This window comes from Planctomycetia bacterium (assembly GCA_021413845.1).
Taxonomy (GTDB): domain Bacteria; phylum Planctomycetota; class Planctomycetia; order Pirellulales; family PNKZ01; genus PNKZ01.
The window spans coordinates 1-57671 of sequence record JAIOPP010000024.1 but is presented as its reverse complement, the minus strand read 5'-3'; the positions used below and the strand labels follow the sequence as shown (position 1 = coordinate 57671).

The window sequence follows — 57671 nt, the reverse complement described above, 5'->3', positions numbered from 1 at the left end:
CGCTGACGGCGATTCTCGGCTGGACGCAACTCTTCAAGATCAGCGAACTCTCGCCGAGCGAAGTACAAACCGGCATGGACGTGATCGATCGCAATGCCAAGGCGCAAGCACAGCTGATCGAAGACCTGCTCGACGTCTCGCGCATTATCTCCGGCAAGCTTCGGTTGAACGTCGAAATCGTGGAAATGGCGAGCGTCCTCGATGCGGCCGTGGAAGCGGTTCGTTCCGCTGCCGACGGAAAGCGGATTCAAATCATCCGCATCGTCGATCCCGGCGCCGGGCCGATCATGGGCGATTCCGGTCGTCTACAGCAAATCATTTGGAATCTGCTTTCCAACGCGATCAAATTCACGCCGAAGTCCGGGAAGGTAACGCTCCGTCTGCGCCGCGTCGAAAGCCAAGTCGAAATCAGCGTTCAAGACGACGGGCAGGGAATCGCTCCGGAGTTTTTGCCGTACGTCTTCGATCGCTTTCGCCAAGCGGATGCCTCGACCATGCGCATGCAAGGAGGACTCGGGCTCGGGCTCGCGATCGTTCGCCATCTTACGGAGCTCCACGGCGGATCCGTGCATGCCGACAGTCGCGGGATAGGGTTGGGATCGACGTTCACGGTACGCCTGCCGATCGTGGCAGTGACGCACGACGTCGAGCCGCGCGACGTCGTCGCGAATGAAACGTCCCGTTTCGAGCATGCCGCGCTCGAGCGCATGCCTGACCTTACCGGGTTGAAGATTCTCGTCGTCGACGACGAGCGCGACTCGCGTGAGATTTTGTCGCGCATTCTCCGTCGCTGCGGCGCCGATACGGAAATTGCTCCCAGCGCCCAAGGAGGCGTTGAGGCGTTCAATGCTTCACGTCCCGACATCATCATCAGCGATATCTGCATGCCGGGCGAAGACGGCTACATGTTCATTCGTCGTGTTCGCGCGGCCGAAGGGCCGAACAAAGCGAACGTGCCGGCAGTGGCGCTGACGGCATTCGCGCGTGCCGATGATCGCCGTAAGGCGCTGCTTGCCGGCTACCAAGTTCACCTCGCGAAGCCGGTGATTCCGTCGGAGCTGATCGCCGTCGTCGCATCGCTTTCCGGGCGTACGAATCGGAATTGATTCGCGGGCAGTCTATGTGGAGCGGCACCGCTCTTGACGTTCCGGGGCGACTTCCCTAATCTCTCGCCCCGCCTTGCTCACGTCACGACTTCACATCCCAGTCTGCCCGAATCTCGGCCTTTCGACGTCGCTTCGTGCGTCGTCGCATTTCCAAATTGCCGCACGATTCAAGCACTCCGAGTATCGATTATGCGAAAATTTCTTAGCGGCTGCGCGCTCGCCTTCCTCGCACTCAACGCGACCGGCTGTTGCCGACTTTGCTGTTGGCAGCGCGGTGGGTCGTTCTACAACGGCTACTGCTACCCGGCGATGCCCGCTCCGGCGATCCAACCGCAGCAACCGGTCCCGACGCAAACGTATGCGCAGCCCTACGGTGCGCAGCCGTGTGCTTGTCAGTAACGGCTCGGCTTACCCTTCCGCCACGTCGACGAACACCTTCAGGTGTTTTCCTTCGACCAACAGCCGCATCATCTCTTGATAGTTGTCGAGGCCGCGCACCGGCGTCGTAAGGATTTGTTGGATCACTCCCGGGTACATCAGTTCTCCTTGCGAGAGATCTTTGATTCCCATCTCGAAGTGGTCGCGATTGCCGTTCACACTTCCTAGCAGCAACTTGTTGCCGAGCACCCACTCGATGTTGATCTTATCGCTCGGCACTTCCGTCTTGGCCTGACCGCCGGTGATGCTCGTCCAGACGAGAACGCCGTTGTGTCCGAGCGCTTCCATCGCCCCGAAGGCCGAAGAACTATTGCCGGTCGCCTCGACGATTAGGTCGGCCTTTCCGACCTTCTTCACCAATTCCGCCGGCGACGTTTCTCGCGTGCTCACATATTTCGCGCCGAGTTGTTCGACGATCTTCGAATTCAACGTACCGGCAGCGCTTCGTGCCAGAGCGAAAACTTCGATTCCCTTCAATCGCAGCACGAGCGTCGTTAACAAACCGATCTGGCCGACGCCGAGCACGAAGGCCCGTTGCGGTCGCCACACTTTCAAACGCCGCTGCGCTTCATACGCTTGGCTCACGGCCTTCGCAGCGCAACTCATCGGCTCGGCCAGCACGTGCAAGTGTTTGAGCCCTTGCGGCATGCGGACGACGAACTCGGCATCGTCGACGAACCGCTCGGTCATGAATCCGTGCCGAAGATTGATCCCGCGCTCGTAGTACGTTTCTTCGCTCGTCATGTCGTTCGTGCCGATCAAGTCGTAGATCGACGAGCCGGGGCGCCGCACCGTGCAGGTGACGTAGTCGCCCGGCTTGACGTGCGTGACCTTCGGCCCGACTTCTTCGACGACGCCGAACACCTCGTGCCCGATGATGAGATAATCGAAACCGGTCGGCGCGTTGCCGTACTTCGCTTCGTTGATTTCTTTGTCGGTGGCATCGACTCCGACTTTAAGCACCTTCACCAGCACCCCGCGGCCGTTGGGAACGTCGCCGAGTTTCGGGGCCGGGGTGTCGACGAGATGCACGCTATTGGGCGAACCGGGACGAACGGCGACGGCTTTCATGACGCAAAACTTTCGAGCGGAGGCGAAGGGGGCGGCGACGGCGCGACACCTGACACACGGGAGCGGCACGATGTCGTAGCTTCGAAAAATCGAGCCTTTGACTGTACCAGTCTAGAGCGCCCCGTGCAACTTCTCGCACAGGGTTCCGAGCACGCGCCCAATCCGTTCGCGATCGGCCGATTCCTTGATGTGAACCAGGTTGACGAAAAACGCAAACACCACGGTTCGGCCGCTTTTCGTCTCGGCATAACCGGCTAAAGCCTTGCTTTGCAAGAGCGGCCGATCGTTCAATAGATTCGACCACGAAAGCGTGCCGGTCTTCGCGCGCACCTTGCCCAGCGCCGGCGAACTCTTTTCGACCGCGTTTGCCAGCGTACCGTCGACTCCTAAGATCGGCAGCGCATCGCGATACGTCTCGAAGTCGGGCCGCTTCGCCATCGCAGTCAATAACTGCACCGTAGCGCGCGGCGTCACGTAGTCTCCTCGGTCGCCGCCGGCTCCTCCGGCGAACGAGATCGTATCGACATCGACGCCGAGCCGGGCCAACGCTTCGCGCTCCAGTCGCAATCCCTCGGCCATCGTTCGCTTGCCGTGCTTCGTCGCTACCAACAGAGGCATCATCGTGGCGTGAAGGTTTAAGCTCACCTTGAGTGTGAGCTTCATCTCTTCCGCAAACCGCGGCGACTCCAATACCGCCAGCTTATCGAGCATCGCCTGCGCCTCACGCCGGGGCAGCTTGTCGATCGTGTTCTCGACCAACGGCGAAGCTTCGACTCGAACCCCGGCCCGTCGCAACGCTTCGATCAACAGCGAGCGAGCGAACGATGCCGGATGCTCGACTTCATGGGTCAACACCAGCGGCACGTGGCCGTGCGGAATCGTGCCGCGAATCGTGATCGTGCCGCGTAAAGGTTCGTCGATCGTGATCGAAGTTTTCGAGGAGCTCGCTCCGGTCGTGACTTGCGAGTCGATCGTATAAGCCGAGGTTTTCGGCCGCCAATCGACTTCGGCCGGCTTCCCCGTTGCGCCGGGAGTGAACGTAAAATCGAGGACGTTGTCGTTGATCGTGATCGGCGATACGCGCGACGGTCCGCTTCCCGAACTCATCGCCGAATGAAATAGTCGATCGTCGACGAGCACCGCGCCATGCACTTCGCGCAAGCCTCGCTCGTAAGCTTGCTTCGCCAAACGGTCGAGCCCCGCCAAAGGGTCGGGCTTCGTAAGCCGCGCCTTCGCGGAATAGCCGGCATAAGTATGATCGACGTTCTCCAAAGCAATTCCGCCGGCTTCGTCGGTTCGTCCCCCCATCGTCGGGTCGCCCGATGCGGCGAGGATGAGATCTCCTTCCAACACGCCGGCTGGGTCGAGATTGCCGCGGGCATAGAGGGGCGTCTCGAACTTGTGGTCGCCGCCGAGTTCGTCGAACGCCGCGGCAACGGAAAATAATTTCGTGACGCTTGCCGGCGCGAACAATTTATCCCCGTTTCGCTCATAGAGGGTGTTGCCGGTCGTGGCATCGACGACGAGCACGCCCCAATGCGAATGCTTGAATTCCGGCGCATCGAGCACCGGTTCGATCTCGGAGCGAAGCGTTGCGATGAGCCGACGATCGGTTTCGTCGGTCGAAGTGGTGGCTGCCGGCACCGCGACGGGCGCGGTTGTCGGTTTCGCTATCGGAGTCGCAACATCTTGACCAAAGAGGGGTTGCTGAAGAATCAGCGACGCGCAGCAGAACAAGAAATGAATCGAGAATCGGCGACGATTCATATCTTTGTCCGCGCGAGAACTCTCGAGAATCGAGAATTCACTAAAAGGTGTGTGACCGAAGTTCAATTGTGAGCAACATACAGTATGGGTGCAAACATCCTTCCGCAGTTTCGTGATCAGCGAGTGGTTTCGATGTAACTTATTTTACATAAAAGACTTGCGCACTCGGCGGACTCTGCCGTTGCGGCCTCCACGTGAGGTTCCTATGATCGCCGCCCCCGAAGAAACGGTTTCCCTTTCCGCCCGGCTTGCGCATACGATATCAGCTCGCCGACCTTTTTCAGTCTTCGCTCCACGCTCGTGATCGCACCCATCCAGTCTCCGCCGTCCTCCAGCCCTCAGGCTTCCGCAGGTTCGTCGCGCGTAGCGAAACCACAACCGAGCCCGCGCCCGGTTCCTGCCGCCGCTGCCGCTCCGGCCCCCTCCGCGCCGAGCCTGCCTAGCACGACCGGCGACCAAGCTTCAAGTGCGCCCAACGCCACGGGTCGGCGAACCGAACTCCGTCGCAACCTCGCCTCGAGCCTGATCGACGGCACCGCTTTCAGCCTCATGGTCGGCTGCGGCGAAACCTACTTCTCGGCCTTCGCGCTCGCGCTCGGGCTCAGCCAAGTCTCCTCCGGACTCGTCGCTACGTTACCGCTCTTGGTCGGTTCGCTGTTGCAACTCGCCTCGCCGCATCTGTTGCAGCGCATCGGTTCTTATCGGCGCTGGATCGTTGCTTGCGTTTGCATCCAAGCGGCCGTGTTCATTCCGCTCGTCGTGATGGCTGTCGATCGGCGTGTTCCGGCGGCGCTCGTGTTTCTCTTCACCTCGATCTACTGGGGGGCGGGGCTCGCCACCGGCCCGGCTTGGAATACTTGGATCGGTACGCTCGTACCGGTTCCGATTCGTGCCCGCTTCTTTGCTTGGCGCACGCGCTTAGTGCAAGCCGGCACGTTGCTCGGCTTCGTCGGTGCCGGCATGGCCTTGCAATATGGAAACAGTCGTGGCGCCACGCTCTTAGCGTTCGCGGCTCTGTTCGCGGCGGCGGGCCTGAGTCGGTTCGTCTCGGCGATCGCGCTCGCTAGGAAGACCGAACCGGTCGCACCGAGCGGAGCCGATCGGCATGTGTCGTTGCGCGAGTTCGCGTCGCGCATCGGTCGTCGTGCCGACGGCAAGTTCTTGCTCTATCTCATGGCGGTGCAGGCGGCTGTGCAACTCTCCGGTCCGTTCTTCACTCCCTACATGCTCAAGCAGATGAAGCTCTCGTATGTGAGCTACATGATCCTCGTCGCTTCGGCCTTTGCGGCCAAGATGCTCTCGCTCCCTTGGCTCGGCCACATGGCGCATCGCTATGGGGCGCGCAAGCTGCTGCTATGGGGTGCGATCGGCATCATGCCGTTGTCGGCGATGTGGCTCGTCAGCAATAACTTCGGCTTCCTTGTCGTGCTGCAAGTCATCGGCGGCGTGGCGTGGGCGGGCTACGAATTGGCGTGGTTTCTGCTGTTCTTCGAGATGCTTCCGAAAGAAGAACGAACGAGCGTGCTGACGACCTTCAACTTCGGCCACTCGCTGGCGTCGGTGATCGGCTCGCTTGTAGGAGGAGCGGTGCTCTTATCTCTCGGCGAACGTCGCGAGGTCTATCTCGGCATCTTCGCTGCCTCGGCCGTATTGCGGTTTCTCGCCTTCTGGCTGTTGCGACCACGCTTTGCGGCCCCGCCGAAGGCCGTGCCTCAGCGCACGGCCCGACCTACGCTTTCGATCAACATCGCGGCGGCTTCGCCCCATGTCGTCGGCGGAGCGATGTCGCAAGGGCCGTCGCAGGGCTCCTCGTCGATGGCGACCGGCGGATCCACGACGACTTCCGATCCCAACGCACGCTGATCGCTCAATCGCCTGCCGTACTCCGCGGCCGGCGGGCGATTGCTCCGATCGGTTCGTTTCGCTACAACGGCTTGATGTGCTCGGCCTTCCGATAACGAGGAAAGCCGGCCCACGGATGCCTTCTCAGAAGTCACGGCGGACGACTCGTTCGATGGCGCGATCACGAAAAACCTCGACGACTTCGCCGGCCGACGGAGCATCGTCGCCCGAGATCACGAAGCTCGCACCGCGCCGCGAAACTAAGACTGCGACGAAGAAGCCGATCGTGTTTCGCGGCGGGGTCGCCGTTTCGCCGGGGGTTGCGATCGGTCGGGCCTATTGCATCCACGACATCTTCATCGGCGAAGACTCCCGCCCCTTGAACGATGCCGACGTGCTGCAAGAGCTCGCGCGCTACGATGCGGCGCGCGAGAAAACGGAAGCCGATCTCCGGGCAGTCTACAAAAAGGTGCGCGAGCAACTCGGCGAACAACACGCGTCGATCTTTCAGGCCCATGAAGCGATCTTGCACGATCCTTCCTTCACGGCCAAAGTTCGGGCTTGGGTCGTCGACTCGAAGCTGTCGGCCGCCGCGGCCTTGCAGCGTTTGTCGGCGGAATACACGCAGCTCTTCGCCTCGGCCGTCGATCAGTTCATCAAAGATCGATTGGCCGACGTGCGCGACGTCATCATTCGCCTTACGGCTCATCTCGACGAGGGGCGCGGCGCGAAGAAGCTCGACGCCGGCGATCTTACCGAAGACGACGAGCCTTCGATCCTGATCGCCGGGGAGTTAGTTCCTTCGCATGTCTTTACGCTCGGCGACCGCGAAGTGGCGGGCATCGTCACCGAAGCCGGCGGCCGAACGAGCCATGCCGCGATCCTCGCGCGCAGCCGAGGCATTCCGGCCGTGTCGGGCGTCGAAGAAGTTCTGAAAAACGCGGCGAACGGCGATTGCGTCGTCGTCGACGGCCGCAACGGCCACGTCATTCTCAATCCCGACTACGAAACGCTCGTCGCTTATCGCAAGCTCCAACGCGAGTTCGCGAACCTCAAAGACACGCTGGCTCACAACTGCCACTCGCAGTCGATCTCGGCCGACGGCGAAGTCGTGCAACTGCAGGCCAACATCAGCGGCGTGGCCGATGCTCGTGCGGCGTGCGGCATGGGAGCGTCGGGCGTCGGTCTCTATCGGACCGAATACCTATTCTTGACGCATCCGGATGTGCCCGACGAAGAGGAGCAGTACCAAGCCTACTGCGATGCGATCGCCGCGGCTCCGAACCGCCGTATCACGATCCGCACCCTCGACGTCGGCGGCGACAAGAAGATCGCGTACATCGGCGACAGTCGTGAGGCGAACCCGTTTCTCGGTTGGCGCTCGATCCGAATCTCGTTCGAGCACCCGCAGTTTTTTCTCGCGCAGATCCGTGCCGTGCTCCGGGCTGCCGCCGAAGACGACGCGCCGAAGAGCGTGCGGCTGATGTTTCCGATGGTCACCACGGTCGAAGAGATGCGCAAAATTCGCTCCTTCGTTCATCGGGCCGAGCGGCAATTGATCCAACGCAAAGTGCCCTTCGCGCGCGTGCCGATCGGGATGATGCTCGAAGTGCCGGCCGCGGCCGTTTCGATCGACGTGTTGCTCGAAGAATCCGATTTCGTCTCGATCGGCTCGAACGATCTCGTGCAATATCTCATGGCCGCGGATCGAGACAACCCCAAGGTCAGTGCGCTCTGCGATCCTTTCAGCCCGGCCGTCTTGCAAGTGCTTACGCAAGTCATCGCAGCTTGCCGCGCGGCCAATAAGCCGGTAACCCTCTGCGGCGAGATCGCCGCCGCGCCGAAAGCGTGCGTGCTGCTGTTCGGAATGGGGCTGCGTAGCTTCAGCATGAGCCCTGCCTTCGTGCCGATCATCAAAGACTTGCTCGGTAAGCTGAAGGCGGCGCATGCCGAAGCGATCTTAAAGCAAGTCTTGAAGCTGCGCACGACCGCGCAAATCGCTCGCTTCATGGACGAGCAAATTCAGCAGCTTGCGCCGAACCTCGCCATTCTGGGCTCGTAGCCGGATTGGCGAAGCGGTTACTTCGTCGTGTTCAACCGCATCAGCAGCGCATCATACTTCGGCTTCAACGTCGGGCCTCCGAGTTCGGGATGCAATGCTTGGGTTAGTTCGATGAGTTGCTTGGCCCGAGCGCGGTCGCCGAGCTTGTCGTATGCTTCGGCCATGCCGAGTCGCGCGCGATACCAGCGAGGCGAACTCTCGGAGGAGGCTCGCTCGATCTCACGCCACTTCGCCGCTGCAATCGTGAGCGATTCTCGATCCGTCTGCTTCGACAAGAACTCCGCATAAGCAAGCTGCGCATCGCCGTCTTGCGGATAGTTGCGCGCGAGCGCATCGTACGCACGACGTGTCTCGCCGGCAGGGCCGAGCAAGTCGAGCGCACGCGCCTCCGCCCGATCGACCGGCAACCGCTCCGTGGCGTTCAGCAGTTCTCGTTGCGATGGAAGCAGCCCGATCAGCCGCATCACGGTTTGAGCCCGAACTAAATTGATACCGTCGCTTGCGGTCGGCATCGCATCGAGAAGTTGGACGACCGCCGACGCGTCGCGCGGATTCGCGGTCTTGAGTTGCACCGCTCGCTTTAGCGCATCGTCGAGCCGATGCGTCGCGCTGAGTGCGGCGATCATCCACACCTCTATCGTCGATCTTTCCTCGGCCGGTAATTCCGGTTCGCCGGCCACGGCCGTGATCAAGCTCAATGCGTGTGTTGCCGAAGATCCGGATGCAAAGTCCTGCTTGCCGTAAAGGAGCCCGAGTTTCGCCAGCGAGATCGCGGCGGCTCTCGAAGCAGGCGGCATCGGCGATGCGATTCGATCGGGATAGCCCGGCACGTAACGACTCAGCTCAATTTCGATGACCGAAAACGCCGGCTCGGTGGGCTGTGCCGCGGCGCGCAGTGCAGCCAGCTGTGCGGAACGGCAATAGATCAATCCTTGTACCGCTTCGAGCGCGAGGGACGCGTCGAGCCCCACGGCGCCGAACGCTTGCGCCGCGGCGTCCCATGCTCGTTGCTGCGTGCGCAATCGGCCGAGCCACACGCGGGCTTGCGCCGTTTCTTTCGCGTTCGGCCATTGCCTGATCTGCGTTTCGAGCGATTGCGCGTAACGCGCAAGGCCGGCTTGCAGCAGATCGGGATTCGCTTGCGTCGCGAGCAGCGTTTGACCGAGGTTATAAGAAGCCAAGAGCTGCGCTTCGGCGGAGCGAGGATGATCGGCAAGCGTTTGCGAAAGCTTTGCGAATCGCTCGGCCGCGGCTTCGTGGCGTTTGCGGCCTTGCTCGATCGCTCCGGCCGTGAAAGCCGCATCGAAGGCGAGTTCTTGCTGCCGCTTCGACCAAGCCTGTGTGAAGAGTTGGTCGTAAATCTCGATCGCTTTGTCGAGGTTTCCTTGCCGATAGAAGCTCGCCGCCGCGACCGCGAGCGAAGAGTCGCCATGACCCGCCGGTGAAGTTGCGACGGCGCTCGCCGCCAATGCTTCGGCGCGTCGAGCCCAGTACGGTGCTTGCCGCTCGGCGATGAGCCTCGTCAGCGCTCCGGCGCGGGCGCGAACTTCCGTGGCTTCGCTCGTGCGGCCGGCTTTCTCTTCGGCCACGGTCGATGCGATCAGCCATTCGAGCGCAGCGAGTCGCACGTCGGCATCGGCATTGCTCGCGGCATCCGTATCTTCCGGCCTGAGAAACTTGCGCGCTTCGTCGAGTCGACCGGCAAGAATGCGCACTCGAATGCGCTGGGCCCGCGCTCGATCGGCCACATCGGCCGGAGGAGCCTGCGCATCGACGAGATCGAGTACACGCTCGGCGGCCATGAGGTCGCCGAGCAATCGCTTACACGTAACCTCTTCGAGCCGGGCTTGCCAGGTGATCGAGTCGGTCGACTCGGCGCGCGTGAGCGACTCGAACGTCTCGATGGCGAGTTCGAGCGAAGAGGCTCGGTCGGCGCTGCGCGGCGGATAGCTTTCTCCTTGATTGCGATAAGCTCGACCGAGTTGATAGTCGACGTTGCGTCGCAACGAAGCCCAATCATCGGCGTCGGGAACATCTGAGTTCAGCGGCGAATCGACATTGCTCGGCCGTGTCCGATTCAGCTCGCGAAGTCGTTCTTCGAGCGTGGTGCGAGCCTGCTTCAGTTGCATCACGGCGGTTCGCAATCGTGCGCGGGCCTGTTCGAGTTGCGGCTCGCCGACGTCCAACAGTTGCGCCTCTTCGCGCAAGCGCTCTCCCCACACGAGGTCGACGAGGCCGTGCTGCACGTCGAGGAGCGGTCGCCATGCGCTCGATGGTTTGTTGCGGAGTTCATCGTCGACGATCTTCAGCGCGCGGGCCGCGAGCTCTTCGCGCTCCGGCGACTTCGCGAATAGCGCCGCTTCGAGAGCCGTGCGACTCAGTTCGACCGTGAGCTCGGCCCGACGCCGCTCGATGAGATAAGCCTCGCCGAGCCGGCGTCGGCAATACGCTTCGACCAGCGAAAACAACCGACGCTCGCGCAACCCTGCGAGGTAACGGGCTTCCGAGGTTTCCGAAAGATCACCGCGCACCGGCGCCGAGGTCGCCCATGAAATTGCGAACAAGCTAAAAACGAGGATGAGCGACGTCTTGCGCATGGCGAACTAGCAGCTAATTTATTCCGGCGTGACGAATTGAACCTTCTGGAAGCCAAGCCGAAGGCAAAGATCGTAGGCATCGATCGCATCGGCCAGAGGGACGTCGTCGGCCGCATCGAGCACGACAGGGACGATCGTCTTGTACTGCGCAATGCGGGCCAGCGCGGCGAGCCTGGCTCGAACCTCCGCCAGCGTCCGGCAAACATCCTTGTTCACGTTCCACTCCGTGGCCCCGCCGCGACGCGAAAGCGATAGCTCGACTTGCTGCAAGTCTTCGAGTTCGGGAGGGGGGCGATCGGCCACCTTGCCTCCACCGGCGCTCGCGGACATGCGCGGAGTCGCAGGAAGCGATTGCTCCTGTTTCTGAAAGCTGACGGTGCAGACGAAGAAGATCAGCAACTGAAACACGACATCGATCATCGGCGTCATCTGCGAATCGAATCGCGTCGCGGAGGAGCGTTGGTAGCCGGAAAGACGCATGGGCGTGGATGACGAAGATCTAAATTATGATGACTGCGGAATCGCTAAGAACGGATGACGAAAGGAAAAGCATATCTTCACGGGCCTTGCTTCATGACCGCGAAAGTCACTTTCCAAACATCGTTTTTTAAGCACTCTTTCAAGATCGGCTTCACGCGGCCGTATTCGACTTGGCGGTCGCTTCGAATGCGCACTTCGAGCTTGTCGTTCTTGGCGCGCTGTGCGGCAAGGCGTCGTCCGAGTTGCGATTCGTCGAGCGATTCTCCGGCGACGACTAAACCGCCGTCGAGAGTGACGTTGACCGTGAACCGGCGATGGGCATCTTCTTCGAGCGTTTCGACGCCGCTTTCGGCCGACGGTAAATCGAGCTCGACGAGGGTCTCTTGCTTCGCCAAGTGGCTCGATACGAGAAAAAAAATGATGAGTTGAAACGTGACGTCGATCATCGGCGTCATGTTGAACTCGAGGCTTCCGCGATCTTTGTTTTTGGGGAGTCGCATTAGGCCGGTCCCGCGATCGGCGGCGGAGGAGGAGCCGGGCGCCGCGTCGGTGGCGGAGAGATTGCGCCGGCGGCCGCGGCCCGACGCAACGGCGCAAACACATGCTGCGCGACGTAAGCAGTCTCGGCGACGAGTCCGTCGATCCGATTGCGAAAGATCGCGAACACGGCTAATGCCGGAATCGCGACGACGAGCCCTTCGACGGTCGTGACGAGCGCCAGATAAATGCCCCGTGCCAGTTCGCCGGCGTTCGCGGTCCCTTGCGATTCGGCGACGACGCTGAACGCTTCGATCATCCCGATCACGGTGCCGAGCAACCCGAGCATCGGTGCGATGTTGCCGATGACGGAAATATATTCCGCTTTGCGATGCAGCCTCGCGGCCTGTTCTCCCATCGCGTCCTCCATCGCTTTCTCAACGACCGGCCAGCCGCCGTCGATCTCGCCGATGCCCGCTTGCAACACCGACGCCAACGTGCTCGGCTGCAAACGGCATTGTTGATCGGCTTGCGCGTATTGCCCGGCACGCAGCAGATCGCGCACTTTTTCCGGCAGGCTCGCTGGAATCAGCGTCTTACGTCGAATCGTCAGTAAGTGTTCGATCGCGATCGAAACCGCCACGACGGACAGCAGAATGATCGTATGGCCGACCCAACCGCCGGCTTTAATCATGCCGAAAAAGCTGTTGTCGAACTCCGCGGGAGCAGCCGCCGAAGGTTTCGTGTTTCCGGCCGCAGGCTTTGCCGCAGATTGCGCTTCGAGCGAAGTTGTCACCAAGATCGCGCCTAAAACGACGATCGCAACGGCGCAGGGAGTCGCGTAGCGCGACCATCCACGTTTCGTTAGTCGTGCGTACGAGTTCGCGTCAGGTTGTCCATCCATGCGTTCCATCCCGGTTCGTCCTTCGGTCTATTCCGTTTTGAGTTCAGTTCGGAGTTCCTTCAAGCGATCGCCCGCCTGTGCGGCGACCGATGCCTTCGGAAAGTCGCGTCTTAGTTCACGATAAAGTTCGGCGGCTTGGTTCGGTTGCGTGAGTCGTTCGAGCATCTGGCCTGCGCTCCAAAGCGCTTCGGCGGCGAGTCGATGTTGATCGGCATGCAGAATCGGCACGCGTAACAACACCAGCGCCGCGCGTTCCGGTTCGTTTCGCTGAGCCCAGGCGCGTCCGACGACTACGGCCGGCCCCGCCGCGAGATCGGCGGGGAGCTTATCGAGCATCCGTTCCCAGGTCTGTACGGTGGCGTTGTCCGCCGTCACGGCCGCGCTGCGCCACAGTTGAGCCTCGGCCGAAAGCGCCACGCGCGCGTCGCCGTCGAGCGCGAGTTCCTTCAAGCGATTGATCCCTTCGGCGCGAGCCGGAGTCGAAAGCAACACGGCAGCGCCGAACAGCGCGGCCGCCGAAGTATTCCGATCGGCGGCCCAACCCTGGGCCTTTTTTTCTAATACCGGATCGGGGAATATCGTGGTCCAGGGGAGGGGGATCGAAGTGAAATAGGGGGTCGTCGGATCGTCGCGAATGAGCGCAATAAAGTGATCGGCCGCCGCCCCCCAACGTTCGTCTTCGCGCAAGCAATCGACGATGCGCGCTTGCAGCTTGCGACGAACCCAGCGCCGTTGCTCACCGGCCAGCGCGGCTTGAAACTTCGCCGCAGCGGCGGCGTAGTCGCGACTGCGCCAAAGCTCTTCTCCCGCGAGTTGCTCCGGTAACCAAGTGCTGCGAACTTCGACGACGCGCTTGCCGGGCACGGTTTGCTTTCCGGAGGAAAGCTCGATCACGAGTGCCGCACCGGTGTAGTCGACGATGCGACCCGTCATGATGATCCGGCCCGGCTCTTCCGGACGGGGAGCGACGACGACCGTGTCGAGCGGTGTCGGCGTTTGCGCATGCGCGGTGCCGCAAGCGGCGAAGCCGGCGAGCGTGAACCAGAGTAGCGGGCGATTGAACACGGCGCGACCAAGAAGGCATGAGAGAAGTTAAGGAGTCGTGACGTCTAGGGCGCTGCGCGAGCGCTGATGTCGACATAGACGCTGCCGCCGTTGTTTTGCGCGGCGAGGCGATCGAGAAAATTTTCTTTGCGGATCTTCGGCCCGAGTCCGAATTCGATCGTGTTGATCGTCGCACCGCCTTTGTTACGCTGTTGGATACGTTGCAACTGAGCGGGTGAGAGTTCCGGCTGATCGGCATCGGTGAGGAAGAAGATAACGTCGGGAGAAAGTTGCAGGGCGAGTAAGAGAGCCGGTTCATGAGCGGTAGCGCCGTCGGCCGTGATCCCGCCGACGAAGGAACGGGCCTGCTTCTTGTTGGCATCGTTGCCGAACATCAGTTGAGACGAATCGTTGAACTTCATGATCGTCGGTTGTTCGTTGTAGAAGATGATTTGAAACTGATGCGTCTCACCGAGGTCGGCGATGCTTTTCAGCAGCTCGTTCTTGGCGGAGTTCAACGCTCGATTGCCGGAGCCTCCCATGCTGCCCGAGCGATCGAACACGTAGACGAATTTCCACCCTTCGCCGTTTAGGCCGTAGACCTTGGTGCGAGCCTTGCCGCCGGCCGGAAAAGTCTTGGCCGAGGGGCCATCCAATAAGTTGCCGCCACCCAACATCGGCGGGCCGCTACCGAGCCCGAGGCCTGCGACGTCGGCCGCTTTCGGCAGAGCCGAGCCGATGTCGACCGGCGACTGCATTCCGCCGCCCCCTAAGAGTTGCTGAACATTGACGGGGGACGGGTTCGCTGCCGCGGCAGCCGCTTGCGCTTCGGCCGCTGCACGATCGACGTAGACCGGTCCCTCGGCAGACTCGCGCTTCGCCACAAGTTCGACGGTGCGGAGAATCTCCGGTGCCGCACCGGCGGGCTTTGTCGTCGCTTTCCACGAAAGCCCAAGCACGACGATGAGCGAGACGTGGAATAGGACGGAAAGTCCCCAGGTCTCCAGCATCACCACCCAACGACGAACCGGATCATTGGATGATCGGGCCGAGGCGGCGTCGGCGGTCGGCAGCGGTAGGTTTGGAGTTGAGGTTCGGGACACGCGGAAAAACGCTTGCGAGGTGGTGTGTCGTTGCGCAACCCGTTCTATGGAAAGGAATTGCGAGATTCGTTGCGCAATTCTAGGCCGCTTGCCGCATGAGAGTCAACGCGAGGCGATGAAAACGGACACGCCTTGTCGGCCGCCGAAGCATGCTTCCGCCTACTGCGAACCGCAACGCTTCCTTATAATTCGCGGTTTCCTTTTGATCGCCGCGTCCCGTCCGTCGGAGTTTCGATTCTTGCAAGTTCTTAAATATCCTCACCCCACCTTGCTGCGGCCGGCAAAGCCGCTGACGCGCGTCGATGCCGAATTGCGAACGATCATTCGCGAAATGTTCGACGCGATGTACGAGCAAAAGGGGATCGGCTTGGCCGCGCCGCAAGTCGGGCTGCCGTATCGACTGTTCGTCGTCAACGAGACCGGCGACTCGCGCGAGACCGAACAAGAATTCGTCTTCATCAATCCCGTGCTCAGTAAGCCGAAGGGAAGCGAAGAGGCCGAAGAGGGGTGCCTCAGTTTGCCGAAGCTCTATGCGCCGGTCCGGCGGCCGAGCCATATCCACGTCACCGCGTACAACCTGTCGGGGCAAGCGGCGACATACGCTGCCGAAGGGCTCTTCGCGCGGGTCGTGCAACATGAGAACGACCATCTCGACGGCGTCATGTTCATCGACCGGCTCAGCCAAACCGCGCTCATCGACGTGAAGGACGAACTCGAAGAATTCCGCGGCGAATTCGAGCGCAAGCGGAGCATGGGAGAGATCCCGAGCGATGCCAAAATCTTTGCGCATCTGGCCGAGTTGGAAAAGTTGCGCACTTAGATCTGCCGCCCCGAACCCTCTCGGAATGCGCACGCGATGACGATATCGAACACTACCTCCGCCGCGGCGCTACGGATCGTCTTCATGGGAACGGGGCCGTTCGCGGTCCCGTCGCTGGAAGCGATGCTGAGCGATGAGGTTCGCGCTAAAGGGCACGAGGTCGTCGCACTCGTCACACAGCCCGCTCGCACGGCCCGCGGCAATCGCGCACCTCCGCCGAGCCCGATGCGAGCCGTTGCCGAAAGCCGCGGCACGCCGATCCTCGACCCGGAAAGTATCAATACCGACGAATCGCGTACGCAGCTGCGCGAGCTTCGTCCCGACTTATTCATCGTGGCCGACTACGGGCAGATTCTCTCGAACGCCACACTCGACACGGCCCGACTCGGCGGCATCAACCTGCATGGCTCCTTGTTGCCGAAGTATCGTGGCGCGGCCCCGATCAATTGGGCGATCTTCCACGGAGACGCGGAGACCGGCGTGACCGTGATCCAGATGTCGTCGAAGGTCGACGCCGGCGCTTGTCTCATGCAAGCCAAACTCGCGATCGATCCGGAAGAAAACGCCGTCGAGTTGGAACATCGGCTGGCGGCGCTGGGGGCTCCGCTGGTTGTCGAGATCGTCGAACGCTTGGCAGTCGGGGCGGTGCAGCCGCTCGTGCAAGACTCCGCGCTGGCGACTCCGGCGCGGCGGCTCAGGAAGACCGACGGAGAAGTCGATTGGAGCCGAACGGCCTTGCAGATTAAGAATCAGATTCGAGCGCTCGAGCCGTGGCCGCGAACGGCAACGCACTGGTTGCGTGCCGGTGTGGAGCCGTTGCGCGTAATTCTGTGTCGCGCGGCGATTCGTGAATCCACCAGCGCAGCAGGAGACGCGGCGGCTACGCAGGGGGTGGTTACGGAAGTCTCCAAAGAAGAGTTCGTCATTGCGACGGGCGAGGGCCTGCTCGTCGTGCAAGAGCTTCAGCCAGCCGGCAAGCGCTCTATGCCTGCCGGCGAGTTTCTGCGCGGCTACCAAGTGAAAGTCGGCGAAAAGTTCGGGCCAGCCCCGGCGATTTCCTAGCTAAGTGAGTCGCAATCGCCGCAGCCAGGCCCGTCGCTAGCGGTTTCGCGAACCATCCCCTCCAAGCGAGACGCCTCCCACGATCTCGCGTCGGTAGATTAGAATAAGCGTTCCTCAAGTGACGAGTCACACGGTTGCGAACGGAGTCGCAGATGTCGAACGGGATTATCGCACTGTGGGCCGTCGGGGGGCTCGTGGCCGTCGGGGCGCTTGTGAAGCTGATGGTCGTGCGGCGCAATCAGGTCGTTGCCGAGTGGAAAACGCAAGTCGAAGCGGAAAAGCGAAAACAAAAGAAGAAGTAGCTGCCGAATCGCGCGGCGAACTCCTATGTGCGAAGTTATTGAAGGTTGCTCATGACTCGTAAGCTTTATATCGAAACGGTCGGTTGCCAGATGAACATGCTCGACAGCGAGTTGGTCGTCGCCGATCTGCGCCATCGCGGCTATGAGATGACCGCCGATCCGTTGGCCGCCGATCTCGTGCTCTTCAATACTTGCAGCATCCGTTCGCATGCCGAAGAGAAGATCTACAGCAACCTCGGGCGGTTGAAGATCCATAAGCAACAGCATCCCGAGAAGATCATCGGCGTGATCGGCTGCATGGCCCAGAACCATCAGAAGATCGTTTTCGATCGTGCACCGTACGTCGATCTCGTCGTCGGGCCGGGCCAACTCCATCAGATTCCCGCACTCGTCGACCAGATCAAGGCCGGGGCAGGGCGGCAGATGGAAGTGAGCCTCGACCGCAAGGAAGGGGCTCGTCGCGACGTCGAGCGCAGCTTCGAGAGCTACGACCCGCTGCGCGATGAATCGATGCGGCCGTCGCGCTACCAGGCTTTCGTGCGGATCATGATCGGCTGCGATAAGTTCTGCACCTATTGCATCGTGCCGAAAGTGCGGGGACCGGAGCAAAGCCGGCCGGCAGCGCAAATTCTTTCGGAAGTGCGCAAACTCGCCGACGAAGGTTGCCGCGAGATCACGCTGCTCGGGCAGACCGTGAACAGCTATCGCCACACAGCCGACGGCCGGACGACGCGCTTGAGCGATTTACTGCTTCAATTGAGCGAAGTGTCGGGCATCGATCGGTTGCGTTTCGTGACGAGCTTCCCGAACGATATGACGCAGGATTTGCTGGAGGCGGTGCGCGACATTAAGAAGTGTTCGCACTACCTACATGTTCCTGCGCAAAGCGGATCGAACGAAGTGCTGAAACGGATGAAGCGCAACTACACCGTCGAGCAGTATCGCGAGATGATGTGTCGGATTCGAGAAACGATTCCCGATTCGAGCGTTACGAGCGACTTCATCGTCGGCTTCTGCGGCGAGACCGAAGAAGACTTTCAAAAGACGATGGACTTGGTCGCCGAGCAGCGTTTTAAGAACAGCTACATATTCAAGTACAGCCCACGCGAAGGGACGAAGGCCGACGATCTCTGGCCCGATGACGTGCCGGAAGAAGTGAAGCGTCGCCGTAACGTCGAGCTACTCGAAGTGCAGAATAAGAACAGCTACGAAGACAACCAGCCGTTCATCGGCCGTGATGTCGAAATTCTCGTCGAAGGCCCGAGCCGGAAGCATGTCCGCGGCGAGGCGCAGCAAGATGCGACGTCGCCGAGCGCGCTCCCTTTGACGAAGTCGTCGGCGAAGCCGCAAGCGGAGGATGAGGCTGTGCAAAGCCATGATGACGGCGACCATGATCATCATCATGGCCCGTTGCAGCTTGTCGGCCGGACGAACTGTGATCGGATCGTCGTGTTCGACGGCAATCCTCGCCAAATCGGCCGGTTCCTTCCGGTAACGATCTACGACGCCAACTCGTTCACGTTGTTCGGCGAAGTGAAGACCGAGCATGTCGTGCCCGAGGTCTACTCGCTGTCGATTTAACCATGAATCTCGATGAATTGCGCCGCCGACTCGACGACGTAAAGCCGGCCGAAGCATGGCTCCGGACGTGGGGTGTCGCCGACCCGGCGCAGGCGCACGCCGTGCTCGTGCGCATCGCCGAATTCGGCGTAACGCTCGATCTGATGGGCGTAGTTTGCGAGCAGCTAGGCGAGACGCTGCCGCGCCTCAGCGATCCCGATCTTGCGCTCGGTAGCTTGGAGCGGTTCTTCGGTGTGGCGAGGTCGCCGTTGTCGCTGGCGGCGTTATTCGAGCGCGACCGCGATGCGCTGCCGACGCTGTTGCAGATCTTTTCCTCGAGCCGGCACTTGAGCGACCTGCTCGTCGCCGACAACGAGAGCTACGATCTCCTACGGCTTACGGAAGGAAGCCCGGTGCAGCGAGAGATGCTCATCGGCGAACTTCGGGCCGAAGTCGATTCGTTGGCCGATGAAGCGAGCGTGATGACGGCGCTGCGGCGCTTCAAGCGGCGCGAGACGCTGCGCATTTCGTACGGCGATATCATTCGCAATCAACGCTTGGAAGTCGTGACGGCGCAGATTTCGTACTTGGCCGACGCCGTGATCGATGCCGCGGTGCGATTCGCCCGTCGCCGGCTCGAAGTCAAGCGCGGCATCCCGCGCCGCGCAGACGGCAAGCCGGCGCGGTTCGTCGTGTTGGCAATGGGTAAGCTCGGCGGCAACGAACTCAATTATTCCAGCGACGTCGATCTCGTGTTTCTCTACGATGTCGACGGTAAAACCGAAGCCCGGCGCGGCCCGCTCCCGCTCGGCACGCCGGCCTCGGAAACCGGGCCGCCGCGACTTTCGACGAATACGGAATTCTTCGAGCGCCTGGCGCAAGACGTCACGCGACTGCTCACCGAGTCGACGCCGCTTGGAATCGCCTATCGGGTCGATCTCCGACTTCGGCCCGAAGGGGAGCGAGGGCCGCTCGTGCGCAATCTCGAAAGCGCCATGCAATACTACGACGTCCTCGGCCGCACCTGGGAACGCCAAGCCTATGTGAAGGCTCGGCCTTGCGCCGGCGACGTCGATCTCGGCCGTGAGTTTCTCACGTACCTTGAATCATGGATCTATCGCCGCTACCTCGGGCTCGCCGACATCACGGGCATCAAAGCCCTCAAGCGGCGCATCGAGCAACGAGTGATTCGCGAAGGACACGACGCTCGCAACGTGAAGACGGGACGCGGAGGCATTCGCGACGTCGAATTCGTGATTCAATTTCTGCAGTTGCTCAACGGGGGCGATCTGCCGAAGGTTCGCGTCTCCGGCACGCTCGAAGCGCTTGCACAACTCGAAGCGTGCGGCTGCCTCACGCACCAAGAACGGACGTTCCTAGCCGAGAACTACGCATTTTTTCGCAAAATCGAGCATCGTTTGCAGATCATGTTCGATCTGCAAACGCACTTGGTTCCGAACGATCCCGTCGAGTTGCGCCGGCTTGCGATTCGTCTCGGCTATCTCGACACTCCGGAGCGCACGGCGCTTGAAGCGTTCGAGGCTGAATACCGTGAGCGTTCCGACGTGAATCGCAAAATTCTCGACCATCTTCTACACGATGCGTTCGGAGAAGATGCCGAAACGGAGCCTGAGGTCGATCTCGTGCTCGACCCGGATCCGCCGCCGGAGAAGATCGCCGAGGTGCTGGCGAAGTATCGTTTTCGCGATCCGCAACAAGCGTATCGCAATCTCGATTCGCTGGCCGTCGAACGGATTCGCTTTCTTTCGACGCGCCGTTGCCGACACTTCCTCGCTTCGATTGCGCCCCGGTTGCTGAAAGCGGTCGCGGCGATGCCCGATCCCGATTCGACGCTCGTCAACCTCGCGCACGTCAGCGATTCGCTCGGCGGCAAAGGGGTGCTCTGGGAACTGTTTAGCTTCAATCCGCCGTCGATGAAGCTCTACGTCGAATTGTGCGCGTCGAGCCCTTATCTGTCGGGCATCCTCGTCGGCAATCCGGGTATGATTGACGAGCTTATGGATGGGCTCGTCCTCAACAAACTTCCGACACGTTTCGATCTGCGGGACCATCTCGAAGAGTTGTGCGCCGGCGCGGAAGACTTAGAGCCGATTCTGCACAGCTTCAAAAACGCCGGCCTGCTTCGCATCGGCGTGCGCGACATTCTCGGCAAAGACGACGTGCGGCAAATCGGCTCGGTGCTGACCGATTTGGCGGAGACCTGCCTGACGCGGATCGTCCGTTGGGAATACGAGCGGCTCGTCGAGAAGCTCGGCGAACCGACGATCGGCGAAACGAACGAAGCGGCGGGGCTCACGGCCGGCGCTCCCTGCGGCTTCGCACTCGTCGCGCTCGGCAAGCTCGGCGCGCGCGAGCTGACGTATCGGAGCGATCTCGATCTCGTATTTCTCTATCAGGCCGATGGGCCGACGGTGATCCGACGGCCGCGGCGCGGCGAGCCGACGACGAATCAACATTTCTTCGGCGAACTCGGTCAGCGCATCATCAAGGTCGCCTCCTATCTCGGACAATACGGTCGGCTGTATGAAGTCGATCCGCGGCTTCGTCCGACCGGAAGAAGCGGTCCGCTGGCGACGAGCTTCGCGGAGTTCGCGCGTTACTATGCCGAAGGACAAGCCGGCGTTTGGGAACGGCAATCACTCTGCCGAGCGCGCACCGTCTACGGCGACAAGCGAACGGCCGTGGAAGCGCTCGAGGTAGTGCATCGGGCGGCGTTCGATCACGTTTGGAAGCCGGAAGACGTGGCGGCGATCGGCGAGATGCGCCGCAGATTGGAGATCGACGCTACGCCGGAGAACTTGAAGCGCGCGCCGGGCACGGCGCTCGACGTCGAATTCCTCGTGCAAATGCTGCAGTTGCGCTATGCGGGGAACGACCCGAGCCTGCGCGTGCCGAACACGGCCGCGGCGATGGGGGCGCTCTACGCCGCGGGCCGAATGACGGCCGCCGATTACGAATTCTTCACCGCAGGCTACGGCTTTCTGCGAGCGCTCAAGAGTCGGCTGCGGTTGCTGAGCCTGACCGCGCGCAACGATCTGCCGACCGACGCCATCGAACTTGCGAAACTGGCACGCTCGCTCGACTACGGAGATCCGGAAGAGCTTTTAAGCGATTATCGCCGCCATACGCTGCGCATCCGCCAACGATACGACCAACTAATGGCCGAACAAACGGAACTCGCGCCGGGCTAAGCCTTCGGTGGTCGTACGGCGACGGTTGCGTGAGGACTCGATGTAGAAAGCCGTTACGGCTTTGAAATGCCGGGCTCGTCCCGTTATCCTGGCGAAGGGCGATTTTCGGTGCATGATGGAGTGAGAAGTTGCGAGTCGCCGCTGATTTTCCGTAAGTAACGAATTATGCAGATCACCGTCGCATGCGTCGATTGTCGAAAGCGATTTCTGGTCGACGATAAGTCGCTGGAGAAAGATCTGATTTGCCCCGCGTGCGGCAGCGCGATGAAGAGCACGATGCCCATCAACACGTCGAAGCCGTCGAAATCGCATGTCAAACCGACGGCCGACCCGTTCTGGGACGATCTTCCTGCGGCCGGCACCGTGCAGGTAGCAGGTGATACTTCCGCCAAGAAGATCATGGTCTGGGGGGGAACGGCCGCGGGACTGATTCTGCTTCTCGGCATCGGTTGGATCGTGTTCGGCGGGAAACCGAAAGACGATGCGCCTGTCGTGATGAAGCAGATCGTTCCCATCAAACAGCCGGAGCAGCCCCCTGTTGCCGAAGTCGGATCGGCCCCTGTCTTCGCGCCCAGGTCGACGGCTCCTCCGATCGAGAAGGAGAAGCCACGCGTCAAGATGTCGGTCGCCGATCTTATCCAGACGGCAGGAAACGGCGTCGTTCATCTGACGACCTTCGATGCGCACGGGAAGCCGTACGACGTCGGGAGCGGCTGGATCATCGCGCGGCGGCATGTCGACCAATGGATCGAGCCGGAAGTAACAAAGGAAGACAAGCCTCCTCAAGGCGATCTCTGGCTCGTCGCAACGAATTACCATGTCGTCGCCGGAGCTTCCGGAGTAACGATTCGCCTGCGCGACGGCACGACTTACAAGGCGCGCGGCTTGGCGGCGTTCGATCGCAATCGCGACCTGGCCCTCCTCGCTCTCGACGACGCACCGCAAAAGCTTACCGTGCTCCAGACGGTCGCGAATCCGACGTTGCGACAAGGTGAAGAAGTTTTAGCGATCGGGCATCCTAGCGGCTTCGATTTCACCACCTCGACCGGAATCATCGGCGCGATCCGCGGCACGAAAGAGCTTCCCGAAGACGTCACGGAGTCGATGCACGCCCCGGACGATCAGCAATGGGTGCAAACTACGGCGGCGGTCGTCGGCGGCAATGGAGGGGGGCCGCTTCTGGCGATGACCGGCGAAGTGATCGGCATCGACACTTGGAGCTACAACGCCGGAAGCAACCTCGCGTTCGCCTCGCATGTGAGACACGTCGTCGAATTGAACAGTGCCGTGATCGAGACCGAAGGCAAGCTCACCAAGGTGCGCGTGCAACCCTTTTCGGCCGCCAAGCCGATCGAGGTGCCCGATCGGATCGGCGATAAGAGTAACTGGCTCGAGTCGGATGTGCATGACGGGCTCGCGCGCTCGGCGAAGCGCGCGCTCGCCGTCGATTGGCGGCCGACGACGAAAGGAGACTACTTCTCGTTGCAAGCCGTCGCGACGATGCTGACCCTGGCGGCGATTCACCGCTACGACATGGAAGAAATCAAATCGATCAAGGAATCGCTCGGCAAGCGTAAATGGGACTTCGAGTCGGAAGTGAAACAGATCGATCGCTTCGCTCTGGAGAACCTCGACGAAGGACAATGGGGCGTGTTCTTCTTCGGCAAAGTCAGACGCATCAATCCCGCGACTCGTCGGCATCTGTGGGTCGATCTGACTGGGCGCGGCTACGTCGTCGCCGTGACGATTCCGACGAATCAACCGGTGCCGCCGCTGAAAGTCGGCGACGATATCGCCGTGCTTGGCTACCGCATCGGCTTAGCACCGGACAACAGCCGGTTGCCGCGCGGCGTGCATAACATTCTCGCCGGGCTCATTCTGCCCGTCGCGCTGCCGCCGGTGCCCGAAGATACCGTTCTGCAGGCGGCATACGATCTGGCGAAGTACGATCGCCAGGAGTATGGCTTCGAGTCGTCAGCGCGCAAGTTCGCCGACGTTTACGAGCGTGTGACTCCGCTTGTCGGCAAAGCGCCGGTTCGCTGGCAGCGAATCAACCTCAACTCGCGTGGGCGGCAATTCGATGCCGTTCGCTTTTCGGTGCCGCCGGGCCTCAACGGCGACCTCGTCTGGTCGTTCAATTCGCCCGAGGATGCGATCGACGAATGGGGTGTGATGCCGGTCGGCGATTTTCCGATGCGCGTCCAGGGGCAAAAGTTCACGATGCGCGACATGCCCGCCCCGGCTTTGTCGAGAGAAGAGTCGCAGTATCTCATCGTGCAATGCGTGACCGGCGGGCTGCTCGTACCCGGCGAAGACTACTTGCTGTGGTTCACCTTCAAGAATCCGCAACCGCGGCGCATCGCGATCGCCGTGCGGGTCGTGCCGACGGGATCGTTCGACGCGGCGAACCAAGCGAGCCTGGGCCAAGCCGTGAAAGACGGCGCGGCCTTCAAGCCGGAAGAGATTACGAAAATGCTCAAAGCGATGAAAGACAAAGCCGGCGGCGCTACCGAAACGAAGCCTAACTAAAGAGGCTCGCGTTCTCCGCCGAAAAGAGATACGCGAGCCTCTCCTGGGGCACGCAGCTGCACGAAAGCTTCGCGCTTAACGCTCGGCTCGCATCGCCCACTCGTCTTAGGACGGTTGCAGCGTGTGCTTACAAACGCTTCCGTTTACTTCGTCGGCGGGGCTCCGGCCGGTGGCTCATGCAGCCCGATGCGGTTGCCTTCACTATCTTCGAACTTCGCCATGAATCCGAACTCGCCGATGCTTGTGCGTGGGACCACGATCTTGCCGCCGGCCTTCTCGACCGTTTTGATCACCGGCTCGAGGCTCGGGAAGTGGAAGTAGATCGTCGTGCCGTCGAGTGAAGGCTTGATCTCAGGCGCTTGGAACAAGGTTCCGGAAATGCCCGGCGAAGTGCAGTCGCCCATCGGGAAGAAGGCCATCTTCGCGCCGAACATGTCCTGCACGCGTAGCTCGAACCCAAGGGCCTGCGTATAAAATTTCACGGCCCGATCCATATCGGCAACGGGAATCTCGAACCAACCGACGGGATTATGGCTAACGCTCATCGTAAGAACCTCCGCATAAGCAAGAAAATCAGGGGACGATCTACGGATAGTCGAACGCCGCAGACGGAATTCGACAATGCGGCAAAAAAAGATCGCCGCGGCGCAATAGCTTACGGCACCAGCACGATTTTCCCGCTCAACGTCCCTTTTTTCTCCAGCGTGTTTTCTTGTTGCAGTTGATGGGCGGCGGCGGCTTCGGCGAGTTTCAGCGTGCGGCCGATGTGCGGCTTGAGGGTGCCGGCTTGAAGCAGGCGATTGACCTCTTCGGCCGACCTACGTTGTTCGTCCGGTGGCGAGTTGAAGATCGCGAAGCCGACGAGCGTGAGGTTCTTCGTATAGAACTGTCCGACGGGGAAGACTGGCCGCGCATCGCGACCTGCCATCAGCACCATCCGGCCGTTCATCGCCAGCTTGCCCACCGCGCGATCGAAGTCGGCCTCGCGCAGCGTCTCCCACCAGATGTTCACGCCGCCGGGCGCGAACTCCGCGAGCCGTGCGTCGACGTCGTCGGTCTTGTAGTTCCAGGCAACGTCGGCGCCGAGCGACTTGCAAGCCGCGACTTTCTCATCGCTCCCGGCGACGGCGGCCACACGGGCTCCGAGCGCTTTTGCCATCTGCACCACGGTCGATCCCACGCCGCCGGAACCGCCGTTGACGAAGATCGTATCGCCGGGCTTGAGCGCGGCGCGGTGCAAGCCGATGTTCGCCGTGATGCTGACGAGCGCGGCGGCTGCGGCCGTCGTGTCGTCGACGCCGGCCGGTGTGGAATAGAGCCAGCCTTCCTCGACGGCGGCGAACTCGGCGAACGTCCCTTGTCGGCCGAACATCCCTTGATTGCTCCCCCACACGCGATCGCCCGGCTTGAAGCGTTTTGCGTCGGGACCGACCCGTTCGACCGTGCCGGCGAGATCGGCACCGATGACGAACGGCAACGGTAAATTCATCTTGATGCCGCCGGCTCGAATGTAGGTGTCGATCGGGTTGACGGCGACGGCCCCGACGCGCACGAGAACTTCGCTGCCGCGCGGCTCGGGTGTGGGAAGATCGGCGTATTGGATATTGGTCGGAGCACCGGTTTCACGGATGAAGGCGGCTTTCATGGTTCGGAATCTCGGCGAGGGAAGCTGTGATGGGGAGAGTGCTCAATAGGCAAAGTCGGACGACGATGCGGCTTCGATTTTAGCGTCCAAGGGCGTGGAGCCCAGATGCAAAACGCCTTGCAAGTAGATCAGTTTATATTCATACTGATATGATAAGGCCGCGACTTCTCTTGCCGAAAAACGACCCGCCGAAAACGACGATTGCTTGCGGAGCGAAAATGACCAGTCCGTCGAACGCCGCCGAACTCGCCGCTTGGGAAGAGCAGGGCTATCTGCGCGTGTCGGGCTTGTTCGATCCGGAAGAGATGCGGCTCCTCTTAAACTACGGCCGCAACGACGAGCGGCTGCGCGGCGATGCTTACGGCCGGCGCGACTCGACGGGCCAAGTCACGAAACTCGCACTCTACAATCATGCCGGCGATGATCTCTATAGCGTGTTCGCGAAGTCGCGCCGGATCGTCGACCCGATGGAGCGCGTGCTCGGCGGCGAAGTGTATCTGTATCACTTCAAGATGATGCTCAAAGAGCCGCGCGTCGGCGGGGCCTGGGAGTGGCACCAAGACTACGGCTATTGGTACAACAACGGCTGCTTGTTCCCTTATATGGCGAGTTGTCTGATCGCCGTCGATCGGGCCACGCGGGCCAACGGCTGTCTGCAAGTGCTTCGCGGCTCGCACCGGATGGGGCGTCTTGACCATGGCAAGACCGGCGACCAAGTCGGAGTCGAGCAAGAGCGGATCGACGAAGCGATGAAACTTTTTCCGCTCGAATACATCGAGGCCGAACCGGGCGACGCCCTCTTCTTTCACGGCAACTTGCTGCATCGCAGCGATCAAAACACGTCGCCGGATCCGCGCTGGTCGTTGATCTGCGCTTACAACGCGGCACGCAACAGTCCGTATAAGGAAGGCCGGCATCCGCAATACAACCGGCTCGATCGCGTCGACGACGATGCCATCAAAGCTTGGGCCGCGGAGCGGGGCTTAGCCGGAGTCTGAACCGGCGGGGTTGCGACGGTGCCCCAGGCGAGCAACGGCATCGATGCCGGCGGGGTGTGAAATCGCCGCTTTTCGTTTGGCGCAAGCGGTTTACTACATCGCTGGGCCCATTTCAGGCTCTTGCATCGAGCGGCGGCGGAGTACAAACTTGGACCCCGCTCGTAATCTTTGAGGCGTGATTTTTCTCGTAACGGATCACCCCTCAAAGGTCCGATAACTGGAATAACCGGCACAGTCGGCAAAGTCCGCGCATCGCCGATGCGTGCGTCGCCGGCAGCGGTCGGGTCTTCCGAAAACTATTGGTATTTGCGAATACCGTTTGATTCATGCGAGGAGAAGTTATGCGGCTCTTGCGATTTCGGATCGTGGCGTTGATGTTGGCGTCGGTGGTGCCGGCATGGAGCGCAAGCTCGTTTGCGGCCGGACCATTGGTGCCCGGCACAGGTCATGAGATCAAAACCATCGGCGACGACTTCGAGGACGAAGCCTGGGAGTATGTCCCGAATTGGCCGAAGAGCAGCAACAACATGGATAAGCGAACCCGCAACCCGGGCGGCTATTCCAAGAACGGCCGTTGGTTCGAAGCGGCCTTGCGCGGCCAGCCCGACTTCGTCGAGCGCGTCGATACTCCGCCCGGCGGTATTCCCGGCAGCAAGGGTGCGCTGATGTTGCGCACGATGCAGTCGGGCATCCCCGGCAACCCGAGCTATACTCATCAGCAAGACGACTTCATCGCTAACGTGCGAGCGAAGGTCGGCGGATCGATTTCGGTTGCCAACGAGCCGAGCATCACGACGCGCGTCTACATGCCGCCGGTCGAGCAATGGGAAAACCGCACCGGAAGTCAATTCGCGTTTCGTGCCGGCTGCCGCGGCGGCGACGAAATGGAAGAATACTGGCCGGGGATTTTCATTCAATTCGATAGCGAGACGCAGAATCGGGCTCGCAAAGACGGGATCAGCTTGGCGGTTCGCGCCGATGGCCGAGGTCGCGACATTCGCACTCTCGACGTTACGCAAACCGGCTGGTGGACCCTCGGTATGTCGTTCACTGCCGACGGTCGAGTGCATTACTTCGCCAAGCCGGGAGTCGAAGACCTGACCGCTGCCGACTTCTTGGCATCGTATACGCCGTATTCGATGCCGTGCCGAAAGGTCGAGACGTTCTTCTACGATTGCTTCAATCAAGACGACGGCAAGACCTGGTCGACGGGCTTCATCATCGACGATCCGAAATTGTTCGTCGTCCGTGGCGGTGAGCAACTCGAAGCCTTCGGCAATCGGACGGTCGCCAAACCCGCGCCCCGTGCTCCGGCTCCGCAACAAACGCGGAAGCGATAGACGACCGTAACGACCGTATGACGTAAATTCGCGGCAATTCTTGGGTTTGCGGCGAGCGGCAAAGCGGCGCTTGTATCGAGCCGAGGCTCGGTACAAGATGGACGGATGCGAAATAATCGTCCGTTTCGAACCATCGTCGGGCTCATTCTCCTCTGCGTTGCGGCAGGTGGCGCAGTCGCACAGACCGAAGACGAGCCGATCGTCGTGCTCAGTCGTGGCATCGGCTTGTTGAATCAAGACCACGCGGCCGAAGCGTTGCCGCACCTCGATGCCGCCCTGAAGCTCGATCCGCAACTGATACCCGCGTATCGCTATCGCGGCATGGCGCGCCAAGACGTGCGCGATCTCGAAGGGGCGATCGCCGACTTCACGAAGTTTCTGGAATCGGCCTCCGACGATTCTTACGTGCTTGTGCGGCGAGGCAAGGCCTTCGCAGCAAAGGGGAGTGTCGAGCAAGCGTTCGACGATCTGAATTCCGCCGTTCGATTGAACCCGAATTACGGTTATGCACTCGTCGGACGAGGCGAGTTCCTGCTCGATCAACGCGACGAACAAGGCGCGCTGGCCGATTTCGATCGGGCATTGTCGTTGAATCCCGACGACTCGTTCGCTTATGTCGGTCGCGGCAGCGTGCATCTCGCGCGCGATGCGTTCGATAAGGCCTTGGCCGATTTCACCCGTGCGATCGAACTCGATCCGCAAGACTCCGCGAAGTTTCTCTTGCGCGGTCGGGTGAAGAAACGGGCAGGGGACCAAGCCGGGGCGACCGCCGATTACGAGCGGGCCATCGCACTGCGTCCGAATTCGCCGCACGCATATATCGATCGCGGCAACCTTCTCAACGATAAAGAAGATTACGAACGGGCCATCGCCGATTACGACAAGGCGATCGAACTCGACCCGAAGAATGCGATGGCTCTCAACAATCGAGGTAGCACACGACGCATTCGTAAGGAATACGCGCTCGCGTTGGCCGATCTCGGTCGAGCGATCGAATTAGATCCCGAACTGTTCGAGGCGTTCCGAAATCGGGCTCGCGTATACGAAGACCAAGAGCAGTGGGAACCGGCCGAAGCGGAGTATACGGCGATGATGCGCCGACGTCCCGACGACCCGACCGTCGTCCTGCGTCGTGCCGCCGTACGGCAATCTCGGGGCAATCTCGACGATGCCATTACCGACTTCAGCCGCGCACTCACAATCGCCCCGAAAGACGCGCAAACCCTGATTCATCGAGGCGGGGCATGGCTGCTCAAACGCGATTGGGAACACGCGATCGCGGATTTCACGGCCGCCTTGGAACTCAAGCCCGACGCCGCTGCCGCGTATTTCAATCGTGCGTACGCCTGGGAAGAGAAGCAAGAACTCGATAAGGCGATCGCCGACTACACGCGGGCCCATGAATTGAAGCCGCGCGACCCGGAGGTATTGGTGAATCGCGGGATCGTGCGTGAGACGAAGCAAGAACTCGATGCCGCTATCGCCGATTACGAGCTGGCTCTGGCGATCGACGCCGAATATGAATTGGCGTACTTCAACCGAGGCAATGCTCGACAATTGAAGAAAGACTTGGCCGGGGCGTTGGCCGATTACAATCGCGCGCTCGAGCTCGATCCGAAGCTGGCCTGGGCCTATGCCGGCCGGGGCTTGGTTCACCTGTCGCAGCAACGGACGATGGAAGCCGAGGCCGACTTCCGCCGTGCGTTGGAGCTTGAGCCATCGCTGAAGCAAGAGATCGACGATAAGATCGCCGAGCTCCGTGCCGAGACGAAGTAAAATTCTCGCAAGCCGGTGTGAGCCGCTGGATCAGACCGTCGCCGCTTGCGGCTTCGCGGCCACGGCACCTGCCGACATCGCTGCGTCTACGTCGTCGCGCTCTTCGCGAAAGCGCTCGTGGATCGCGATGAATTCCGACTCTTTCTGAATGAACGCCTCGACGACGTCGGGATCGAAATGCGTTCCGGCATCGCCGATGATGATCGACCGCGCGATGCTGTGGATATACGGCTCTTTGTAGCAGCGCTTGCTGGTGAGAGCGTCGTAGACATCGGCCAAAGCGACGATGCGACCTGCAAGCGGAATTCCTTCGCCGGCAAGACCGAGTGGGTAACCTTTGCCGTCCCAGCGTTCGTGATGCGTCGCGGCGATTTCACGAGCCACACGCAAAAACTTCGCGTCGGGAAAACGCTGCAAAGCGGCATCGAGAGTTTCCGCGCCGGCTTGCGCGTGCGTCTTCATGATCGCGAATTCGATATCGTTGAATCGACCCGGCTTGCGCAGGATGCAGTCCGGAATCGCGACCTTGCCGATGTCGTGCAGCGGACTCGTTTGATAAATCAATCGCACGTATTCGGCATCGACGACGTTGCGGAACTTCGGTTGCTTGGCTAAGTGCTGCGCTAGAATTTTGCTGTAGCACTGCACTCGTTCGAGATGGTGTCCGGTTTCCGGATCGCGCGATTCGGCGAGTTTCGCGAGGGCGAAGATCGCCATGTCGCGGGTTTCCATGCTGATGATCCGCTCGCCGGCCCGAATGCGTACGATGAGTTCGGCCGGGTTATATGGTTTGGCGATGAAGTCGTCGGCACCGGCCGACATCCCTTGCACGATTTCTTCCGGCGCAGCGTTGCCCGTCAACAAGATCACGTAGACGTAGCCTTCCCAATCGGCGGCGCGCACTTCTCGACAGAGTTCCAAGCCGCTGACGAGCGGCATGTCCCAATCGGAAATGACCAACCGGCAACGCCCGGTCTCGAGCACTTCGAGGGCCTCGCGACCGTTGGAAACGGTTTCGACTTCGTAGCCCGCCGAAGTGAGCGTGTGCTCGATCAGGTCGCGGGAGATTTCATCGTCGTCGACTACTAGGATTCGCATTTTCTTCTCGCCTTAGTTCTTAAAATGCTTCTAACCGTTGGCAAACTCGTTCAACAAACCACCGACTTCGTGCAAGCAGCTTCCGACTTCTACCCGCAACCGTCGCATGCTCGAATCTATTGCGCCGGTTTGGGCCGCCTGCATTTCGAGTAGCGCGGCACATTCCTTTAAGCGCACTGCCCCGACGTTCCCTGCGCAACCTTTGAGCTGATGGGCATGCCGTTTGATGGCGTCTCGATCGCCGGCCGTCGCCGCTTGCTCGAGAGCCAGCAGATCTTCGGGAAGCCGTTTCTGAAATTTCGCCAATACACGTCCCGCGAACTTGCGATCTCCCTGACAGCGCGTGAGGAGATCGTCGGTGCGAAACGCTTCGAGCAACGATTCCACGGCCGCTTCCAGCGACGATTCGATATCATCGACAACCGGAGCTTGCGCAATCGCTTTTTGCACCGAAATCCCGTGCGAAGATGCCATGCCGCTGGATGCATCGCTTGCGATTTCGCCAACCGCAATCGGCAAGGCATTCTCAACGATCCGATCTGCCTGCAAGCTCAATAAGCGTTCGATCGTCGAAAGCAGAATCTCACGGTCGATCGGTTTGGAGACGTAGTCGGTCATGCCCGCTGCGAGGCAGAGTTCGCGATCTCCGCGCACGGCGTTGGCCGTGAGGGCGATGACCGGGATCGAACCTTCGGCGAGGTAGCGAACGCCGGACGTTTCGCGACGACGGATCTCGCCGACAGCCGTGAAGCCGTCCATCTCCGGCATTTGGCAATCCATCAGCACGAGAGCGTAGCCGCCTCGCTTCAACGCTTCCAAAGCAGCCAAGCCGCTGGCGACGATATCGCACTCGTAGCCGCCGGAGCGAAGAATCTCTTCCGTCACCATCTGATTGATTTCGTTGTCTTCGGCGACGAGCAGCTTCACTCGTTTCGGCTGCGCCGCGTCAGCGCTCTTCGCCGGCTGCGCAGGACTTGTGCTTTGCGTGAGATTGTTCGTCGTTTGCGTGAGACCGGCGGCGGCGCTTCCACCCCGTTCGGCACGGACTGCCTTGACGACGGCATCGAACAGCTTCGATTGACGAATCGGCTTGCTCATCACGTTTGAGATTCCGATACGCCGTAAGTCGGCGGCGTCCGGGGAATCGCTCATCGAGGTGAGGAGCAGCATGTTCGAGTTCGAGTACGCTTGCTCGTTGTGAAGTTGCTTGGCTAGCTCTAGGCCGTCCATGTCGGGCAAGTGACGATCGAGAATCACGAGTTGATACGGTCGGCCGGCTTCGGCTTCGCACCGGGCCATTTCCAAAGCCGACGTCGCATCGGCCGCCGTGTCGAGTTCCCAGCCCCAGCGGCGGAAGTTTTCATCGAGCAATTCACGGTTGGCTTCGACATCGTCGACCGCCAAGGCGCGCAGTTTCTGAACATCTTCGGCGACATGCCGCGCCACGCGAGGGACCGCTGCGATTTCGAGCGGCACTCGGAAGCGGAACGTCGAGCCCCCTTCCGGCCGTTCGGCGAATTCGATCTCGCCGCTCATCGCTTCGACGAGTTGCTTGCAGATCGAGAGGCCGAGGCCCGTACCGCCGTACTTACGCGTCGTCGAGGCATCGACTTGCGTGAACGGTTGGAAGAGACGATCGCGGCGATCCGCGGGAACACCGATGCCTGAGTCGTGTACGGCAAAGCAGACGATCGACGTGCCGTCGACGTTCGGCTCGGCGCTCAACTCGATGCAAACGTCGCCTTGATGCGTGAACTTCACTGCATTGTTCACCAAGTTGACGAGGACTTGTCGAATCCGTTCCGGATCGCCGAAGGCGCCGTCGGGCACATCGCCACGAATGCGACAGGCCAACTCGATTCCCTTCTTCTGAGCCTTATGCCCAAACACTTCGGCCAAGTCTTCCACCAACGGATGCAAGCGGAAGCCGACCTTCTCCAGTTCGAGTTTGCCTGCTTCGATCTTGGAGAAATCGAGAATCTGATTGATCAGGCCGAGCAGCGTATCGGCCGAGGAGCGAGCGAGATGCACGAAGCGCTGTTGCCGCACGTCGAGATTCGTCGTGCCGAGCAACTCGAGCATGCCCATCGCACCGTTGAGCGGAGTGCGAATTTCGTGGCTCATGTTGGCGAGGAATTCACTCTTCGCACGGTTGGCCGCTTCGGCCGCTTCCTTCTGAGCTTGCCAGTCGAGAGCCTCGCGGCGAGCCGTGATGTCGACGACCGTTCCTTCGTAGTACACGATCTTTCCCGCACGATCGCGGATCGCACGGGCATTCTCCGAGATCCAAATAATGCTGCCGTCCCGTTTGCGTACGGCCGACTCGAAGTTACGAACGACGCCGTCGAAATCGATCAGCTTGCGGAAGTCGTCGCGCCGGCCGGGCTCGACGTAGAGCCGAACATCCAATTTGTCGAGCGAGGCGATGAGTTCTTCCGCCGAGTCGTAGCCGTAGATCCGGGCTAGGGCTGGGTTGGCGCTCAGATAGTTGCCGTCGATCGTCGTTTGGAAGATTCCTTCGACCGCGTTCTCGAAGATGCCGCGATACTTTTCTTCTGCTTTGCGGAGCGCTTCGGCGGCTTCTTCGCGAGCATGGATCTCGCCGTCGGCACGGCGGATCACCCGATTGTATTGCACCGCGATCTGCCCGACTTCGGTGTGCGGCTCGACATGGACCGCCGCGGAGAAATTGCCGGCCTGAAAGTGTCGATCCATATTGGCAAGCAACTCGACCAAGTCCGAACCTGCGCCGTGTTCGGAAATGTTTAAGCCTTGGATCTCGTCTTTCGCGGGAACGCGGAAAGCATAGAAACGATTGACCGCTCCCAAGACCACCCAAGCTCCGCCGAAGGCCCAAGCGAAACAAACAGCCGCCCCAAGGCATTGCACGCCGAGCTGTTCCCAGCGTGAAACGCCGAAGCCGAACTTCGCTTCGTTTCCGAACAGCGCGACGGCGATCGTGCCCCAGAGACCGCAGAAGGCATGAACGGGAATCGCACCGACGACGTCGTCGATGCGAAAGCGCTCGAGCAAATAAGTGCCGAGGATGCTGATCACGCCGGCACACGCACCGATAATGACCGCCGACAAAGGAGAGATGATATTGCACGAAGCCGTGACGCCGACCAAGCCGGCGATCACGCCGTTGATCGTTTGCCCGACGTTCGCGCGCTTCTCGTAGTATGCGGAAAAGCCGAGAGCCGCTAAGCCGCCGGCGGCAGCGGCGAGATTCGTGTTCAAGAGAATCAGAGGAACGGCATCCGTGAGACCCAGCGCGCTGCCGCCGTTAAAGCCGAACCAGCAGAACCAAAGGATCAACGCACCGATCGTCGCCATGGGGAGGTTGTGCGGAGCCATCGGAGGTGCATTCGGCGAGAAGCGACCGATGCGTGCGCCGAGTTTGATGCAAAGCGCGAGCGAGACCCAGCCGCCGAGGCAATGCACGACGGTCGAACCTGCGAAGTCGATGAAGCCGAGCTTCGCGAGCCAGCCTTCTTGCATCTGATCGATGGAGCCGCCCCAAGCCCAATGTCCGAAGATCGGGTAGAGCACGGCCGAGACGAACAAGGCGGTGATGAGATAGGCACCGAATTTAATTCTCTCGGCGACCGCACCGGAGATAATCGTGGTCGAGGTCGAACAGAACATCAGTTGGAATAGAAACGCACCGAGCAGCGGTGCGGTCGTTCCTTCGCCGAGCGCGAAGCGGGTCGTGCCGAAGAGGCCGTCGTAGGAAATACCGAACATCAACGCGAAGCCGAAGGCCCAATACGCAAGCGACGAGATCAAGAAGTCGACGAGATTCTTGATCGCCACGTTGATGCTGTTCTTGGCGCGGGAGAATCCCGTCTCCAAAAGACAGAAGCCGGCTTGCATGAACATCACCAGCAATGCGCAGGTGAGTACCCAAGAGAGATGCGTCGAAACGGATGCGCCTTGAATCATGGCAAAGGATGATCGGGGACCTGAGCGATCCATCCGCGATGGATACCGAATCGCTCGTGGTGGATTTCGCCTCTGTGTCTTAATCGCTTGCGAAGATCGGTGAAGGCCGCCTGGCACCACCCGATCGTGTCGCGAAAAAGTCTAGGTCGGAAATACCGAATCGTGGGCTCGTACGGCAAGGCGCACGGAAGCGTACGAACGAGCGGCAGAAGGCGAATCGATTGTGACGATTGGCCCGGTAGGAGGGCCCGAAGCGGTATGAAGATGCCCGAGGTGGACAACCCGCATGGGCAGGCCGCTTAAAGAAACGGCTTGAGGGCGCCGCTTATCGCGTGAGCGAAGGGCTTGGGGAAAGTCCTCTTGCCGAACGTCGCCGAATGTTCGTAAGCTACGGACACGTCGCGAGTTAAGGGAGTGACCGAGTACGAAAGCAGGGTGGCTGACGGGACTTGAACCCGCGACCCCTAGATCCACAATCTAGTGCTCTAACCAACTGAGCTACAGCCGCCGCGAAACAAGCCTCTACTTTACCAGGGATTCGACGTTCGGCAAGAGTCGCAGGTAAGGCGGTAGGCCCCTCTGCAGCATGTAATTGATGCCGACATGATTGGGCTTAATCACTATAATCCGCCCGCGCAATACACAGTTGGGAATGTCTCCAGGTCTATTTTAAGCGACCGATCCCTATCGCGGCTCGCAAGTAAACGAATCTCGAAATAGCGTGTAAATCATGAGTGAAACGATTCTGGTTACGGGCGGAGCGGGGTTCATCGGGGGGGCGTTCGTGCGGCAGTGGATCGCCGAGGAGTCGGCGCCGCTGGTGAATCTCGACGCCTTGACCTACGCAGGCAATCTCGACTCGCTCGAATCGGTCCAAGCAGATGCCGCGTATACATTCGTGCACGGCGATATTTGCGACGGAGCCCTCATGGCCGAGTTGCTGCGCGAGCATCGGCCTCGCGCGATCGTCCATTTCGCCGACGAGTCGCATGTCGACCGTTCGATCGACGGCCCGGCCGCGTTCATTCAGACGAACGTCGTGGGCACCTGCACGTTGCTGGACGTCGCCTTGAAGCATTGGCGCGACCTAGCGGCCGAAGAGCGCGAACGGTTCCGTTTCCTTCACGTTTCGACGGACGAAGTCTACGGCTCGCTCGGTCCGATCGGCGCGTTCTCCGAAACCACTCGCTATTCGCCGAACTCGCCGTATGCGGCCAGCAAAGCTTCGTCGGACCACTTCGTTCGCGCCTACCACCACACATTCGGTCTGCCGACCGTCATTACGAATTGCTCGAACAACTACGGGCCGTTTCAATTCCCCGAGAAGCTGATTCCGTTGATGATCCTCAACGCGCTCGAAGGGAAGCCGCTGCCGGTCTACGGCGACGGGATGCAAGTGCGCGATTGGCTCTATGTCGACGATCATTGTCGTGCCCTGCGCACGGTGCTCGCGGCCGGCGCACCGGGCGAGACCTACAACGTCGGCGGCAATTGCGAGCGGCCGAACTTGGAAATCGTCCGCACGATCTGCTCGATCGTCGATCGGCTTCGTCCGGACTTAGCGCATGCTCCGTGCGAAAGCTTGGTGAAGTACGTGAAAGATCGGCCGGGCCACGATCGACGTTACGCGATCGACGCCTCGAAGATCAAACGCGAGCTCGGTTGGGAGCCACGGCAGAACCTCGCGACAGGACTTGAAGCGACGGTTCGTTGGTATCTCGACAACCCGACCTGGATCGAGCGAATCACCAGCGGCGTCTACGCTCGCGAACGTCTCGGGCTGACGACATAAAAGGCGATACTCAATACTCGATGAAGAAGCGAACGATGCCTCGGCATTCGGCGCATCGCATGCTTCCCTCCGACCCCTGATCACCGAGAATCGACCACTGCACCATGAACCATTTCAAAAAAGGGATCATCCTCGCCGGCGGATCCGGCACGCGGTTACATCCGCTCACGCTCGCCGTGAGCAAGCAATTGCTGCCGATCTACGACAAGCCGATGATCTACTATCCGCTGTCGACCTTGATGCTTGCCGGCATTCGCGAGGTACTCATCATCACCACGCCGCACGATGCCGCGAGCTTCGAGCGGCTGCTGGGCGATGGTTCGCGGCTCGGCATGCGGAGCGAATACGCGCAGCAGCCTAAGCCCGAAGGACTGGCCCAAGCATTTCATATCGGTCGCGAGTTCGTCGGCCGCGATCATGTGGCGCTTGTGCTCGGCGACAATCTCTTCTACGGCCAAGGCCTGCAAGCGATGCTCGCCAAGGCGGCGTCGAAGCCCGCGGGAGCGACGGTCTTCGCCTATGCCGTGAAGAATCCCGAGGCGTACGGCATCGTCGAATTCGACACGACCGGTCGCGCGATCTCGTTGGAAGAAAAGCCGAAGAAGCCGCGGTCGAAATTCGCCGTTACCGGTTTGTATTTCTACGACAATCAAGTCATCGATATCGCCGCGAACCTGAAGCCCTCGCCGCGCGGCGAGCTCGAAATTACGGACGTGAACCGAGTTTATCTCGAACGGGAAGCGCTGGAGGTGCAGATCTTCAGCCGCGGCTTCGCTTGGCTCGATACCGGGACGCACGAGTCGCTGTTGCAAGCCTCGAACTTCATCGAAACGATCGAAGCTCGGCAAGGCTTCAAGGTCGCGTGTCTGGAAGAGATCGCCCACCTCCGCGGCTTCATCGATGCCGCGCAACTCGAACGTCTCGGCACCGAAATGCGCAACCCTTACGGCAAATATCTTCTCGAACTCCTCGAGAAGTAAGCGCTTAGTTCGAGGGTGCGGCAGGCGCGGGCATCGGCAACGCCTCGATATACCGGCGATAATCGGCATCGAGCTCCGCATAGCTGCGGCCGGTCCGTTGGGTGAGCGTCAGCGGCGTATCGCGACCCAAATAGATCGCGTCGAGATAGTCGACCGTCGCTTCGCGATACTTTCCTTGCTCGCCGTACATGAGAAACGAAGCCATGCCGGAGGCCTGGCTATAGAGCATCGCGATCCGTGAGTCGCTCTGCATTTGCGTTCGCGTGAGGGCCGTGAACTCCAGGAGCGGCACGTAGAACTTGGTGTCGAGAAGCCGGAACCGAGCCGCACGCATCCGTGGATTATCGACGCCGCCGAGCTCGGCGAAGTCGTCGTGCAAGATCAGCGACTCCATCTGGCAGGCGATCCCCTCGACGATCCAGAAATTCCCCTTCGCGCCGACGTTTAGCGTTCGCTTCGAGAGTGAGAACAGCTCATGCGTCACTTCATGGAAGAGAAACGGATCGTTGTTCTTTTCCGGATCGGCGAAGAAATAGGCCGTGTCGTCGTCATTCATGAAAATGCCGGCCGTGATCTCGATCCTCGGCTCGCGCTTGATCAGCGCCGCGACGTATTCCTCGCGCGTCCGAAAATAAACGACGTTGAATCGCTTGCGCGGCAATTCGCGCGGAGCGCCGCCGTCGAAAAGTCGCTTCCACTCCGCCTCGGGTGTTTGGTAGCGGGCGAAAAGCTGGCGCCAAACCTGATTCATCTTCTCCAACCGTTCGGCCAGCCGCACTCCTTCTTCCAAGCTGTGGTTCGTGCGAACGCGAAAGTTCTCGGTATCGATATTCCAGCCGCGATCGATCGTCGCATGGAGTCGCGCATCTTCCGCCGCTGCTACCCACTTGCCGCTTAAGTAACGTTCGCCGGCCTCGTAGCGAGCGACATGGCTTTGCAATATCCAGCCGAACTCGGCGTGCCACGCCTGCCCGGCTCGTCGCTTCGTCAACTCGAAATACGAGAGTCGCCGACCATCCAGCAGTTGGTAGCCTAGAAGCTTCAGCGCAGCTTCATGAAGCGGATTCTCGCGCAAGGTTTCGTAGGCGAGTTGTACGGCCGTCGAATATTCTTGCTCTTTCGCCGCCGTGCGGGCCAGCGCAAAAAGCCGTTCCGCATGCTCGTTGCGCAGCGTGCGAAACCGAACTGCAAACTCCGAATCTTTCACGGTGTCGCCCGGAGTCGCGACATCCGGCGTGATCAAAAAGAAGTAGCTTTTGTCCGGCTCGCGTTTCGGAAGCCAGCCGGCGACTCGCTTTTCTTCGGCAGCGAGATTCCGTTCGCGACACCACGCGGCCAACTCTGCCAACTGAGCGCGGTAGCGAGCGGCTTCCGCTTCGTATGCCGTAGCGATCTCGCCGACGGATTTCTCCGCAACGTCGTCCGCGTATGCAATCGTCGTCCAAGTCGACGCGAACACGATGGCGAACAAGAACGAGGCGCTCGTTCCGGCGAAACGAATTCTCAGCAGCGGCGCAGCGGTCATCGGGATGCAGGGCTCGTCGAGGTCCGAAAGCTTTCCCTTCGATCATACCATGCGGCGACGCGCCTCTCCGCCGCCGTTACTCTTTTTCGAATGCCGCATCGAAGGCGCGGCCGCTCGGGGCGAAATCCAATCGTTTGACGAATTCAGCCGCCTCGCGCGCTCCGTGTTCTCGATCCATGCCCGAATCTTCCCATTCGACCGACAACGGCCCTTGATAACCGATGCCGTTGAGCGCGCGAATAATCTCCTCGAAGTTCACGCCCCCGCGGCCCGGCGAGCGGAAGTCCCAGCCTCGTCGAGGATCGCCGAAGTTGAGATGACTGGAAAGGATGCCGGAGCGGCCGTTCAGCGTCGTGATCGCGTCTTTGATATGCACGTGGTAAATGCGATCCGGAAAGGCGCGCAAGAATTCGACCGAATCGACCCCTTGCCAAATGAGATGGCTCGGATCGAAGTTGAAGCCGAATTCTTCGCGTCGGCCGAGCGCCGCGAGGGTTCGCTCGGCGCTATATAGATCGAAGGCGATCTCGGTCGGATGCACTTCCAACGCGAAGCGCACGCCGCACTCGGCGAAGACGTCGAGAATCGGATTCCAGCGCTCGGCTAAGAGCTCGTAACCGGCATCGATCCACGAAGCTGGGACCGGCGGAAACGAATAAAGCAGATGCCAAATGCTTGAGCCCGTGAAGCCGTTGACGGTGTCGACGCCGAGCTTTTGCGCCGCGCGAGCCGTGTTCTTGAGTTCGTCTGCGGCCCGTTTGTTGACTCCCTTCGGATCTCCATCGCCCCAGATGTGCGGCGGCAAGATCGCTTGATGGCGGGCGTCGATGTTGTCGAGCACCGCTTGGCCGACGAGATGCGTACTGATCGCGTGAACTTGCAGATCGTGCCGCTCAAGCAGATCGCGCTGCCGTCGACAATAGGAATCGTCTTTGAGCGCCTTCGACACATCGAAGTGGTCTCCCCAGCACGCGAGCTCCAAGCCGTTGAAGCCGAACTCAGAAGCCTTGCGCGCCAGCACTTCCAAAGGCAAGTCGGCCCATTGACCGGTGAACAACGTAACGGGTCGTGCCATGCGAGAAACTCCTCGAAGCGAGACGGAGACCGGTGACAATCCTGCAATTGCCTTTGTAGCTTTCGTCATTGTGCCATAAGCCTGAATTGCCGCAACCGAACAGGTTCGATGTCGCTAAGCCGGGCATGCTATAATCGTTAGAGACCGGTGCATGTTTCCCGGAGTGACGATCTTATGAGTTGCTTGCGTCTTCTCGCCCTCTTGCCGATGTTGCTTTTCGCTTCCGTTGCGAACGGGGCACCGCGCGTCGACTTGGAAATCGCGCTGCTGCCCGGCTTCACGCCGACCGATATCTCCGCGTGGCATGAAATGCTCACCGGCGCGGGGGTCGACAACTTGCGTCTCGGCGGAGGGGGCAATGGGGCGAAGAAAGTGGGGATCGAAAAGCCCGACGGCGCGGACGGGACCGGCTATCGCGTGTTCGGCGTGATTACCCCGAGCAACGAGCTACTGCTTCCCGGTGGGAAGTTCGGACGAAACGATAGAGCAGCGCTTGCCAAGTGGGTCACCGATTTGAAAGCGTCGGGTCCCGGCAAGAAACCGGGCGCGAAACCGGTTCCGTTCGGCTTGCAGCCGGCGCAACTCGAAGCGATCGCCAAAGATCTCGGGAAGCCTGCCGACTTCACGACGACCGGTGCGACGGTGAAGCAAGTGCTCATCGAGATCGGCAACCGAACGACGAATCCGATCGTGGCCGAACCGGCGATCGCCGCCGGACTCGGGAATGCCGAGAAGGTGCCGGGAGAATTGAAGGGGCTCGCGTGCGGCACCGTGGCTGCGGCGGTTTTGCGCCGCGAAGGATTGTCGTTCGTGCCGCGCGTAGCGACCGGCGGCACGCTCGAATACTTCGTCACGCGGGCCGGTGCCGGACAAGACGTCTGGCCGGTCGGTTGGCCGGCGGAGAAGCCGATTCCCGAGCTGTTGCCGGATCTCTTTACGCTCCGCAACGTCGAGATCGACGACATTCCCGCCTCGCAGTTGTTGCAAGTCGTCGCCGACCGTGTGAAACTGCCGATGCTGTTCGACGAGCAAACGCTGGTCGAAAAGAAACTCGACGCCTCGAAGATCAAAGTCAAGATTCCGTCGGGAAAGCTCGGCTATCAAGGGGTGCTCGACCGCGCGATGTTTCAAGCCGGGATGAAGCACGAAGTACGGATCGACGACGCCGGCCGACCGTTTCTTTGGATCACGGCGCGATAAGCGATCGTTTTGCATTCCGCATTTTAACTTTTGACTTCCTCCCATGTTCACCGGTTCTCAGATCGTCGACGCTTTCACCACGCTCGGCATTACGCATGTCGTGTGGCTCCCGGATTCGACGCTCGGCACGTGGGACGCCGACATTGCGGCCTCGACCCGGTTTCAGATGGTCCGCGTCTGTCGCGAGGGAGAGGCTTGGGCCGTCGCCGTGGGGTTGCATCTCGGCGGGGCTCGGCCGATGGTCGTGATGCAGTCGACCGGCTTGTTCGAGTCGGGCGACTCGTTGCGCAACGCGCTCTTCGACCTGCACTTGCCGCTGCGGGCTTTGATCGGTTATCGGAGCTTTCTGCTGAAGAACTCGACCGACTCGGCCCGAGCGTTTGCCGAACCGATCCTCAAGGCTTGGGGCATCGACTACTTGCTGACGCAGCCGCCCGAGGGACCGGAGGCCATCGTCGAGCATTGGAAGACGTGCGCAGAACGCCGCACGCCGGGCTTCGTCCTCATGGCCGAAGGGAAGGGATAACTCCGATGACTACGACCGCACGCATGCCGTTTCGTACGGTGCTCGAAACGCTTCGCGACGTTCGCACGAACGAGATCGTCGTCGCGACGATGGGCTCGGCTCGCGAATGGCCGAAGCTCTCGCAACATCCGCTCGACTTTCAATACCTGCCGTCGGCAATGGGGCACGCGCCGATGCTGGCCCTGGGGCTTGCCCTAGCTCGGCCCGAGCGGCATGTCGTCTGCCTCAACGGCGACGGTTGCATGCTGATGGGCTTGAGTTCGCTGGTGTCGATCGTGGCGGCCGGGGCGAAGAATCTCACGCTGATCGTATTCGACAACGGTCTCTACGAAGTAACCGGCGGCCAACCGACTGCCGCGGCGGCATACGCAGCGCCGCTCGATCGCGAAGTGAAGGCCGGCTGCGACTTCGTCGGCATGGCTCGCGCGGCCGGATTTCCGACGTCGCTCCAGTTCGATGCCGCGGCCGCGTGGAAGGCAGCGGCAAGCGAAGTGCTGCGAATGCCGGGCCCAAGGTTCGTCCAGCTTTGCGTCGAGTCGGTCGGCAAGGAATATCACTTGCCCCCTCCCGCGCCGATCGCCGACCGCATCGCGGCATTTCAAGCAGCGCTAACTTCGTAAGGCGCGGCCAGTGCGGCACTCGCTTCATGCGCCGCATTCACAGCGATGAGTTACGGAATCTCGAAGAGCGACTGGCTTTTGACGATCGCGTAGTCGTCGGGGAAGGTGTGGAACGATTGCACCAACAGGCTGCGGTTGCGCGATTCCACGCCGATGAAGCTCAAGGCTCCGAGCGCCATGCGCCCACCGCCGTTGAAGCTGTAGAGCAGGCCTCGCTGCTTCGAGTCGCGAGTCAATTCTTGTTGAAAGGCCCAAAAGATCTCGGGCTCGACCGTCTCTAATTGGAAGCCGACCTGATAAGTCACGCCGCCGCGGCAATCGAGCCGATCGGTTCGTTCGCCGCGAAGCTTATACGACATGAGGCGGCGCTTCTGCGGCAGCGGTTGATCGCTCGCCGCGGCTACTTCCGTCAGCGTGAGGCCTTGGTAGCGCCAAGTGATGACGTGACCGGCACCGGTAACGTCGATCTTCACGTTATAGTCGCCGCGCTCGAACGAACGCGATTCATGGATGTCGAAAAGTTCGGGATGCAGCGAGCGGCCGTAGAGTTGAAACACCAATTCGGCGACTTTGGGGCGAACAGTCTGCACTGGGCAACCTTCCCTTGATTCGATGGACCTGAGCGACGAACCTAAGATCTGAGCGGACGAAACGGAAGCGGTCCTACGACGTTCGACGAATGTCGTGTCTCTCGAACGGGTCGCATTATAAAACTCGCCGTCGAAACGACCAAGGGTGTTTTTGCGCCGCACTACGCAGGCATATTTTGCGATCGAATCTTCTCTTGACATTTGAGTGCGCAATTTCATCCATGGTCTTCTACGCAGCGCAGCGCGTGCTAGCAATCGAGAAGCCGCGCGGTCGGAACGGATGACAAGTCGACTTTGCGGAAAAATTCTTTTTCCGCTTTGTGATGAAAGGCGTACATTTTAGTTTTCATCGCGCAGGGAACGCCCCTGCGGATTTGATATTTCGATCTGAGAATGACCCGTGACGATGCTGCCGCGCGAAATCTACGATCGGCTCTTCGCTCATTTCGGGCCGCAGCATTGGTGGCCCGGCGACGGCCCGACGGAGATCCTCGTCGGCACAGTCTTGGTGCAGAATACGAATTGGCGAAACGTCGAGAAAGCGATCGAAAATCTGCGTGAAGCCGGTGTGCTCGAGATCGCAAAACTGTACGCCTTGGAACCGGAGGAACTTGCCGAACTGATTCGCCCGGCAGGCTACTACCAAGTGAAGACGAAGCGGCTTCGCAACCTATTACGGCTCATCGTCGACCGCTACGACGGCTCGCTCGAGGCCCTGTTCGCAAACTCTCCCGACACGCTCCGCGAGGAGTTGCTTTCCGTCAACGGCATCGGGTCGGAAACGGCCGATTGCATTTTGCTCTATGCGGCCGGCGTCCCTTCCTTCGTCGCCGATGGTTATGCGCAGCGCGTGCTCGCGCGACACGGCTGGATGGAATACGGGGCCGACTACTACGCGATTAAAGACTGGTTCGAAAGCCGGCTCGAAGCCGATCCGCAAGTCTATAATGAATACCACGCGCTGCTCGTGCGGCTCGGCAAAGAGCATTGCAAGACGAAGCCGCAATGTATCGGCTGCCCGCTGGAATGCCTGCTGCCGGAAGGCGGGCCGGTAGCCGCGGAATGGTGAGTGCGGGAATGACGAATGTCGAAGCTCGAATGACGAAAGAATTCCGAATAACGAATCTCGAATAGTCTTCAGCAGCCTGAATATTTCTCAACTGACCACCGGCCACTGACTACCGACCACTTTTCATGTCGTCTCCTGCAAAATCGATCGTCGGACGTGCGGCTACGGTGAGTCCGCCGAATCGATTCGTCGCGATTCATGTCGAAGACGACTACGAGCAACTCGCGGACGACGATGAGTTGCTGGTGCCCGAGCGGCGCGTGAAGACTCAGTTCTTCGTTGACGACACGCAGTCGATCTTAGCGACGAACGACAGTCCCGACGTACCGTTCGACTTCAGTGCCAATCCTTATCGGGGCTGCGAACATGGCTGCGCCTACTGTTTCGCGCGGCCGAGTCATGAGTATCTCGGCTTTAATGCCGGGCTCGATTTCGAGACCCGCATTATGGTGAAGCTCGCGGCTGCGAAGCTGTTGCGAGAAGCACTCGGCAAGCCGTCGTGGAAAGGTTCGCTCATCGCTCTCTCGGGAGTAACGGATTGCTACCAGCCGGCCGAGCGGAAATTCCGCCTCACGCGCGGGCTCTTGGAAGTGATGCTCGAAGCGCATCAAGCAGTCACGATCATCACGAAGAATGCGCTCGTCGTGCGCGATCTCGACTTGCTTGCGCCGCTGGCCGCCGAACGCTTGACGCATGTGAACGTCAGCATCACGACGCTCGATCATGAACTGGCCCGCACGCTGGAGCCGCGCACCTCGACTCCGGCGGCGAAGCTCGCGGCGGTTCGGAAGCTTTCGGCGACCGGTGTTCCGGTGCGGGTGTTGGTCGCGCCGATCATTCCCGGCCTTACCGATCATGAGATGCCGCGCATTCTCGAAGCGGCCGCCGAAGCGGGAGCGATGAGCGCCGGCTATGTGCTGCTGCGATTGCCGCTCGCGGTGAAGCCGATCTTTCTCGATTGGCTCGCGACCCACCGGCCCGACCAGCGCGATAAAGTCGAAGGGTTGATTCGCGACACGCGCGACGGAGCCCTTTATCAATCGGAGTGGACCGTGCGGCAGCGCGGCACCGGCGCCTATGCCGAACAGATCGGCCGGTCGTTCGCTATCTTCAGTCGCAAATTCGGCCTCGACCGTAAGCTGCCCGAATACGACTTCTCGAAGTTCCAAACCCCGCAGGCGGCAAGCGGACAGATGCGGTTGTTTTAATCGTTCGACTCGCGAAATGTTCGGCACGTTGCGGAAGGCGCTACTTCATCATCGGTATTTACCGCCGTTCTCAGCGGATTGACGAAACGCCCGTTCGCTTCCAGAATAATGGGCTACTCGCTACGAACTTCCGTACCGAATTCCGAACTGATTTCAGAGACTCGTGTCGCCATGAATTTCCTTGCTAAGGAAGACCCGCAAGTTTGGGACGCCGTTGCTGCCGAGGGGCGGCGTCAGGCGATCGGGCTGGAGATGATCGCCAGCGAAAACTACACGAGCGCGGCGGTGCAGCAAGCGGTCGGCAGCGTGCTGACGAATAAGTATGCCGAAGGGTATCCCGGCCGGCGCTACTACGGCGGCTGCGAGTATGTGGATGTCGTCGAGACGTTGGCGCGCGATCGGTTGAAGCAGTTGTTCGGGGCCGACCATGTGAACGTGCAGCCTCACTCGGGCAGCCAAGCCAACATGGTCGTCTACTTGTCGACCTTGCAACCCGGCGACTCCGTGCTCGGGCTCGACCTAGCCCACGGCGGGCACCTGACGCACGGCATGGATCTGAACATCTCGGGCAAGCTCTACAAGTTCCACCGCTACGGCGTGACGCGAGACACGCACCGCATCGACTTCGACCAGGTGGCGAAGTTGGCGCGCGAGCACAAGCCGAAGCTGATCGTCGCCGGAGCGAGCGCCTATCCGCGTGAGATCCAGCACGAGAAGTTCGCGGAGATCGCCAAAGAAGTCGGCGCGAAGTTGTTCGTCGATATGGCCCACTACGCCGGTCTCGTCGCGGCGGGCTTGCACAACAACCCGGTGCCGGTCGCCGACTTCGTTACCTCGACGACGCACAAAACTCTCCGCGGCCCGCGCGGCGGCATCACGATGTGCAAGGCCGACTACGCGAAAGACGTCGATCGCAACGTGTTTCCCGGCATCCAAGGTGGACCGCTGATGCATGTGATCGCCGGTAAGGCGGTATGCTTTCGCGAGGCGCTGGAGCCGAGCTTTAAGAAGTATGCTCAAGCCGTGATCGACAACGCAAAGACTCTTGCGGAAACATTGATGGCCGGCGGCATCAAGCTCGCCAGCGGCGGCACGGACAACCACCTGATGCTGCTCGATGTGACGAGCGTCGGCATCTCGGGCAAGATCGCCGAAGAGGCGCTCGGCAAGGCCGAGATTACGGTCAACAAGAATATGATTCCCTACGACCTCCGCAAGCCGTTGGATCCGTCGGGCATTCGCATCGGCACCCCGGCTCTGACGACGCGCGGCATGGGAATCGGTGAAATGAAGCAGGTCGGCAATTGGATCTTGGAAATTTTGAAGAACCCGGCCGATGAAGCGACTGCGAAGCGCGTACGCGGCGACGTAGCCTCGCTATGTGAATCGTTCCCCGTGCCGGCAGCCCGCATTCCAGCGTTATAAACGAAGTGGTCGGTGGTCGGTGGTCGGTGGTCAGTAGGAGGAGATGTCGTAATCTTTTTCGCAACTGACCACTGACCACCGACCACTGACCACTTCTTCAACCGTTTCGAGTTGGAGAATCGCATGACAAGCCCGTTGCCGAAAAGTCGCATCTTGATCGCCGACGACAATGCGGTGAACGTCGAATTGCTCGAGGCATTCCTCGCGGGGCTCGATTGCGATATGGCGATCGCGGTCGACGGGAAAGACACCCTCGATAAGGTCGCGGAGTTCAAGCCCGACCTCATCTTGCTCGACGTGATGATGCCGAAGCTCAGCGGGTTCGAGGTCTGCAAGAAGATCAAGTCGGATCGCGCGACGAGAGGGATCATGATCCTCATGGTAACGGCGCTCAACGAGCTCGGCGACATCGAACGGGCCGTGCAAGCTGGCACCGACGATTTCCTCAGCAAGCCGGTCAACAAAGTCGAGTTGCTGAAGCGCGTTGAAAATATGCTGCGGCTGCGGCATGTGACCGACGAGCTCGAGCGACTGCGGCAATATATCGCCGGTATGGAAGAATCGTCCGACCCCGTCAAGAAGTAGGCCGGTGAATAAGCAGTCGCCGTTCTAAGAAACGAGCGGTTCTGCGATCACGGCCGGAGTCGCCATTGCGATGATGTTCTTAGGAATCGAAATCGGCGGCACGAAGTTGCAACTCGGCGTCGGACCCGGCGACGGCACGTTCGCCGCAGAGCCCGTCCGATTGACGATCGATCGGGAAGCCGGAGCGGCGGGGATTCGTAAGCAAATCGCGGCGGCGGCGGGGCCGTTGATGGATGAGTTCGGCCTGGCCGCGGTCGGCATCGGCTTCGGAGGGCCGATCGATGCGATCTCCGGCCGGACGATCACGAGCCATCAAGTCGCCGGATGGGACGACTTTCCCTTGGCCGCGTGGTGTCGCGAGGCGCTTGGCTTGGGATGTGCGCTGGGCAACGATGCCGACCTTGCCGCATTGGCCGAAGCGCGGTTCGGAGCAGGGGAGGGTCGCGATCCCGTTTTCTATGTAACCGTAGGAACCGGAATCGGCGGCGGCTTCGTGCAGCACGGCAAGCTCTATCACGGCTTCGGACCCGCTACTGCGGAGATCGGCCACTTACGGCCAGGCCTCTCCGCCGTCGATGCGCATGATACGGTCGAATCGATCGCCTCCGGCCTCGGCATCGAGCGAGCCGCTGCGAAGTTAGTCGCCGATCCGATCTTCGCGGAGTTGCCGAGCATCCAAAGTGAGCGGGCGACGGTTCGAATCACCGCGCGCGAGCTCGCATATGCGGCGGAGCGCGGACATGGACCTTCGCAGGTGATTCTCGACAGAGCCATCGAGACGCTCGGTTGGGCCATCGCGCAGACGATCACGCTGCTTGCGCCGCAAAGCGTCATCGTCGGAGGGGGCGTGGCTTTGATGGGTGAGACGATGTTTTATCGACCGCTCCGTACGGCAGTGGAGCGGTACGTGTTTCCGACGCTCGTCGGAACTTACGAGATCGCGGCACCGAAGCTCGGCGAAGCGATGGTCGTGCATGGGGCGCTGGCGCTCGCGCGCGAAACGATCGAGTAACGCGGCGCGAGTCGCTCAGAGGAGTTCGTCTAAGCTGCGAATGCGCGGCGTGAGGCCGGGGTATCGATCGTCTCGGTCGAGTAACATCGCTTGCCAGTTTGCCGCTTGCGCACCGTGAAAATCTTCGTCGATGTCGTCGCCGATGAGCGTACACGACTTGGTTGTGATGCCAAGCTCGACGAGCTTGCGCTCGCTAGCGCGAAAGAATCCCGTCGCCGGCTTGCGATATCCGACAAGGGACGAGACGAACACTCGTTCGAGCGGAATCTCCGGTAAAAGCGTCGCGACGATCGGCGTCAGCCGGCGATCGAAGTTCGAGGCGATCGCCACGGAGCGGCCGGCCGCGATGAGTCGCTTGAGCATCGGTCGCACGTCGTCGAACAGTCGCCATGAAGACGGTGCCGCGAAGTGGTTCCAAAGCTCTTCGAAGAGCGCGTCGCGACGCTCGGCCGGGACGTCGTCGAACACGCCGGCGACGATCGCTCGCCAACGCTCTCGCTCGCGAGCTTCGTCGGTTCGGCCTTCGTTGTCCCGTAAGTCCGCGGCCTTTTCCGCCGTGAAGACTCTGCGGAATGCGGCATCGATATCGGTTCGAGAAAGTCGCGAGCCGTAGCGTGCGCCAGCCGCGGCATAGGCTTCCGCCACGGCAGGCTCGGGCCGAAGCAATGTCCCGACGGCATCGAACAAAACGACGCCGTCGGGAAGCAACTGCGAGCGCGATCGCCCGCTGTTCGCGTCCGTTAGTTCAGCCACGGAAGCCGGAAGATGTCGTTCTTCAAGGCGTAGCCCATGAGGAACAACAAGCAGCAGAGTCCGACCAATTGGAGATAGTTGACGAACCGCTCCGGCGGCGGACGCCGAAAGATTCCCTCGTACATCAACAGCACCATGTGGCCGCCGTCGAGAACCGGGAACGGCAAGAAGTTGAGCACGGCGAGATTGCAACTGAGCATCATCAAGAACAGGAGCAGCGTCGACAGGCCGCCCGAGGCCGCCTCGCCGGCTTGCGTAGCGATGGTGATGACACCGCCGACGTTGTTCGGCGGGATCTGACCGATCCACATCGCATGCAGAAAGCGATAGACCTGCGTCATCGAATCGCGCGTGTCGATCCAGGCGTAGTTGAAGGCTTGAGATAAGTCTTCGGCTTTGCGAATTTCTTTCGGAGCTTGGAAGATGAAGCCACGATCGGTAGAGAAGAACTCCTTCGAGTCGATCGGTTCGAGCACGACCTTTCGGCCGTCGCTCGTCGTGAGTTCGATCTTCGTGCTGTTGCGCATGCTGGTCAGCCCGAGCGCACAGGCCGGCCAATTGTTGATGTCGTTCTCGGTGAGCTTGATGCTTCTTGCTTCCGGAGCTTCACCCGATTCGAGAGGCTCGCTTGTCGGTTGCGTTTTGAAGAGCGTCAGCGTATCTCCCGCCTTCAATCCGGCCTTCTCCGCCGAACTTCCCGGCTCGACCGTCGCGATGACGGGCGGAATCGAATACGCGATGCCCAGGGTCGGCAACGACAAGTAAGGGAACGTAAGAGGGGCTTCGAAGCGATCGGCCGCACGCGGCACGATGTCGAGCGTCAGTTCTTTCGCGCTGTCGCCGGTCTTGCGTTCGACGACGATGTGCCATGCCTTTTCCGGCGCCGATTTTTGCTTGCGGCGGAATCGCTCCGACGCGGTGACGGGATCCCCCAGGGGTTCGCCGTCGATCGACTTCAAAACATCGCCGACTTGCAATCCGGCCTTGGCCGCAGGCGAGTCGATTTGCACGCTCACGATCGGACCGAACTGCATCGTCATGCCCAGCATGCGCAGCGGCCGGGGAGCGACTTCGGTTTTCACTTCGCGCACGGTCACGGTCCCACCGGCGTCGACCGTCGTGCGACGCACCGTGATCGGAAGCTTCCGATCCGCGAACTCGGTCATCGCGGTCGCGATGTCGACGTACGAATGCACATCGCGGTCGCCGATCTTAACGAATTCGTCGCCCGGCTCGAATGCCGGAACGGCGGCACGGGCCGGTGTTCCTTCGAGCGTCGAGGGGAACTTCTTCGTATCCTTCGGGTTGCTCAGCTTCGTAAGAGTCGGCCCGGCGATGCCGAGCGACGGAACGGTATCTGCGCGCGGCTTGCGAGGATGGACGACGAGCGCATATTCGTCGCTACCGGCGCGCTTGACTCGAAATTCGAGCCCCTTTTTCAGATCGGCTAGCGCCACGCGCGAGCGAAGATCGGCTTCGAAGCGAGGCTTCGTTACGTCGTCGATCTGCACGATCACGTCGCCGGCGCTCAGGTTCTTTTCCCAAGCCGGCCCGCCGGGAGAAACCGCCGTGACCGACGTCGGCGTGTATTGAACTCCCATGAGATACGCGACCGTAGCGAAGCAGAACGCCGTGATCGCGTTCATTATCACCCCTGCCGAGATGATGAGCATCCGCTCCGGCACCGATTGCGCCGGGTAGCTGCGCGGATCCCAAACGACTTGTTGCTTCTCGATCGTTTGACCTTCGACGAGCCCTTCGGCCGCCGATCCGGCGTTCAATGCTTTAGCGCGCTCCGCTTCCTCGGCTTGCTTGCCGGGGTTGTCGGTTTGGCCGAGCATGTAGACGTAGCCGCCGAGCGGGATCGCGCCGATGCCGTATTCCGTTTCGCCGTGGCGGAAGCGAAACAGCCGTAGCCCGTAGGGATCGAAGCCGACGTAAAACTTTTCGACCCGCACGCCGCAAAGTTTCGCGGCTGCGAAATGGCCGAACTCATGAATGAAGATCACAAGGCCGAGCGCGAGGATGCCTTGGGCGAGATGCCCCCAGTAGGACCAATCGATCGAGGACGCGGCGGCGACTAATGGCAAATCCAATTCGCGATCTCCTGTCGAGCCCAACGATCGGACTCGATGAGCCGGTCGAGCGTCGGTTGCGGTTCGTAATTGTGAGAGTCCAGCACGCTGCGACACGCCGGGACGATATCGGTGAACTTGATTTCACCGGCAAGAAACTGCGCGACCGCCGCTTCGTTCGCCGCATTCAGCACGGCACCGGTCGTGCCGCCGCTACGGGCCGCTTCCAAGCCTAGTTCCAAAGCCGGGAAGCGGGTCGTGTCGGGGGGAAAGAATTCGAGCTTTTGAGGTGCGGTCCAATCGATTTTAGCGGCAGGACCGGGCAGACGATCCGGATACGTGAGCGCATATTGGATCGGCAGCTTCATATCCGGCGGGCTGAGCTGCGCGACGACCGAGCCATCTACATACTCGACCATCGAATGCACCACCGACTGAGGATGGATCGCCACGCCGATCCGGTCGCTCGTAAGGTCGAACAACCAACGGGCCTCGATGATTTCGAGAGCCTTGTTCATCATCGTTGCCGAATCGACCGTGATCTTGCGGCCCATATTCCAGGTGGGATGCGCTAAAGCGTCGGCTACGGTTACGGTCGAAAGCTGTTCGAGCGTGTAGTTGCGAAAGGGGCCGCCGCTGGCAGTCAGCACGATTCTGCGAACTTCATGGCGTCGGCCGGCTTGCAAGGCTTGGAAGACGGCGCTGTGCTCGCTGTCGACGGGAATGATCACGGCGCCACGTTCGGCGGCAAGCCTCATGGCGAGTCCGCCGGCCATGACCAGGGTCTCTTTGTTCGCTAAGGCGACCTTTTTACCGGCTTCGAGCGCAGCCCAGGTACCGCGCAGCCCGGCGCTGCCGACGATCGCGGTGACGACGACATCGACAGCCGATTCGGAGGCGATACGAGGAACGGCGTCGGACCCGACGAGCAACTCGCATTCCGGCGGCAACGACGACCAATCGGTTCGCTTCGCGGCCTCGGCATCGGCAGCTACGACCCAGCGCGGGCGGAATTCGCAAGCTTGGCGGAGCAACAGTTCGGTGTTCGCGAACGCCGTCAGTGCTACTGCGCGCAAACGCCCTGCGGATGCTGCGATCACCTCGAGGGTGTTGCGTCCGATACTCCCGGTCGATCCGAGAACGGCGACTTGCGTGGTCATGCGAACGAGCTTGTCATGCGGTCGAACGAGCGAAGCGAAGGTTGGGGCGATTAAGAGGACGATCGTGCGGCGGACAGTCGGCAAACCCGCGCCTGGCGCGCTAGCGGCCGGTGCGGAGGCTGCCGCGATTTCGATCAGTTCATCGGCGAACGACGACGTGCTAATGTCAAGCGCCGCCGATAGTTCCGCACGCCGATGGACATTCTAGGCGTCGTCGTCGAAGGCGACAACCCGAGGCGGCGTTCTTCACCCGATCGTCGAAGGCGTGTTACAATAGCAAGGACCGCATCACCTCGAAACGCGAGAATAGTGACTTCGCATGGAAAATCAGCCGAAACCGCGCCCGAATACGCCTGAGAAAAAGCCCGCCACGTTCACGACCGTTCTGCTCTGGGTTTTTCTCGCAACCTGCGGGTTTTTATTCCTTTCGGCCTATTTCGTACGGACGACTCGGGAAGCGGAGATTCCTTATCTAGAGCTCGTGCAACTCATCCAAAAGGGAAATCCGAAGGCCACATCGACGATCGGTGTGGCGACCCCAACGCCGATCCCTTCCGCTTCCGTGCCGGCCGCGGCAACACCGACGGGCACCGCTCCTGTTGCCGTACCGACTGCCACCGGGACATCGCCATCGGCAGCGGCGACTCCTCCCTCGATTTCAACGCGCGGGGGGGATGCCGCTAAGTCGGAGTCGGCTGCGGTGCAAGCGCTCCGGAATCAATTGCGTTATATCGACGTCGTGAGCGGCGAGTCCGTCGGCCGGCGTCGTGTCACTCGCTATTCCGAGTTGGCGAACATCAAAGTCACGCCGATGGAAGTCACCGGCACCGTAACGATGGAGTCGATCGAGCCCGCCGGCGATGCCGAGAGGAACGTGACGTTCCATACCGGTCGTTACGGGTTCGACAACGACAACGGCACGTTGATGAAGCTGTTCATGGACAATGGCTTTCACGACGTCAGCGCCGAAGGCCAGCCGCATCCGATCAAGCAATACTTGCCGATGATTATTCTGACCGGCTTGATGTTGTTGTTCATCTTCATTGCCATGCGACGCCTGAGCGGTGCCGGGTCGCCGATGTCGTTCGGCCGAAGCCGCGGGAAGATGTATGCCCAAGAAGATATCGGCGTCACGTTCGAAGAAGTGGCCGGCATCGACGAAGCGGTGGAAGAACTACGCGAAGTCGTCGAGTTCCTCAAATCGCCGGAAAAGTTTCAACGCCTCGGCGCACGGATTCCGAAAGGGGTGTTGCTCATCGGTCCGCCCGGAACCGGAAAAACATTGCTGGCGAAGGCGATCGCGGGGGAGGCGGGTGTTCCGTTCTATAGCCTGTCGGGAAGCGATTTCGTCGAAATGTTCGTCGGCGTCGGGGCGGCCCGAGTTCGCGATATGTTTCAGCAAGCGGAAGCGAAATCTCCTTGTATCATCTTCATCGATGAACTCGACGCCCTCGGCAAGACGCGCGGCGGCAACATCGTCGGCGGCAATGACGAGCGCGAACAAACGCTCAACGCACTTCTCGTCGAAATGGACGGCTTCGTCTCGAACAACGGCGTGATCGTGCTGGCCGCGACCAATCGTCCGGAAACGCTCGACCCCGCGTTGTTGCGACCCGGCCGTTTCGATCGCCAAGTGGTCGTCGACCGGCCCGACGTGCGCGGGCGCGAAAAGATTCTGAACGTTCACGTTCATGGTGTGAAGCTCGACGAGACGGTCGACCTCAAGATGGTGGCGAAAGTGACGTCGGGTCTTGCCGGAGCCGACCTGGCGAACCTCGTGAACGAAGCGGCGCTGCTGGCGGCGCGCAAAGGAAAAACGTCCGTCGGAATGGACGAGTTCAACGAGGGGATCGATCGGGTCACCTCGGGCATGGAAAAGAAACATCGCGTCATTCAAGCCGACGAGAAGCAACGGATGGCCTACCACGAAGCGGGCCACGCACTGGCGGCTTACTCGTTGCCGAACACCTATCCGGTCCATCGCGTCTCGATCATTCCGCGCGGGCTCAATGCCCTAGCGTCGGTCATCATGCGGCCGGAAGAAGATCGATACATGACGACGCACGCCGAACTCGAAAGCTATCTGCAGATCCTCCTCGCCGGCACGATGACCGAAGAGATGATCTTCAACGACGTCTCGACCGGCGCTCAGAACGATCTCGAACGGGCCAGCGGCATCGCACGCTCGATGGTGATGGACTTCGGCATGAGCCGACTCGGCCGCGTGACCTATCGGGCCAGCAACCGCTCGCCGTTCATAGCAAGCTCGCGCGATATGGCAAACGACCACACGATCAGCGAGAAAACGGCCCGTGAAATAGATGAAGAAGTGAAACGAATCATCAGTGCCGCGATCGAAGGGGTGCAACACATCTTGACGACGCGCAAGGCCGCACTCGTCGCAGTCGCCGAGCGTGTGCTCGAGAAGGAAGTGATCGACGGCGCGGAGTTGAAACAAATCGTCGAAGCGAATTCGACCGGGCCGTTCCTCATGCCGGGCACGGAAGGGCGGCGCTATACCTCGACCGCGCCGCGCGAGGTGCCGCCGGTCGCACGAGACTTGATCGAGCCCCCGCAACTGCTGGACGACCGCTCGCAAGGGCAGGGGTAGAGCCGGTCGCTTCCGAAGTTCATCCTTCGGTAGCGTGTTGCAACCCGAAGACTTCGACGTCGACTCCATGCGAACCGCATAGGAGTTCCGGTTTTGAGCCGTCGATGCCGAAGTCCTGCGTCGTAAAAAGATTGCAATCCCAATCGGCGATGCTTGCGGCCACGATTGGATAGGGTCGATGGTAGACTTGGCCCGAGAATGGCTCTCCGTGTCGGCTCTCCGCGAACAGCACATAGCGTTCGATCAGGAAGAAATCGAGCGAGCCGGGAACCGCTTCGCGCTCGTTGCTGTCGAGCGTGTAGCGCACGTTGCAATGGAGCTCCGATCGCGCGACGCGCGATGCATAAGAGATCGTGGCGCCGAGCTGTGGAGCGCTCATCGCGGCATGTCGATACGGGAGATGATAAAACTTTCTCGCTCCCCACACCGCGAGCGGCTGATTGCAATCGAGTGAGTAGAACCAAACGCCCGGAGTTCCCGCGGCATCATAGACATAGGTTCGGACATTGAGTTCGAGGAAGTTCGACAGCCCGGGAAGACAAGGGAACCACCAAGGGCGGATGTTGCGCATGAAGAACGGGACGACGCCGATATAAGCCGAGCCGTCGAACGTGTCGACATAAAGACCCTTGGGCAGAGTTCGTTGAATCCGATCGGGATCGACGCGCCAATGGGCGAACAGCAACGAGCGCCAAGACTGCCGCATCGCAGATCTTCGTTGCGGTCGTTCGCGCAGGCGTAAGCGATCGGCGCGCGTCGGAGCGGCAGGTGGGGTCGATGTCGAATCGTTCATCGGTTTTCGCTCGAAATCGGCCGTCGCCGTTCACATGGTTCGTTCACGCATCGCGATGCACGGTGCCCGGCGAAAAGGCCGGCAAGCAAACGGCAACGTATTCGGCACCTTCCGTGCCCGGCGTGCTGTACTGGATCCATTCACCGCCGTGGGTAATGATCGCCTGCCCGGCGGCGATCTTGATCTCTCCTTCGCGCGTCTTGACGTGCAACGTCCCTTTTAAGACGAGCGTGTATTCGTCGAATTCCGGCGTTTGTCCCGGCTCGACCCAACCCGCCGGACTGACCATGCGCGCCACGCTGACGGAAGCCGTGCCCGAGTTGGCTCGACCGATGAACTCTTCGATCCGTTTCGGAAGATTTCCTGCCGCCGCTACGACCTTCGGGCCGGGTATGAACGTAGGCATGACAATCGTCTCCTCGACAAGCGAATGGGTTGCGATCGTGACCTCGCGGCCATGGTATCAGACACGGCAACGAGATGCTCGAATTAGGGTGTGCTCCACGCATTGCGCCCGGCAAATACGTCGCCTCGATCGATCCTTGACGTTGGGCAATCGGTTGCCGACAATTGTGAGTTCGTAAACCGGCCAACGCGGGTAAATCAAGTCCTCGCGTCCGGTTTCCCTCCCGCCTCGCCTCCGCAATCGCACACCCTGAAAAGACGCACTCGCATGGCTCGCAATCGAATCGGTGTTTGGTTTATCGGCGCCAAGGGAGGCGTCGCCTCGACGGCTATCGTCGGACTATTGGCGCTTAAGAAGGGTCTCACGCAAACGACCGCGCTCGTAAGCGAGTTGCCGCAGTTTAAGTCGCTCGATTTGATCGACTGGAAAGATCTCGTCATCGGCGGCCATGAGATTCGCGAGCTGAAGAGTTACGAAGAAGCGATGCGGATGAGCACCGAAAGTCGCGCCATCGACGGCGAGCTCATCACGAAGCTGAAAAGCGAACTGGAAAAGCTCGACAAGGTGATCCGGCCCGGCACGGTCGCGAATTGCGGTTCGACGATCGAAGGCCTTGCTTCGGCGGCTGTGAAAGCGACGAAGAGCGAAACGCCGCGCGAAACGATCGCCCGCATTCAAGGCGATCTCAAGAAGTTCGCCGAAGAGAATAAGCTGGCTCATGTGATCGTCATCAACGTCGCTTCGACGGAGCCTCCGGTCGACCCGGCGCAGTTCCCGGCCAAGTGGAGCGAGCTCGATAAGCTGATCGACAAGCCGCGCAAATGCACGCTGCCCGCAAGTTCGCTCTACGCGATCGCCGCGCTCGATCTCGGGTTCTCGCATTTGAACTTCACGCCGTCGCTTGGTACGAACCTGCCGGCGATCGACGAATTGGCTCGCGAACGAAGCTCGCGCCACATGGGCTACGACGGCAAGACGGGCGAGACGCTGCTCAAGAGCGTGTTGGCCCCGATGTTCGCCCGCCGCAATTTGAACGTCATGAGTTGGGTCGGTCACAACATCTTCGGCAACATGGACGGCAAAGTTCT

45 protein-coding genes and 1 tRNA gene (1 of these 46 running past the window's edge) are annotated in these 57671 nt (G+C 60.7%); 25 read left to right on the top strand and 21 right to left on the bottom strand.

Annotation, left to right across the window (positions count from 1 at the left end; all coding sequences use genetic code 11):
- Positions 1-1106: the 3' portion of a response regulator gene (locus tag K8U03_05190; protein MCE9604282.1), read on the top strand. The gene continues 868 nt to the left of window position 1, outside the view; only the last 1106 of its 1974 coding nucleotides appear in the window; its start codon lies off the left edge, out of view; it ends in the stop codon at positions 1104-1106.
- Positions 1107-1295: 189 nt separating this feature from the next.
- On the top strand, positions 1296-1505 hold the full coding sequence (locus K8U03_05185) for a hypothetical protein (protein ID MCE9604281.1): 210 nt from the start codon (positions 1296-1298) through the stop codon (positions 1503-1505).
- A 9-nt stretch (positions 1506-1514) separates the two neighbouring features.
- Here K8U03_05185 and K8U03_05180 read toward each other — a convergent pair whose 3' ends face one another.
- Both K8U03_05180 and dacB read right to left on the bottom strand, forming a co-directional pair.
- Positions 1515-2615 carry a glucose 1-dehydrogenase gene (locus K8U03_05180; GenBank protein MCE9604280.1) on the bottom strand — a complete coding sequence of 367 codons (1101 nt, stop codon included), beginning with the start codon at positions 2613-2615 and terminating at the stop codon, positions 1515-1517.
- Between the two features lie 111 nt (positions 2616-2726).
- The gene (dacB, locus tag K8U03_05175; GenBank protein ID MCE9604279.1) at positions 2727-4382 is read right to left on the bottom strand and encodes a D-alanyl-D-alanine carboxypeptidase/D-alanyl-D-alanine-endopeptidase; all 1656 of its coding nucleotides are present in this window, start codon (positions 4380-4382) and stop codon (positions 2727-2729) included.
- Positions 4383-4682: 300 nt separating this feature from the next.
- Between dacB and K8U03_05170 the strand changes: the two genes are divergently transcribed.
- On the top strand, positions 4683-6245 hold the full coding sequence (locus K8U03_05170; protein MCE9604278.1) for an MFS transporter: 1563 nt from the start codon (positions 4683-4685) through the stop codon (positions 6243-6245).
- 151 nt (positions 6246-6396) lie between these two features.
- Positions 6397-8286, top strand: a complete 1890-nt coding sequence (gene ptsP / locus K8U03_05165; protein MCE9604277.1) for a phosphoenolpyruvate--protein phosphotransferase — start codon at positions 6397-6399, stop codon at positions 8284-8286.
- Positions 8287-8303: 17 nt separating this feature from the next.
- Here ptsP and K8U03_05160 read toward each other — a convergent pair whose 3' ends face one another.
- From K8U03_05160 to K8U03_05135, 6 genes are all read right to left on the bottom strand, one after another.
- On the bottom strand, positions 8304-10883 hold the full coding sequence (locus K8U03_05160) for a hypothetical protein (GenBank protein ID MCE9604276.1): 2580 nt from the start codon (positions 10881-10883) through the stop codon (positions 8304-8306).
- 18 nt (positions 10884-10901) lie between these two features.
- Positions 10902-11363, bottom strand: a complete 462-nt coding sequence (locus K8U03_05155) for a biopolymer transporter ExbD (GenBank protein ID MCE9604275.1) — start codon at positions 11361-11363, stop codon at positions 10902-10904.
- A gap of 77 nt (positions 11364-11440) precedes the next feature.
- Positions 11441-11863: a biopolymer transporter ExbD gene (locus K8U03_05150; GenBank protein ID MCE9604274.1), complete on the bottom strand. Its 423-nt coding sequence runs from the start codon at positions 11861-11863 to the stop codon at positions 11441-11443.
- Positions 11863-12744, bottom strand: a complete 882-nt coding sequence (locus K8U03_05145; protein MCE9604273.1) for a MotA/TolQ/ExbB proton channel family protein — start codon at positions 12742-12744, stop codon at positions 11863-11865. Before K8U03_05145 ends, K8U03_05150 begins: the two co-directional genes overlap by 1 nt.
- A 27-nt stretch (positions 12745-12771) precedes the next feature.
- A complete protein-coding gene (locus tag K8U03_05140) occupies positions 12772-13809 on the bottom strand; it encodes a hypothetical protein (protein MCE9604272.1) in 1038 nt (345 codons plus the stop codon).
- Positions 13810-13853: 44 nt separating this feature from the next.
- The gene (locus tag K8U03_05135; protein MCE9604271.1) at positions 13854-14891 is read right to left on the bottom strand and encodes a hypothetical protein; all 1038 of its coding nucleotides are present in this window, start codon (positions 14889-14891) and stop codon (positions 13854-13856) included.
- Between the two features lie 115 nt (positions 14892-15006).
- Here K8U03_05135 and def point away from each other — a divergent pair, with 115 nt between their 5' ends.
- The 6 genes from def to K8U03_05105 all read left to right on the top strand — a co-directional run bounded on the left by def (position 15007) and on the right by K8U03_05105 (position 24376).
- On the top strand, positions 15007-15711 hold the full coding sequence (def, locus tag K8U03_05130) for a peptide deformylase (GenBank protein MCE9604270.1): 705 nt from the start codon (positions 15007-15009) through the stop codon (positions 15709-15711).
- Positions 15712-15747: 36 nt separating this feature from the next.
- Positions 15748-16773, top strand: a complete 1026-nt coding sequence (gene fmt, locus K8U03_05125; protein MCE9604269.1) for a methionyl-tRNA formyltransferase — start codon at positions 15748-15750, stop codon at positions 16771-16773.
- Between the two features lie 152 nt (positions 16774-16925).
- The gene (locus tag K8U03_05120) at positions 16926-17075 is read left to right on the top strand and encodes a hypothetical protein (GenBank protein MCE9604268.1); all 150 of its coding nucleotides are present in this window, start codon (positions 16926-16928) and stop codon (positions 17073-17075) included.
- 51 nt (positions 17076-17126) lie between these two features.
- On the top strand, positions 17127-18656 hold the full coding sequence (gene miaB, locus K8U03_05115; protein MCE9604267.1) for a tRNA (N6-isopentenyl adenosine(37)-C2)-methylthiotransferase MiaB: 1530 nt from the start codon (positions 17127-17129) through the stop codon (positions 18654-18656).
- 2 nt (positions 18657-18658) lie between these two features.
- Positions 18659-21847, top strand: a complete 3189-nt coding sequence (gene glnE, locus K8U03_05110) for a bifunctional [glutamate--ammonia ligase]-adenylyl-L-tyrosine phosphorylase/[glutamate--ammonia-ligase] adenylyltransferase (protein ID MCE9604266.1) — start codon at positions 18659-18661, stop codon at positions 21845-21847.
- A 165-nt stretch (positions 21848-22012) separates the two neighbouring features.
- Positions 22013-24376, top strand: a complete 2364-nt coding sequence (locus tag K8U03_05105) for a trypsin-like peptidase domain-containing protein (GenBank protein MCE9604265.1) — start codon at positions 22013-22015, stop codon at positions 24374-24376.
- Between the two features lie 143 nt (positions 24377-24519).
- On the opposite strand, the gene K8U03_05100 is transcribed toward K8U03_05105, so the two are convergent.
- On the bottom strand, positions 24520-24921 hold the full coding sequence (locus K8U03_05100; protein MCE9604264.1) for a VOC family protein: 402 nt from the start codon (positions 24919-24921) through the stop codon (positions 24520-24522).
- 110 nt (positions 24922-25031) lie between these two features.
- Positions 25032-26021, bottom strand: coding sequence for an NADPH:quinone reductase (locus tag K8U03_05095; GenBank protein ID MCE9604263.1), 990 nt, complete (start codon positions 26019-26021; stop codon positions 25032-25034).
- A gap of 218 nt (positions 26022-26239) precedes the next feature.
- On the opposite strand from K8U03_05095, the gene K8U03_05090 reads away from it, so the two are divergent.
- The 3 genes from K8U03_05090 to K8U03_05080 all read left to right on the top strand — a co-directional run bounded on the left by K8U03_05090 (position 26240) and on the right by K8U03_05080 (position 30135).
- Positions 26240-27019, top strand: a complete 780-nt coding sequence (locus K8U03_05090; protein ID MCE9604262.1) for a phytanoyl-CoA dioxygenase family protein — start codon at positions 26240-26242, stop codon at positions 27017-27019.
- Between the two features lie 341 nt (positions 27020-27360).
- Positions 27361-28359, top strand: a complete 999-nt coding sequence (locus K8U03_05085; protein MCE9604261.1) for a hypothetical protein — start codon at positions 27361-27363, stop codon at positions 28357-28359.
- 105 nt (positions 28360-28464) lie between these two features.
- Positions 28465-30135 (top strand): tetratricopeptide repeat protein, encoded by a 1671-nt coding sequence (locus tag K8U03_05080; GenBank protein ID MCE9604260.1) that lies wholly within the window; start codon positions 28465-28467, stop codon positions 30133-30135.
- Positions 30136-30165: 30 nt separating this feature from the next.
- On the opposite strand, the gene K8U03_05075 is transcribed toward K8U03_05080, so the two are convergent.
- From K8U03_05075 to K8U03_05065, 3 genes are all read right to left on the bottom strand, one after another.
- Positions 30166-31233, bottom strand: coding sequence for a response regulator (locus K8U03_05075; protein MCE9604259.1), 1068 nt, complete (start codon positions 31231-31233; stop codon positions 30166-30168).
- A gap of 30 nt (positions 31234-31263) precedes the next feature.
- Complete coding sequence (amt, locus tag K8U03_05070; protein ID MCE9604258.1) at positions 31264-35178, bottom strand: ammonium transporter; 3915 nt, start codon at positions 35176-35178, stop codon at positions 31264-31266.
- A 434-nt stretch (positions 35179-35612) separates the two neighbouring features.
- Positions 35613-35686 (bottom strand) — tRNA-His (locus K8U03_05065).
- Positions 35687-35908: 222 nt separating this feature from the next.
- Here K8U03_05065 and rfbB point away from each other — a divergent pair.
- Together rfbB and rfbA are read left to right on the top strand one after the other, a co-directional pair.
- Entirely contained in the window at positions 35909-36970 is a 1062-nt protein-coding gene (rfbB, locus tag K8U03_05060; protein MCE9604257.1) for a dTDP-glucose 4,6-dehydratase, read from the top strand.
- Between the two features lie 104 nt (positions 36971-37074).
- A complete protein-coding gene (rfbA, locus tag K8U03_05055; GenBank protein MCE9604256.1) occupies positions 37075-37950 on the top strand; it encodes a glucose-1-phosphate thymidylyltransferase RfbA in 876 nt (291 codons plus the stop codon).
- 4 nt (positions 37951-37954) lie between these two features.
- Here the strand turns inward: rfbA and K8U03_05050 are convergent, their stop codons facing one another.
- A complete protein-coding gene (locus K8U03_05050) occupies positions 37955-39475 on the bottom strand; it encodes a hypothetical protein (protein MCE9604255.1) in 1521 nt (506 codons plus the stop codon).
- Positions 39476-39551: 76 nt separating this feature from the next.
- A complete protein-coding gene (locus K8U03_05045; protein MCE9604254.1) occupies positions 39552-40550 on the bottom strand; it encodes a sugar phosphate isomerase/epimerase in 999 nt (332 codons plus the stop codon).
- Positions 40551-40724: 174 nt separating this feature from the next.
- Here K8U03_05045 and K8U03_05040 point away from each other — a divergent pair, with 174 nt between their 5' ends.
- From K8U03_05040 to K8U03_05030, 3 genes are read left to right on the top strand one after another with little or no spacing between them, the layout of a single operon-like run.
- Entirely contained in the window at positions 40725-41750 is a 1026-nt protein-coding gene (locus tag K8U03_05040; GenBank protein MCE9604253.1) for a hypothetical protein, read from the top strand.
- Positions 41751-41793: 43 nt separating this feature from the next.
- Positions 41794-42276, top strand: coding sequence for a hypothetical protein (locus K8U03_05035; GenBank protein ID MCE9604252.1), 483 nt, complete (start codon positions 41794-41796; stop codon positions 42274-42276).
- 5 nt (positions 42277-42281) lie between these two features.
- Positions 42282-42896: a thiamine pyrophosphate-binding protein gene (locus K8U03_05030; protein ID MCE9604251.1), complete on the top strand. Its 615-nt coding sequence runs from the start codon at positions 42282-42284 to the stop codon at positions 42894-42896.
- A gap of 50 nt (positions 42897-42946) precedes the next feature.
- Here the strand turns inward: K8U03_05030 and K8U03_05025 are convergent, their stop codons facing one another.
- The gene (locus K8U03_05025) at positions 42947-43486 is read right to left on the bottom strand and encodes a DUF2617 family protein (GenBank protein MCE9604250.1); all 540 of its coding nucleotides are present in this window, start codon (positions 43484-43486) and stop codon (positions 42947-42949) included.
- 406 nt (positions 43487-43892) lie between these two features.
- Here K8U03_05025 and K8U03_05020 point away from each other — a divergent pair, with 406 nt between their 5' ends.
- From K8U03_05020 to K8U03_05000, 5 genes are all read left to right on the top strand, one after another.
- Positions 43893-44555, top strand: a complete 663-nt coding sequence (locus tag K8U03_05020) for an endonuclease III domain-containing protein (GenBank protein MCE9604249.1) — start codon at positions 43893-43895, stop codon at positions 44553-44555.
- Positions 44556-44680: 125 nt separating this feature from the next.
- Positions 44681-45763: a PA0069 family radical SAM protein gene (locus K8U03_05015; GenBank protein MCE9604248.1), complete on the top strand. Its 1083-nt coding sequence runs from the start codon at positions 44681-44683 to the stop codon at positions 45761-45763.
- 171 nt (positions 45764-45934) lie between these two features.
- Complete coding sequence (locus tag K8U03_05010) at positions 45935-47188, top strand: serine hydroxymethyltransferase (protein MCE9604247.1); 1254 nt, start codon at positions 45935-45937, stop codon at positions 47186-47188.
- Between the two features lie 123 nt (positions 47189-47311).
- A complete protein-coding gene (locus K8U03_05005) occupies positions 47312-47773 on the top strand; it encodes a response regulator (protein MCE9604246.1) in 462 nt (153 codons plus the stop codon).
- Between the two features lie 73 nt (positions 47774-47846).
- Positions 47847-48785: an ROK family protein gene (locus tag K8U03_05000; protein ID MCE9604245.1), complete on the top strand. Its 939-nt coding sequence runs from the start codon at positions 47847-47849 to the stop codon at positions 48783-48785.
- Positions 48786-48800: 15 nt separating this feature from the next.
- Here K8U03_05000 and K8U03_04995 read toward each other — a convergent pair whose 3' ends face one another.
- Genes K8U03_04995 through K8U03_04985 form a run of 3 tightly spaced genes read right to left on the bottom strand, consistent with a single transcriptional unit; the run spans position 48801 to position 52773 of the window.
- The gene (locus K8U03_04995) at positions 48801-49538 is read right to left on the bottom strand and encodes an HAD family hydrolase (GenBank protein ID MCE9604244.1); all 738 of its coding nucleotides are present in this window, start codon (positions 49536-49538) and stop codon (positions 48801-48803) included.
- Positions 49526-51634 carry a site-2 protease family protein gene (locus K8U03_04990; GenBank protein ID MCE9604243.1) on the bottom strand — a complete coding sequence of 703 codons (2109 nt, stop codon included), beginning with the start codon at positions 51632-51634 and terminating at the stop codon, positions 49526-49528. Before K8U03_04990 ends, K8U03_04995 begins: the two co-directional genes overlap by 13 nt.
- Positions 51619-52773 (bottom strand): 1-deoxy-D-xylulose-5-phosphate reductoisomerase, encoded by a 1155-nt coding sequence (locus K8U03_04985; protein ID MCE9604242.1) that lies wholly within the window; start codon positions 52771-52773, stop codon positions 51619-51621. Before K8U03_04985 ends, K8U03_04990 begins: the two co-directional genes overlap by 16 nt.
- An 811-nt stretch (positions 52774-53584) precedes the next feature.
- Between K8U03_04985 and ftsH the strand changes: the two genes are divergently transcribed.
- The gene (gene ftsH / locus K8U03_04980; protein MCE9604241.1) at positions 53585-55384 is read left to right on the top strand and encodes an ATP-dependent zinc metalloprotease FtsH; all 1800 of its coding nucleotides are present in this window, start codon (positions 53585-53587) and stop codon (positions 55382-55384) included.
- A 19-nt stretch (positions 55385-55403) separates the two neighbouring features.
- Here the strand turns inward: ftsH and K8U03_04975 are convergent, their stop codons facing one another.
- On the bottom strand, positions 55404-56177 hold the full coding sequence (locus tag K8U03_04975; GenBank protein MCE9604240.1) for a DUF2071 domain-containing protein: 774 nt from the start codon (positions 56175-56177) through the stop codon (positions 55404-55406).
- A 43-nt stretch (positions 56178-56220) separates the two neighbouring features.
- Positions 56221-56583, bottom strand: coding sequence for a cupin domain-containing protein (locus K8U03_04970; protein ID MCE9604239.1), 363 nt, complete (start codon positions 56581-56583; stop codon positions 56221-56223).
- 267 nt (positions 56584-56850) lie between these two features.
- Between K8U03_04970 and K8U03_04965 the strand changes: the two genes are divergently transcribed.
- The coding region (locus K8U03_04965) for an inositol-3-phosphate synthase (GenBank protein ID MCE9604238.1) at positions 56851-57671 on the top strand (821 nt) is incomplete at its 3' end.

Excerpts from the sequence above, each read along its gene's own strand:
- def (MCE9604270.1), top strand. The coding sequence starts at position 15,007 with ATGAAAACGGACACGCCTTGTCGGCCGCCGAAGCATGCTTCCGCCTAC.
- K8U03_05155 (MCE9604275.1), bottom strand. The coding sequence starts at position 11,363 with ATGCGTCTTTCCGGCTACCAACGCTCCTCCGCGACGCGATTCGATTCG.
- K8U03_05100 (MCE9604264.1), bottom strand. The coding sequence starts at position 24,921 with ATGAGCGTTAGCCATAATCCCGTCGGTTGGTTCGAGATTCCCGTTGCC.
- K8U03_05030 (MCE9604251.1), top strand. The coding sequence starts at position 42,282 with ATGACTACGACCGCACGCATGCCGTTTCGTACGGTGCTCGAAACGCTT.
- glnE (MCE9604266.1), top strand. The coding sequence starts at position 18,659 with ATGAATCTCGATGAATTGCGCCGCCGACTCGACGACGTAAAGCCGGCC.
- K8U03_04985 (MCE9604242.1), bottom strand. The coding sequence starts at position 52,773 with ATGACCACGCAAGTCGCCGTTCTCGGATCGACCGGGAGTATCGGACGC.
- K8U03_05050 (MCE9604255.1), bottom strand. The coding sequence starts at position 39,475 with ATGACCGCTGCGCCGCTGCTGAGAATTCGTTTCGCCGGAACGAGCGCC.
- K8U03_05035 (MCE9604252.1), top strand. The coding sequence starts at position 41,794 with ATGTTCACCGGTTCTCAGATCGTCGACGCTTTCACCACGCTCGGCATT.
- K8U03_05040 (MCE9604253.1), top strand. The coding sequence starts at position 40,725 with ATGAGTTGCTTGCGTCTTCTCGCCCTCTTGCCGATGTTGCTTTTCGCT.
- K8U03_05185 (MCE9604281.1), top strand. The coding sequence starts at position 1,296 with ATGCGAAAATTTCTTAGCGGCTGCGCGCTCGCCTTCCTCGCACTCAAC.
- K8U03_05090 (MCE9604262.1), top strand. The coding sequence starts at position 26,240 with ATGACCAGTCCGTCGAACGCCGCCGAACTCGCCGCTTGGGAAGAGCAG.
- K8U03_05145 (MCE9604273.1), bottom strand. The coding sequence starts at position 12,744 with ATGGATGGACAACCTGACGCGAACTCGTACGCACGACTAACGAAACGT.
- ptsP (MCE9604277.1), top strand. The coding sequence starts at position 6,397 with ATGGCGCGATCACGAAAAACCTCGACGACTTCGCCGGCCGACGGAGCA.
- K8U03_05085 (MCE9604261.1), top strand. The coding sequence starts at position 27,361 with ATGCGGCTCTTGCGATTTCGGATCGTGGCGTTGATGTTGGCGTCGGTG.
- fmt (MCE9604269.1), top strand. The coding sequence starts at position 15,748 with ATGACGATATCGAACACTACCTCCGCCGCGGCGCTACGGATCGTCTTC.
- K8U03_05095 (MCE9604263.1), bottom strand. The coding sequence starts at position 26,021 with ATGAAAGCCGCCTTCATCCGTGAAACCGGTGCTCCGACCAATATCCAA.
- K8U03_05005 (MCE9604246.1), top strand. The coding sequence starts at position 47,312 with ATGACAAGCCCGTTGCCGAAAAGTCGCATCTTGATCGCCGACGACAAT.
- dacB (MCE9604279.1), bottom strand. The coding sequence starts at position 4,382 with ATGAATCGTCGCCGATTCTCGATTCATTTCTTGTTCTGCTGCGCGTCG.
- K8U03_05120 (MCE9604268.1), top strand. The coding sequence starts at position 16,926 with ATGTCGAACGGGATTATCGCACTGTGGGCCGTCGGGGGGCTCGTGGCC.
- K8U03_04975 (MCE9604240.1), bottom strand. The coding sequence starts at position 56,177 with ATGAACGATTCGACATCGACCCCACCTGCCGCTCCGACGCGCGCCGAT.
- K8U03_05080 (MCE9604260.1), top strand. The coding sequence starts at position 28,465 with ATGCGAAATAATCGTCCGTTTCGAACCATCGTCGGGCTCATTCTCCTC.
- K8U03_05045 (MCE9604254.1), bottom strand. The coding sequence starts at position 40,550 with ATGGCACGACCCGTTACGTTGTTCACCGGTCAATGGGCCGACTTGCCT.
- K8U03_05160 (MCE9604276.1), bottom strand. The coding sequence starts at position 10,883 with ATGCGCAAGACGTCGCTCATCCTCGTTTTTAGCTTGTTCGCAATTTCA.
- K8U03_05000 (MCE9604245.1), top strand. The coding sequence starts at position 47,847 with ATGTTCTTAGGAATCGAAATCGGCGGCACGAAGTTGCAACTCGGCGTC.
- K8U03_05105 (MCE9604265.1), top strand. The coding sequence starts at position 22,013 with ATGCAGATCACCGTCGCATGCGTCGATTGTCGAAAGCGATTTCTGGTC.
- K8U03_05075 (MCE9604259.1), bottom strand. The coding sequence starts at position 31,233 with ATGCGAATCCTAGTAGTCGACGACGATGAAATCTCCCGCGACCTGATC.
- rfbA (MCE9604256.1), top strand. The coding sequence starts at position 37,075 with ATGAACCATTTCAAAAAAGGGATCATCCTCGCCGGCGGATCCGGCACG.
- K8U03_05015 (MCE9604248.1), top strand. The coding sequence starts at position 44,681 with ATGTCGTCTCCTGCAAAATCGATCGTCGGACGTGCGGCTACGGTGAGT.
- K8U03_05180 (MCE9604280.1), bottom strand. The coding sequence starts at position 2,615 with ATGAAAGCCGTCGCCGTTCGTCCCGGTTCGCCCAATAGCGTGCATCTC.
- miaB (MCE9604267.1), top strand. The coding sequence starts at position 17,127 with ATGACTCGTAAGCTTTATATCGAAACGGTCGGTTGCCAGATGAACATG.
- ftsH (MCE9604241.1), top strand. The coding sequence starts at position 53,585 with ATGGAAGTCACCGGCACCGTAACGATGGAGTCGATCGAGCCCGCCGGC.
- rfbB (MCE9604257.1), top strand. The coding sequence starts at position 35,909 with ATGAGTGAAACGATTCTGGTTACGGGCGGAGCGGGGTTCATCGGGGGG.
- K8U03_05020 (MCE9604249.1), top strand. The coding sequence starts at position 43,893 with ATGCTGCCGCGCGAAATCTACGATCGGCTCTTCGCTCATTTCGGGCCG.
- K8U03_05010 (MCE9604247.1), top strand. The coding sequence starts at position 45,935 with ATGAATTTCCTTGCTAAGGAAGACCCGCAAGTTTGGGACGCCGTTGCT.
- K8U03_05150 (MCE9604274.1), bottom strand. The coding sequence starts at position 11,863 with ATGCGACTCCCCAAAAACAAAGATCGCGGAAGCCTCGAGTTCAACATG.
- K8U03_04970 (MCE9604239.1), bottom strand. The coding sequence starts at position 56,583 with ATGCCTACGTTCATACCCGGCCCGAAGGTCGTAGCGGCGGCAGGAAAT.
- amt (MCE9604258.1), bottom strand. The coding sequence starts at position 35,178 with ATGATTCAAGGCGCATCCGTTTCGACGCATCTCTCTTGGGTACTCACC.